Source organism: Nostoc sp. FACHB-280 (assembly GCF_014697615.1).
In the GTDB taxonomy this organism is placed as follows: domain Bacteria; phylum Cyanobacteriota; class Cyanobacteriia; order Cyanobacteriales; family Nostocaceae; genus Nostoc_B.
This window is the reverse complement of sequence record NZ_JACJSD010000057.1, coordinates 1-41127: the sequence shown is the minus strand read 5'-3', so window position 1 is coordinate 41127 and position 41127 is coordinate 1. Positions and strand designations below refer to the sequence as shown.

Genomic DNA, 41127 nt, shown 5'->3' with positions numbered 1-41127 from the left:
CTGCCTACACTGTGGACTAGCAGTTACTTTGTCAGCACCGCAGGTAATGTTAGCAGTGCAGTTATTAAGCGATATATTGAAGACCCGCACCACGCCAAAAACTAAAAAGACAACGGCGAATAAATTCCCTCCCGTCGCTTGCCTCTCAGGGCTAAAGCCTCTGAGCTTCCCGCTTCCTGCGTTATTTTTGTGAAAAAGAAATTAGCCCCAAAGAAGCAACAGAAGAACTACAGGAATACTTAAGCACACTGGCTGCACAGTTTCAAACGATAAGTCAAATTGAATTTTGGGAGAACAATTCATGAAAATAGTAGTTCAAGTAGTAGAAAAAGTTTATCAGGAAGCTCACTTAGATATACCCGATGGACTGACAGAAGCAGCCATCAGACAAATCATTACAGACCGATATAATTCCGGCGAAATAACTCCAGATTTAAATATCTTTCAGGTTAAATTTGAATCCATCAGTGCAACGATTGTCCAACAACCGCAGGAGGTAACATGACAGTCACACCATTATTAACACCCCAAAAGGCTGTTATTGAACCTGTCACCCGTCACCCTCTCAACTTCTACGAGTCTCCTTCGTGGTTCACCACCGAACTCCTGCGTCATGTCCCGTTGTCTGGTGTGATTGGTGAACCTTGTGTTGGACATCGTGCGATCGCATCATTACTCCAGGCATGGCCTTACACCAAACAAATGTGGACGAACGATATTGATCCACATAAAGCAGCTGATTACCATTTGGATGCAACGTTATCCGAGTCTTGGGCTAAGTTTCCAGAGTGTGACTGGATCTGCACAAATCCACCTTATGCGGAGTTTGCTGCACCTATTATCAAAAATGCCTACCATAAAGCCCGTGTGGGCGTTGCGGCGTTCTTGTTGACCAGCTTTCTCGAACCCTGCGATGACCGGGCGGATTTTATGATGCAATATCCGCCTTCACTGGTGTTAACTCTGCCCCGCTTCTGCTTTCGCAAGGATAAACGGGGTACTCGTTGGGCTACAGATAACATCACCATCTCGTGTTTTGTGTGGGACAAACGTGTAACCACGCAGCGCATTATCGTGCGTCCCAAATCTCAAATTGTTGGGTTTTACAAGAATCCCGAACAGGCTATTTCACAAGAACGGGCAGAAGAAATTGTACGGGCGATGTCCAAGGACAAGCCGCTTTGCGTCTACGCCATAGGGGAATTATGAAACAGATGACGCTATTTGATGAACCCACAACAGTTTTACCAGTCAATTACTATCCAGAGTTTCTCACTCTCGCGGAAGCTGACGAACTATATCAATATTGCCAACAACTGCAATGGCAACAGAATCAGATAAAAATGCTGGGCAAAACGATGCCTGTTCCGCGACTGGAATGTATTTACGGTGACGAGGGCTGTGATTATCTCTACTCCAAGAGCGTTTTACTCAAACCCCAGCCTTGGACAGAACCACTGGCACAACTGCGAGATAAAATCACCGCCGCTACTGGTTACAGCTTCCGTATCGTCATTGGCAATCAGTACAGAAGCAGCCAAGACAGTATCGGCTGGCATAACGATAGCGAGACTTCGATGGGGCTAAATCCGGCGATCGCTTCCATAAGTTTAGGTTCGGTTCGCAAATTCCAAATTAAGGCCATCGGAGGTAAGCCTACTGATTTCTGGCTGGAGCATGGGAGTTTGCTGGTGATGCTTCCTGGTTGTCAGACTACTCATCTGCATCAGGTTCCGAAGACCAACAAGCTTGTAACTACACGGATTAATCTGACTTTCCGACCGCACGTTGGGGGGAAATCCTAACTAATTGCTAATTAAAAGAGGAAAATTACCAGCAAATTAAGACTTTAATTTTCTCTTGGAGTGTCATCTGCTGTTTGGTAAATAGAACGCAATTCATCAATTGAAGTCGCTGTTTTTATACCTTCTTTAATTTTTCGTAATTGTTCAATGTCATAAATTTGGGAAACTTCATCCATTACAAAGAGTGAAGAAGCACCGAATTTAAGTTCTAAACCTAACTCAATCCCTTCTAACAGTCCCAAGCGAATACCACTGCGTTCAAATGATGTTACATACTGCATACGCTGTTGTGCCTCCAATTGTTCTACTTCCTGTTGAAACTCTAGTTCTAAATCTAATGGTAGCGTCAGCATCCAATCAATAAAAGCCAACAGGTTTACAACAGCCTCACGTTCAAATCCCTGCTCATACAGCCGACGAACTAAAGCCAGTTTTGATTGTTTCCTTTGCGATCTATTACTGCGGGTCTGTACTGCCACCAAGTGAGCCATTACCACTGTAGCAAAGGGGTTACGACTAGCTTCTAGCTCCGACAACCTTTGTTGATAGTCTAACAACTTTATGATAGGAAACTGAAAATTAACCGTACAGCCAAACAAATCGTACCCAAACTGCGATGGCCGCCAGTTGATGTTGTCATCCCCAAGCACTGCCAAGGAAGCAACAGAGCGATCATAACGGTCAAAAATTCGATAGTTGTAGACAAACATCCGTTTAGGAAAAACAGTTTCCTCTTGACTTTGAACTTCGACATGGATTAATAACCATTCTTCTTCACCCCCAATGCGATAGATTTTCACCAATTTATCAATCAGTCGCTTTCCTAATTCCGCATCACGAACTACTTGCTGGAGTTCCTGATCTAGAAAAATAAAACCACGACTCCAATCAATCTCATTATGTGCTTGAGGAAAAAAGAACAACATAAAATCTTGAAAATACAGTTGTAGCATCTGTTTCCAAGGCGAATCATATTCCGTTTGAGGTGTTTTATTAGTCATAAAAAAACTATTCGATTTGAAATTAATCAGGTGCAATTATGTCAATAAATATAGAATGGACGGACTTAACAGATAATATCATTTGCACGTTCTTTTTGAGTGACTTAGATGTATCCAAAATTATGAAAATTCAAGGAGGAATTTATGGGATTTCGTAATGGTAAACCCTCCAAACAGTTTACAGCCATTCCTAACAATTTAATTCGGGATGACAATCTCACTGATTCAACATTTAGATTAATTTGTTGGGTAGCTTCTCACGACGAAAACTTTGATATTAGCTTTACGGTAATCGAAAAACATTTGGGCTACAAACGAGACAAAATCCGTAACGCTATCAAAAATGCTGAACAAAATGACTATTTAGTAAGAGTCCAAGAGCATAACCCGAACAATGGCAAGTTTGACTGGCAATATTACATTTTTACCAGCAAAGACGACACAAAGTTATTTCGAGACAATCACTCATCCATAGGTAGGTTGCCCATAGGTGGATCACCCGTCGATGGCTCATCCGTCGGTGGTTCATCCATAGGTGGGTTGTCCAACGATGGCTCACCCACAGGTGGCTTACCCAACGGTGGGCTATCCAACGTTGGAGCATCCACCCCTCATATAGAAAAACAATTAGAAGAAAATCAATTAGAAGAAAAACACCCTAAAAAAGCGCCCCCTTCCCTCGGCGCACCCCCCACCCAAGAATGTGTGTGTGAAGAAACTGACTCTTACTTACAACCAAACCAGGAAAAAGAACCAATTCCTGAATCTCTCGCTTCGTTGTCAAATCAATCCGAGACTTCGCATCACACAGACAATCCCTCATTTCGACCAACTACTGCGGCGGGGTCATTCGAGAAAGGCGAACAACCGAACAATAAACCCAGCAAACCAAAATTTCAGTCCATCGAGGATTTGCTCAATCACATTCTGCTTGACCCCAGCATCATGGCATCTGAGCCATTACCCGCAGTTTACAAAAACGAAATCAAACTGCGCTGTTGGCGTTTCCCCTGGCGCACAAATACCAGAGACAAAATTTACCAAACCTGCGATCGCCGTTTAGTGGAGTTAATCGCCAAGGAGAGAGCCGGGTGGGACAAGGTTGATTGGCAGCAAAAAATCCCCACTGTGATCAAATCCATCAGCAATTTGGAGATGAGTAAAGCTGGTTTAGAAGAACTGCTGGGCTATTGGTCAAAAGTTATGGAGTCAGACCCGAAAACGTCTGAAGAATCAACAGCCAACAGCCAACCCATCGGCTACTACTCGAATCGTTCTCTTGATTGGCATAAGGCCACCTTCAGCGAATTTCTAGACCGTATGGATGAAGTTGGACTTGAGAGTGCGACCACACAGTTCAGCACTCGCTATGACCAGCAAGACAAGGGTGCGACTGACAAATGGCTGGAGTGGTTAAAACTAACACATCCTTCCATGTATGTATATCTACATCCAAGTGCAGCATGAGTTGAGGTCGGAGGTCGGAAGTCGGAAGTATTTTCTCCAAATTCGGCTTTCTTCTTGACTTTCCCTGCTTCTGTTCTTCACTCTTAACTTCCGACCTCCGACTTCCGAATTCTGACTTCTTTTTGAGGATTTATGACACACGAACTAAACTTCACATCACAGCAAGACCGCTTACCCCCACAAAGCATTGAGGCTGAAGAAGCAATTCTCGGTGGCATTATGCTTGACCCTGCTGCTATGAGCCGAATCAGCGATCGCTTGGTTGCAGATGCTTTCTACGTCAATGCTCATAAAGACATCTATCAAGCCGCACAACGACTTTATAGCCAAGGGCTACCAACGGATTTGCTTTGCATCACCAACTGGTTGTCTGACAATGGTTTATTGTTCCGCATCGGTGGACGCAATAAACTGGCCACACTGGTAGATCGCACTGTCACAGCCGTTAACATCGATGCTTTGGCTGATTTGGTCATGGAGAAATACCAAAGACGGCAGTTGATCAAAGCCGGCACTGAAATTGTTCAACTGGGCTATGCTACCGAAGCCGAATTCACCAATGTCCTGGACGAGGCTGAACAAAAAGTCTATGGCATTGCTTCAGAGCATTCTGCCTCTGACTTAGTTCACATTTCTCATGCCTTAGCCAACACTTTTACCGAAATTGAGGCGCGTCATGCGGGTACAGTTGCTCCGGCACTGTCCACCGGATTTTATGATCTGGATAATTTGCTCGGAGGTGGTTTGAAGAAAGGGCGGTTGTATGTCCTAGCGGCTCGTCCCTCTGTTGGTAAATCTGCATTGGCTGGCAATCTCGCTCTCAATGTTGCCAAAACTGGAAAGTTGCCTATTTGCGTTTTCAGCTTGGAAATGTCAATTGAAGAGTACACACAGCGATTTTTGAGCAGCGAATCTGGCATTGAAAACAATTTTCTCGAAAGAGGCGCTATTTCTGAGGGTCAATGGCAACCTTTGAGTGGGGCGATCTCTCAACTGAGTGAACAACAGATTTTCATCAACGACGAATCTTGCCCTTCTCTCAATGAAATCCGTAGTCAAGTCCGCCGAATTTCATCCCATTACGGTGGCGTTGGGCTTGTGATTGTGGACTACTTACAACTAATGGCTGAAGCTGCTGATTCCAAGGCAAATATGACTGAGCGTGTTGCCGAAATCAGCCGGGGATTGAAGAAACTTGCTAAAGATTTGGATGTTCCAGTTCTGGCTCTATCCCAGTTAAGCCGTGAAGTTGAACACCGCAATGACAAACGCCCCATACTCAGCGATTTGCGTTCCAGTGGTGCAGTGGAGCAAGACAGTGATTTTGTGATCATGCTCTACCGCGAAGAATTGTACAACGAAGATACCCCAGATCGGGGCATTGCTGAGTTAATCATTCGCAAACAACGTAATGGCCCTACTGGCACAGTCAAGCTTTTGTTTGACCATCAGTTTATCTCTTTCAAGAATTTGTCTCGTGGTCGGGGGTTTTAATAAATATGAGTACCATCTACCAAGAACTCCTCAACCAGTGGGCTTCCCTTGCACCTGACGAATGCCAAATTACAGACCGTGACTACAAGTTCAAGGTCAAAATCCTGCCCATAGTCGAAAAGCGCAATTCAACCAATGCTTCGCGTGTCGTCAGTTCTGAAAATATTGAGTGGCGTTTGTCCACCCATGAAGGACAAGCTTTAGAACAACTTAACTTCATTCTGTTAACCATCATCAATCACTGCGCTGCTCGACAATCCAGCATTGGGTTTACTTTTACTGAACTTGGGATTACTGCGGTCATTTGCAATGGTCTGAAGTCTCAACCGCAGCTTCATCCGGCTATTGCGGCGTTAGACGCATACATTCAGTTATTGGAGTTTTAGGAGGTTAGGTATGGCTCAAGCAGTTCTTACTGGCTCTCATCCATCCTTTAACTCCAGTACATTAAAGGAATCATCGTTAGAAGCGATACCCGAAAAATTCTTAGAGAAAGGGCTGCAAGCTACATCAAACGCATCAGTCGGATACCTTTATCCGTACCTTGAAACCAAAAAGCTACAAGACGGCTCAACAGCATCATACCCCCGTGTGATCGGTGAGCGAGATCCAGAGAACCCTAAGCATTGGCGTTGGGGTTTTAACTGGAAAGACAAAGTTAATGGTATATGGAAATGTCGAAGTATCGGTTCTATCCCCTACAATGCTGTCCCTCTCATCCGAGAGATGCAACGCTCCAGGTCAACCAGAGAAAATATTATTGCTTTTATCAAACGAGCCAAAGCCAAAAAACCACTTTCTACCAAACCTGTACTACCAATCAATGCACCGATCGCTGTTGTATTATTCGCAGGTGGCGGCGGTGTAGAAGCCGGGATGGTACAAGCTGGCATTCGTCCGGTCATTGCGGTAGAACATGACCCGACTAAACCGCAACTAAGTCAGGCGATCGCCCACACCCATCACCGCAACTTCCACGAGTATGGTTGCAAAGTCATCCAGCAAACAGTACAGGAGTTAGCACGGGCTGGTTTCATCGGATTTCCAGGCAACCCCGACTACCTCCATGCTTCCCCGGTGTGTGCCAACTTTTCTCAAGCTCACACAGCCAAAGCTGGTACTGCGATAGAAACGGATGATGACCTGACCGCAGCGCAAGCCGTAGCTGAAGCTATTCGGCAGTTGCGGCCACGGGTGTTCACGCTCGAAAATGTTCCACGTTATCAAAGCAGTCAAAGTTTCGCCATTATCCTGGATGCTTTGGAATCCCTTAGTTATCACGTCAATTACCGCGTGGTAAACATGGCAGACTTCGGCTTGCCCCAGGCGCGACGGCGGTTAGTTCTGATTGCTTGCCGGGATTTGACTCTCTCTCTACCACCAACATCTGGCCCTATCGGTTGGTATGGGGCGATTGCTCATCTCATCCGCATGATGCTCGATTCTCAATTACTTACTCGACAACAGCAAGCGGTAGAACGATTTTTGGCTAACAACGAACCAGCACCACTACTGATTGAACGGGTTGGTGGGCGGAATGGACTCAAGTATAAGCCTGGGCATTTACCTGCCAATACTATCGTGAGATCGCATTTCACTGATCACAAGGGGTGCAATAGGAATAAATTCGCTGATATCTGGTTGCCGGATGGTAGGGTCAAATCTTTGTCTATTGAAGGGACGGCAGTTTTGCAAGGGTTTCCCAAATGGTACGAATTCCCCAAGGAGACAGCAACGGCTGGGTCAATTATCGGGTATTCGGTTCCGCCAAAGTTCGCCGCGCAGTTATTTGCTCACGTTCAAAAGCAGTTATTAGGAGTAATTCTATGACTAACTTGATCAACTCGCTCGAAACTTGCTGGTACATTACACCTGGAAGTAGCTGATAAGCCTGTATTTGCTTTGGGCGATAAAGTGCTTTAATCACTTAATAAAGTAATTTGGAGCAAGTTGCTGCTAATCAGGAAGCAGACCAGTTGGCACGGCAAGAATTAACACAGAGGCTACTTCCTAAGACAGTTGAGCATCCTTAATGTGGCTGCTGCTCCATAATTACGCCGTGTCCCAGAATTCGGAAAGAAGGCGTTTCCAGTTTCATTGACGGGAGTTGCCACACCGCAGTAAGCAGACATTTCTACGATTTGTTTGTGCGCCCAATGATTGGATATATCACTAAACGCTATTGCTGGCTTGTTGTTTGCTATGCTAGAACCTGCTCCTGCTTCATCGGCATACTGCACAGCTTTACGCAATACCGCCATCAACTCAGCGCGAGTTACTGTTTGGCTAGGACGAAAAGTGCCATCAGAATAGCCGAGTACAATCGAGTTAAATTTTGCCCACTCAATCATTGCCGCACTCCAACGAGTTACCTCTACATCCCGATAAGGCTTGCTCGTCACTTTCGATAAGTTTCCGGCTGCTGGTGGTGGGTCATGTGGCACAGTTAAAGGGCTTACAGGTAACTTACTGAGCGCATTTATTACCATTGACACCATTTGTTCCCTTGTTAGTTCTAACGTGGGACGAAAAGTATTGTTAGAACTGAAGCCAGCAATCAGTCCTGTTTCAACAGCCTGTTGAATCTCTTTAGCATAAACATCAGTCTCAACATCAGTAAAGCTTGGAGCTTGGGCCAGCACTGCTTTGGTTGTCAAAGCGCATAATAGTATAATCGCACTTACCTGTTTTAAAGCTTTGGCTGTTAGTGAACCCAAAAATAAGTTAAAAGTTGGTTTGAGCAAAGGTTTTATCATAAATTAAATGCTTCCCTTTTTTGACGTTGCTCTCTTTGCTCATGTTTCTTAAAGTTATTAGTTATACTTGAAATTCTGCTATTGATGCGTGGGTAGGGTCAAGAGTTACGACTATCTACTCCTGACTGGAAGAATGTGAAGGTCATTCTAGATTTGGTGATTGCTAAATCTATTGACGTTTTAAGAAAACTCTGTTCCCTGTTCTACGCTGTCTTTAGTTTTTTCTAACTGCTCGTCATTAGAAAACAATCTCTGCCAAATCTCCCTGAGTTTTCCCACTGCCTCATCCCCTCAAAAGTCCTGCTACTGGAACACTGTGGATTTTTTTACCGAATGTGCGCTTTTACGGACTGTAGCATGAAATCTATTTTGTGGGGGTTTATATTACTCAACTTGCAATCTGTATGTTCTGCGGCGATGAGTCTGGTGTGGTGATGGAGATCGCGCATTATAGACTGAGCTTCAACTTGGTGACGTTGAAATAATCCCACCAACTGGTTGCTCAAAACAGCTAGAATCCTTAATTGACAATGCTTCCCAATCCCACGCACCCTTCACCTCTGATCCCTCATCCACTCCAGCCCAGTCCTTCGTGCCGCTTCAGCTGTGTAATGGATTTTGGTTTGACCAAATATGCCACCTGTACTGCTGATGACCCGAAACTGCCAGCACTGGCCGGGCGTGTAATAGACGATTAGGATACTGTTGTTGATACAAACAACTGTGTCAACTTTGATTTGGGGCATTATTTGTGAGTGTTAAGCTGAGTTATCTGCAATTGTCCTTGATGAAAGCAAGTAAGTCACACAAATTTTCAGTCCCGGTAGTTAATTCTTGCGCTCCTCACCCTAACTACGAAACCCTTACCAGTCAGGGGCGAGGGTGGGAAATTTGCTGATATCGCTATGGATTACTTATCAAAATATTACTGTGCAGAATATAGTTTTAGGAAAAATTTTGCTCCGTGGGGTCTACAAACGCAGCTCTCATGAACGCCAATGCACAGAATAACGTTGCTCTACAGGCTATCTGGTACAGTTGACAAAAAATTTTTGTTGAGGCAGGAGCCAATAGTACGGCGGGGTAGGTGTACAAAATTGCCCTTTTCATCATTAATGCTCTGGTTCAGTAATTCGTTGAAAGAGATAGCCCGAACCTCTGGCTGTCAAAATTAACTCTGGATTTTCTGGGTCATCTTCTAGCTTTCCCCTCAATCGGGAGATATGCACATCTACTACACGAGTATCCACATGTTGTTCTGAAGTATATCCCCAAACTTGCTGTAAAATCTCTCCACGAGAAAACGGTTTGCCTGAGTGACTTACCAGTAATTCCAGCAGACTGTACTCTACACCTGTAAGCTTAATTCGCTCATCCCCTTTGTGAACTTGTCGCTTGTTGGTATCAATTTTGATATTGCCGACGTACATGATTCCCGAATTGGGAATGTTAGCAGCACTTGTTCTATTGGCCCGCCGCCGCAGTACGCAACGAATTCTCGACTCTAACTCTTTTGGTGAAAATGGTTTTGCTACGTAGTCATCAGCACCTAATTCCAGTCCTGTGATTCGGTCTGCAACATCTGTTAGAGCTGTCAGCATAATAATTGGCACATCAGTTTCTTTGCGTAATTCTTGGCAGACACCGTAACCGTCTAGCTTCGGCATCATCACATCCAAAACAATTAAATCCGGCAAGGATGAACGGAACACTACTAATGCTTCTTCGCCATCACCTGCCGTGACCACATCATAACCAATCATGGACAGTCGTGTTTCCAAAATCCGTCGAATACTTGCTTCGTCGTCTACCACCAAGATTTTTTCTTTACGAGTGTCCACGTTTTTAATACTTGTGTGCAGTTAGAAAATTATCATATTCGAGCAAGTTACTGTTGAAGTGTTGCTGCAACATAATTTTATTCGGACTTCAAATGCCTAAAAATCTATCTTCAAGAGCGTTCAAGCAATCACACCAATACCAGTTTAAAGAAGCATCCGTTGTCTTGTGCGGGTTATAATCAAGAGTGAAAATTACCAAAACACAACAAAATTTTCAGCTAAATACGCGAATGGGTAGGTGTACAAAATCGGTCTTGCAGAAAAATCGCTGTGTCCCTCTCACCACATGCCTTTCGGGCGAAAACCAGTTAAAATCCTCCGCGCCCCTTATCTATTCTGCGTTTGGGCGATTTAGTGTCAATCAATTGAAATTTATACAGGTTACAATTGAACTATTGGCGGTATTGAACCTTGAAAACCGAATACAGTTTAGCTTTCAGGCTCCAGCCATTGCAATTTCAATTAATCCCTATCAGGGATTGAAACAGTTAGTCCCTTGAACGCCAATTTGAAAGGTACATTGCAATTTCAATTAATCCCTATCAGGGATTGAAACGGGGTGATTGCAGTTGGCAGTGGCGACGGACTGAAATTGCAATTTCAATTAATCCCTATCAGGGATTGAAACATTCTTGCCGGGAATCGAGCGATGATTGCATCGGGTATCTCCATTGCAATTTCAATTAATCCCTATCAGGGATTGAAACGTTGCCGCGCTTGTATTTCAGCTTGTATTTGCATTATTGCAATTTCAATTAATCCCTATCAGGGATTGAAACAAATTTCCAGCATGAAGACTGGATCAGCTTCGCTAATTGCAATTTCAATTAATCCCTATCAGGGATTGAAACGGATTATGAAGAGTAGAGGAATTACTTAGGCTATCTATGAATTGCAATTTCAATTAATCCCTATCAGGGATTGAAACACGCAAACATCCATCATGAAGACCGCAGACATGAATTGCAATTTCAATTAATCCCTATCAGGGATTGAAACATAAAGAAGCAGCTAAAACACCATTAACAACAGACTATTGCAATTTCAATTAATCCCTATCAGGGATTGAAACTTTCACTTTTCAGATTTTAAATATTGACTGGCACTCATGAATATTAATTCTCTAGTTTATTTATGGACTATTTAACGCAAATCAGGCGAATAGTAATCACTAATTTCACCACATAACACCATAGCAATTTGTTTAGCTTGCAAGCACAAAAGTTGTTCATAAGAGCATTTGATTTTTGCCCCTGGATAGGTAACTCGCTCGTTCATTTTTTGCATATATGAGTAGAGGAGTAGATGAACTACAGAAAGTGGTAATCCTGGTTTATCTCCATGTTTATCAAAATCTTCCTTCACAATCGCTTGTTTATTTAATACTTTGACTACCACGCGATCGCTGTAGAGCTTAAACTCATTCGCTAAATCTGCAATCAAGGCTTGTTGTTGATACTGATTCGTGTGCCAAAATCCGATTGTGGGGTTTAGTCCGACATTTTCAACTGCTATTTTTACCGATTCTTCTAGCAATTTATAGCTAAAATCTAACATCCTGCTGACAACGGAATTTGGTTCATGGCATTTTAAACCCCACTCATGTTTGAGCAAATGCCCAAAAGCACTGTAGTACAGTTGTTGTCCTTGTTGAAAGGTTTCTATAAGTGCAGTAATAGTTTCTTGTTGATAAACTCGATTGATAAGTTGTTCCATCTGCTCACAGGCAATATCAACAGCACTATTAGATTCACCACGCGAACGCATCAGATAACGACGGCATCGCCGCAGGTTTCCCCACACAGAGGGCTGCATTATCTTTAACTTCATTTCCTGGTTCATGTTGGCTTGGGCAATGTCAATTTTCTCCTTGATTGAGCTTGCCCCAGCAATCTTTCCCATAAAGGAGCCAGTTTGTGAAAATATCACAATGGGAATTTGATAATTTATGATTTTAGATAATGCTTGTGGCTCAATTGCTACTGGCTCGATTGTCACAATTGCTTTGAGTGAATTTAAGGCAGCACAGCTATTATTCTCAGGCTGTTGAATATATAAATAGTTTGGGTCGGTCGAAAGTTCAATCTTTGTGCCTGCTCCCAGATAAAGTGTCACCAGACTTCGCTCTATGGTGAATTTTTGAGTGGGTTTAGGAATGTTCATGCCAGAACTGTATTCCAATTTCTCTTCCATATTTCTAGGTTTTCGCTGCCACTAACTTACCCCATCAACCCCAAATACCGATGAAATGCTTCAACTGCATTCGCTACGCCATCCTCACCCCTGATGATTACGCTGTTGACCGTATAGAAGAATTGGTCAGGCGGTTTCTCAAGCAAAGCGGTAATGGTCATGAACAACAGTAGTCATTTTGCTATGACTTGCGATCGCATTGCACTCCTCACTCCTCATCCCGCATCCACTCCAGCCCAGTCCTTCGTGCCGCTTCAACCGTGTAATAGATTTTCATCTCACCGAATATGCCACCTGTACTGCTAATGATGCGGAATTGCCAGCACTGACCGGGCGTGTAATAGACGATTAGGATACTGTTGTTGATACACAAAACTGTGTCAACTTTAATTTGAGGCATCGGGTAGTGTAATGTTGCGAGAGTGAGCAATTATCTTTAATGAAAGCAAGTAAATCACACTAATTTTAAGTTCCTCTTGAATTTAAATCACCACAGTCATTTATGTTCGAGATACATATTTTTAGGGAATTATTTTTACTATGGCAACAAATTATACTGGCTTTAACAAGTTTAAAGCTGTATCAAGCATTCTAAATGTACTTAGATTTCTACCTTATGAAAACCTGTTCATCATCTAGCAAATTCTGGGCATTGCCATTGCAGCTTGTCCTCATTGTCCCTTTCGTAGTGCAAGTTTTTGGTGCAGTGGGTTTGGTGGGATACTTGTCGTTTAAAAATGGTGAGAAGGCAGTGGAGGATCTATCAAAGCAGTTAATGAAGCGAACAAGCAGTGAGGTAAATCATCATTTAGATGCTTACTTGTCAATTCCACATAAAGTCATCCAGCTCAATGCTAATGCAATTCGTATGGGATTACTAGATGTCCGAGATCGCAAAACTATTGGCAAATTCTTCTGGTACCAAATGCAAGCCTATGATCTGACCTACATCAGCATAAATCTACCAACTGGGGAAGGAGGTGGAGCCGGTCGCTATGATGGCAAAACAGTTACGATCGACGAGAACACTATCAAAACACCTAGCTTGCCAAAAAATACTAAAACTTACTTGACAGACAACGATGGCAATCGTACTCAACTGTTGTCTACCGCTACATGGGATACGCTGAACGAACCTAATTACACGGAACCTGCCAAAGCTGGAAAACAAATTTGGACAAGGATATACACCTACTATGATCCTGCCTATCCTCCCTATATAGCAGCATCAGCAGGTAGCCCGGTTTACAATCCCAGTAAAAAGCTGATTGCCGTTGTGGGGGTTGACATTCACTTATTGAAATTGAGCGAATTTCTGCGAACATTAGATATCAGTCGCTCTGGACAAGTATTTATTGTCGAACGTGACGGGATGTTGGTTGCTAATTCTTGTCCAGAGCAACCTTTTACTGTCAACAAGAACGAAATTAAACGCCTGAAAGCAACACAGAGTCCTAATCCAGTTGTGCAGGGGATTGCTAAACAGCTTCAACAAAGAATTCCTAATCTTCGGACAATTACTAGTACCCAAGAACTGCAAGTCAATTTTCAAGGAGAAGATTATTCTGTGCATATTGCGCCTTGGCGCGACTCTTATGGCTTGGACTGGCTGGTTATGACTAGCATCCCACACAGTGCCTTTATGTCCCAAATCAATGCTAATACCCAGATTACTGTTTTACTTTGTTTTGTGGCACTTGTATTAGCAACCATAAGTGGTATTTTTACCGGACACTGGATTTCACATCCTGTCATGCGTCTGAAGCAGGCAAGCCAGGCGATGGCATCTGGCAATTTAGTCCAAACAGTTAGAGATGGCAATATTCTAGAACTTAACGTCCTTGCCCATTCGTTTAACCACATGGCAGGGCAACTGCGTCAATCTTTTCTTACTTTAGAAAATAGTAATGCCGAACTGGAAGCGCGAGTTGAAGCACGGACTTTTGAACTCAAAACGACCTTAAGTGAGTTGCAGCTTACCCAAGCACAAGTAGTTCAAAGTGAAAAAATGTCTAGCCTGGGTCAACTCGTAGCAGGTATTGCCCATGAAATCAATAACCCAGTCAACTTTATTCACGGCAATATTACTCACTTGGATGAATATACACAAAACTTGTTGCAGATGATTTATTTTTGCCAAGAACGCTATTCTAGCCATGATCCAGAAATTCAAGCATTAGCCCAGGAAATTGATCTAGAATTCCTCAAAGATGATTTACAGAAGATGCTGTCTTCAATGAAGATGGGGACTGAGAGAATTCGTAATATTGTGCTGTCTTTGCGGAATTTTTCGCGTATGGATGAAGCAGAATTTAAAACAGTTGATATTCATGAAGGCATCGAAAGCACGCTATTAATTCTGCAATACCGCCTCAAAGACAAACCAGACCGCGCAGCAATTGAAGTAATTCGAGATTATGACAATTTACCGCCAATAGAATGCTATCCTGGTCAACTAAATCAAGTTTTTATGAATATTCTGGTTAATGCAATAGATGCCCTTGATGAATTAGATAGCAAGCGCACTTATCAACAAATACAGGAAAATCTCAGCCAAATTATTATCAGCACTTCCGTAATTGATTCTCAATTGGTAGAAATTTCGATTACTGATAATGCACAAGGAATGCCAGAAATAGTTCAAAAACGACTATTCGATCCATTCTTTACTACAAAGCCTGTAGGTAAAGGTACAGGTATGGGTATGGCAATCAGCTACCAAATTATTACAGAAAAACACAAAGGGAAATTGCAATGTTTTTCTACCATTGGTGAGGGTACTAAATTTATAATTCAGTTGCCTATCCAACAGTAACTTCTTCAATTTCATCGAATACTTCCGTGTCAATGAAACTTCAAGGCTTAATCCCAACATTCTGGCATCTATCACCGAAAACGATAATGTTCGACCCGTTTTCGCTCAAATGATTGGTGAAAGTATTCCCGATTTAGTCCGAATCAAAACGCCATGTCACTCGACAAGCTGCCAAAGCATCTACGCATCCATTCTTTTCATAAGGTTGGTTACAATTCATTCACCACTGCCCTCAAACAGTGGCAGTTGTATAATGGGCGCTTGTTTCGCGTTTTCTAGATTGGACAATGCAATTCCTAACAACCTAATACTACGGTTCTCTTTCTCAACTGCCTCAAACAGTTCTGTCGCTGTGGTGATTATGGTATCTAACTCACGAGTGTAATTAGCTAGAGTCTTGCTGCGCGTGATTTGTTGATAATCAGAAAACTTGATTTTTAGCGTTAACGTCCGTCCCCTTATGGAATTTTGTTCTAGCCGTTGTTGCACAATTTGAGCAATTTGTTCGAGTTCGTGTAGCAAAACCGCGCGATCACTCAGATTAACCGCAAATGATGTTTCTGCACCAACCGATTTACGAACTCTGTTTGGCTCAACTGTGCGGTCATCTTCTGCCCTGGCTATCTTGTAATAGTGATGCCCTACCTTTCCAAAATGTTGAGTCAGTTCAGACAGCGATCGCGCTTTTAAATCTGCACCTGTATGAATCCCCAGAGAGTGCATTTTTGCTGCTGTCACTTCTCCTATGCCATGAAACTTCTCAATCGCTAACCCTTCCACAAAAGCGATTGCATCCTCCGGTAAAATCACCGTTAATCCGTTGGGCTTGTTCTGTCCTGATGCCATCTTTGCTAAGAACTTATTAATCGACACTCCGGCTGTTGCTGTTAAAAGAGTTTCTTCCCTGATTGCAGCTTTGATGTGTCTGGCAATGGTGTAAGCGTAGGGAATATTTTTTTTATTCTCGGTCACATCCAAATACGCTTCATCCAAGGCTACCCCTTCGACAACATCGGTGTAGCGTCTGAATATTTCGTGGATTTTAGCCGATACTTCTCGGTAGACATCAAATCTCGGTCGCACGAATATTAGCTCAGGACAACGAGAGATCGCTGTGACTGATGGCATAGCTGAATGGATACCAAATTTCCTTGCTTCATAGCTGGCGGCTGCGACCACACCCCTTTGATTGGGGCTACCACCGACCACTAATGCTTTGCCTCGGTATTGTGGGTTGTCCCGTTGCTCTACCGATGCGTAAAAAGCGTCCATGTCTACGTGTATTATTTTCCTCCAGGGCTTAGGAGTTGCGGCATCACACATTTATACTGGCGGCATTCTTTAAAAACTAGGGTAGTATCTTCACCAATTCCGCCCTATTATAGTACATTAGCACTATATAGTTCTCAACCGGGAACTGTTAGGGGAGTTGATCTCTAGTTAAAGATTAACTGTACTTCATTGAACATTGGTGGATATTACGTGATAGTATAAATGTATTACTATCAAGATAGTAATGACCCACTATGTCCCAGCCAGAAAGGCACAATTAGCGTTGGGAGTCACACTCAAAACACTGCTGCGGTGGGAAGAATCAGGAAAAATTAAGACAATCAGAACCCCAAACGGACAGAGGAGATATGACATTGATTCCGTCCTATTAGGCGCACTAAAACTATTTTTCATTTTCTCAATCGCCGCCACTGAACGAGCGCAACCAATCACTGTATGACCCTGTGCAATAAAACCCTCCGTCATAGCGTAGCCTAGACCTTTACTTACGCCCGTTATTAAGATCCGTTTGCCCATAATTATTTTCCCTACTCTGAGTTTTTTTGTATCTAGAGTTTACTTTTCTCCCTGGTAGGGATCATAGTATTTTAAAAAGGTCTGTTCATCGGATTATGGGCTTGACTCCAGCAACTTATTCCACATCACTTCTTCTGCTTGCTATCCAGCCCATACTCCCTCTCCACCGCCCCCAACAGCTTCGCTTGCAACCCTGACAAATACGGCTTCGCCTGTTTTCCCAACCCCTGCAACAGCCAATCCACAGCCGGGTCATGGTCTGCCACTTGTTGCAATCGCCGCAATCGTGTACGTAACTGCTGCATTGATTTACAATCATCATCTAGCAGTTCTAAGGATTTTAGGTGTTCTATTTTCACTGTGTATTCTCCATCCCAGGTTTGCACTGTGCAACTATAATCACCAACGTGGCTGACTACGCCCCAGCAACCACCTTTACCTCTCAAGTCTGGATTTTCTTTGGGTACAAGAACGCAGATTTCCCCCTCTCGGAAGGGATTGGGTACTTTGGTTCTTTCTCGAATTTTGTCTACAACACTTTGAACTATGCGCCCAGACGGGATTTTTTCTTCAGCTTCTTGTACTGCTTGTTGCCAAACATACGCTTGTTGAGCAGGTTCTAACTCTGCTTTGGCAACGGAACGTAGTTGACGCTCACTACTTGGTAGAGGAATTTGCTGACCAATGGTCGGCAAATTTTTCTGAATATTCTCATATACAGTAGTAGCAGATATTTTCAGGTAAGCAGCATCACGGCTATACCCAAAGCGATCGCGGCAATACTCCTCAAATGTTTTGTGCGTCGAACGGTAAAGCCGACGATCGCGCAACTCCCTCAAAGCTTTCCCTGCTTCATAAAATGCGTGTTCGACCTTACGTTCCAAGTTCAAGCGATCGCCTTGTTCATCTGCTGTTAACTCTTCTGAAGTAACGGCAGATGTTACCTCCACCGCCGTTACTTCAACAGCCCTCACCTCAATGGTTTCTAACTGCTGGTCATCCTGCTGTTGAATTTTAGGAGTTCGCTTTGGAGAAGCGGAAGCTTGGGCTGTGGTCTTTTTGCGAGAAGAAGAGTTGGTCATTGTTCCACTTCCAGGCTAAAGATGGTGGAACAAGTTTTTGGTTGTGTCATGATGAGAATAGTCTTTTATACAATTCCCCAACCTGTTCAAAAGGGCTGGGGTTTTTCATTGGCTGCTTCTATCTTTGCATTTGTTATTGGCCAGGTCATTCATCGACCGAACTTCCTACCCTGTTATCACTACTTGTTTAGTACTACCAAATTACTCACTATAGATGGGATATTTACCTAATCCAAGCCTTTTACACCTGAACAAACATGAACCCCATTATCAAAAAACCGGAATTCCGCTTTGTTTTAGGTTTCTACTGGTGTTTAAAAAATTTGTGTTAAGCATATTCTCCCCTAGTAATACTCACGGCAGTTCTTTTTAAAAAAGGTGTAGTCAGACACTTTTAATATTTATGTATATTCATGTAATATCTCATGCTAAGTCTGTTGATGTTAGGATGTAAGCAATTTCAATTATTAATATTTTTATAACACTATCATTTCTACTTAATATATAGAATATTTAAATGCAGCTTTTAAATCAGGATTTTATGTTGTGGATTTTGGCTTTATTTGAAAGTGTAATAATTAGCTAATTAACACTTCTAGTAAATTTATTTTTTAGCATTTAGATAATTCTCAAAATTTAGTATTTTCAACTGGTAATAGTAATTATTTTTAAAGGCAATTTTACCTTTTATTAACAAGCACCTAAAGATAGATAAATTAATATTATTTTCTATCTATAGATGTATTGACTATTTTCTTATTTATAAATAAACAAGAATTTAATATGATTTAATTTTAAATTTATCAATGTTTTTATTTTCTAAAATATGTTAAAGTATTTATTAAATATTTATGAATTTACCTTCTCATTCAATTTGTAAAAAAACATCTAATGTTTTACGTTAGATAACAGCTAATTGTAAATCTCAATTTTAAGTATGAGCAATTACTTTTCTCCCTATAAACCACCATATACTTTATCTGAAAGATTTGAGAGATTGAGTGCTATTCTAACTGCTACTTCTACCGTTGCTTCACATTTACTTCTGCAAACTAGAACTAAGTTTGCTGCTTCTGTAGAAGTTACAGATCGCTGTAATGCTGGATGTCATTATTGCTACGTTTATCATTCTGATTGGGATCAAAATAAACGTATACAAGGGTATTTACAATTATCTTCAAAAGAGCATCACCAAAAAGAAAAACAAGTTTTTGAAACTTTAGAAAAACTTCACAAGCAAGGCATTGTCCACGTCACAGTCGTAGGAGGGGAAACAGCACTAGCTCCAAAAGCAATACAGCGAGCCGCCGAGCTATTTCCTGTGGTCTGGGTCGTTACTAATGGTGTAGCTAAACTTCCTAATCTTCCTAATTCATCTGTTGTTTTTGTCAGTATTGACGGTACTCCTGAATACCATAATAAATCCAGAGATCCTTTAGGTTTTTTTGCTAAAAGCCGTTACGGAACTTTAACAGGAATGGCTGCGTCCATTGTCAAAAATATTAATGAATCAGAGCGTGGAGCTTATGTACACATAACTCTCACACGGCAATCAATAGAATACTTTGTTGATGCTGTTGATTGGCTAGTAAAAGATGTCAACAAGTTGCGAGGTATTGTTGTTTCTGGCGCAGCCACTAAAGATAAAGATGACCCTGTTACACTTCAAATTCAAGATAGGCAAAAGCTCAAAGGTTTGATTGAATTTTGCGCTCAAAAGTATGGATGGGAGCTATTTCCATTTAACCAGCCAAAAGTTAATGAATTCTTATTTGATGAAAAATATATTATTCACGATTCGTCCGCTTGCTCGGTAGCTAGGCGAGTTGAAAGCCTGAATTTTGAAGGTAAGAATGTAGGCAAATGTGTTTTGAGAGATGAAATTGATTGTGAAACTTGTGTATGCAATATTACGGGGTTAGCACAAGGAATTGACAGTCTAGATATCCCAACTATTTTGGGAATTCTGCAAGCAACTTTTGGCTGATCTATGAAAAAAGTATTAGTTTTTTATATTTTAAGCTGTTTAACCAGTAGCCCAGTATTAGCTCAAATTATTCCAGATTCTACATTAGGAATTGAGAATTCTATTGTTAGACAAAACGATAAAATTAATACAATTTCTGGAGGAGCTACACGAGGTACTAATCTGTTTCATAGTTTTCAAGAGTTTTCTGTTAAAAATAAAAGCACAGTTTTTTTTAATAACAGCTTAAATATTGAAAATATAATCACTCGTGTTACAGGGGGAAAAGTTTCTAATATCAACGGTTTAATCGCAGCTAATGGAAATGCTAATTTATTTCTGATTAACACAAATGGAATTATATTTGGTCAGAATGCACGACTAAATATTGGTGGTTCGTTTTTAGCTACCACTGCTAATGCGCTTAAATTTAATGATGGTACTTTTTTCACTACTACTGCATTGCAAAATACTCCTTTGTTAACGATCAGCGCACCTATTGGCTTGAGCTTTGAGAATAATTCTGGTGCAATAAAAGTACAAGGAAATGGACATACTCTTATCAATCCAATATTTACCCCAATCTTAGGGCTTAATAATTTATCAGGATTACAATTGCGACCAGGAAAAAACTTAGCACTTGTGGGAAATAAGGTGGTTTTAGATGGGGGAATTTTAAAGGCTGGACGTATTGAAATTGGAAGTGTTGGGAGTGGATTGGTTACTCTTGCTTCAGATTGGGATTTAAATTACCAAGGTATACAAAATTTTCAGGATATTGAGTTATCACGTCAAGCTTTAGTGGATGCTAGTGGCAGTCTTACTGGTTCTATTCAGGTACAAGGACAGACAATAGACATAAGTGATGGCTCGGCAATTTTCATTCAAAATCAAGGAGGGCAATCATCAGGTGGAATCAATGTAAACGCTTCTGACCTGCTGAAAGTATCTGGTACAGCCCCAGATGGTAGAATTGCCAGCACCTTGCTAACAGAAACCTTAAACAACGGTAGTGGTGGAGATATTAACGTTGCCGCTAAAAGAATTATCGTTCAAGACGGAGGGCAAATACTTCCTAGAGCTTTCGGCAGTGGAAGAGGCGGCAATTCAATAATTAATGCTTCTGAGTCAATGCAGGTCATTGGATTCTCAATTCTTTATCCTAACCTCTTCAGCAACATTAGTGCTGCAACTTTTGGTACTGGAGATGCAGGTAATTTGACTGTTACCACAAATCAATTAGTTGGAATTAATGGAATTCAAATAGGCTCTGCTACTTTCGGTAACGGTTCTGGAGGAAATGTTACCATCAACAGTTCTGACGTTACTCTGATTGGGGTTGTGCCGGGATTTTTAACTCCTAGCACGATTAACGCCGCAACTTTTAGCAATGGTAATGCAGGACAAGTAGTAATAAATTCCTCAAGATTACGTCTGGAAAATGGAGGAGCAGTTGCTTCTTCCACTACCGCCTCTGGTAATGCTGGAAGCGTAACTATCAACGCTTCTGACTTTGTAGTAATTGACGGTGTAGGACTAGGTTCAATAACTCCTTCTCTAGTTGATTCGTCAGCTATTGTTCTAGCTCAACCATTGCAACAACAACTCAGAGTTCCTTCTTTTCCAACTGGGAACTCTGGTGATGTAACCATTAACACTCCAAATTTAAATATAAGTAATGGTAGTCTAGTTAATGTTCAAAACGACGGTTCTGGCAATGCTGGGAACATCAATATTGCTGCAAACAGAATCAACATTACTAACAATGGAGGCATTACAGCCACTACCGCGATCGCCGAAGGAGGAAATATCGGCATTGAGTCAAACATTCTTCAACTAAACAACGGCACTATATCTGCTACCGCAGGTCAACAAGGTACGAATGGCAACGGCGGCAACATCATCATCAATGCTGATGTTATTACTGGCTTCAACAACAGCAGCATTACTGCCAATGCTTTTGAGGGTAGAGGCGGCAATATCAGAATTAATATCCAAGGACTATTCTTTTCTCATAACAGCATAATCACAGCAAGTTCTAAGCGAGGAATTAGCGGGGCTGTGGAGATAAATGCTTCCCGAAACCAACTAGAAACCACCAACAGAACACCAGAGCCTCCAAAACAAAACCCAAAAATCGCGTCAGTATGTCAAGGGCGAGGAGATACAGAGAATAGATTTGTAATTACTGGTACAGGTGGATTACCACAAGGATTTAACGATATTCCAACCGATCTCAGTTGGCAGGATAACTCCACCACTACTCAAACAACAACTAGTTACGATTTATTGAAGTCTTCCCCCCAAGAAATTGCTATGATTCCCGCACAAGGCTGGCAATTTAACTCTGACGGGACAGTCACATTAACCAAAACATCAAGTATTATCAATGCCCAAGCTTATTTATCTAGGCATTCTTGTTCTTCTAAACCCAGTGTAGAGAACTAGGTAAATGATTAGATATCGTCACTTCACCAAATATTTTCTACTAATACTTATTGGCTTTTTTCTTTTTGTAAACCAACCATTTGTAATTGCAAATGTTGCTATTAGCAGAGATGTACAGCGTACACAAGCACAATTATTAACTAAAAAAGGTAATGAGCAATTAAGATTGGCTAATCCAATAGAAGCTCTTGATTATTTTAAAGAGGCTACAAAGATTTATCAACAACTAAATTATGATGAAGGAGTCACAGGAAGCCTCATAAATCAAAATTTAGCATTGCAAGCTTTAGGTTTAAATTCTCAAGCTTGTACAACACTTTTACTAGCTTTTAAAATCAAATCAGATGATTGGCTGTGTAATCCTTCATCAGAACAATCAGATGAATTGATAGAAAATTCATTAGCAAAAATACTCGATCAGCAATCTAAGCCACCTATTTACTTATTAGGAATACATAATTTAGGAAATGTTTTACGCCAGTTAGGTAAACTTGATGAATCTGAAATTATATTACAAAAAATAATTCTACTAGCTAAACAAACATCTTCTAATGAAATCACTAAAATTTTGCTATCATTAGCTAATACAAAAAGGTACAAATATAAGCGATTAAAAGATAGATACACTGATATAGAAGAACCTATCTATCAGCAAAAAATAGTTAATACAATCAATCAAAAAGCTTTAGAAACAATTGGCATTTATCAACAAATTATCAAAGATTCAAATAGTTCATTTGAATCAATAATGCACTCTCAAGTTTATCAGTTAAGCCTACTTATAGATTTTAAACAATGGCTAAAAATAGTATCCACTTCATTAGTAAATTTTGCTGAACAACAATCTAAAACTGAGAAACAAATCCAGCAGTCAATAAATTCAACATTAAAAATTTCTTCTTTATTTTCTGAACTATCTCCTAGCCAATTCGTCTATACTAAACTCAATTTTGCTAATAGTTTGAGTCAAATCCCAGATAATGATCTGCATACTGTGGCAATTCAGTATGCTAAATCAGCCTTGAAAGTAGCTCAAGATATGAATAATCAAAGATTAGAATCGGAGAGTTTAGGTATACTAGGTAAATTGCAGAATGATTCGGATAAGGCTCGATCCTACTTCGAGAAAGCTTTAAATCAGGCTCAACAAATTCGAGCATGGGATTTAGCTTACCAATGGCAAGGACAATTAGGAGCTTTGTACAAGAAGCAGAGTAAACAGGATAAAGCTCTCGAAATGTACAAAGCCGCAGTTACAAATCTTCAAAGAGTTCGGAATGACCTTTTATCAACGAACATAGACTTACAGTACTCATTTTATGAAACAGTAGATCCTATTTATCGAGATTACTTGAAGTTATTGATAGCTAATTCTGATTTGAAGAATGCTATCCAAACTAACGAACAATTTCAAATAGCAGAACTAGAGAATTTTCTTAAATGTGGTAAATTGGAACTAATTGCTTTAAACAAAATTCAAAAATTAAATAATTATACTGTCATTCATGTGATTGATTTAGAAAGTAGTATAGAAGTAATTACCCAATCACCTGACCAGTCACTACATCACTACTCTGTCAATCCAAATTTAATAAGAGATTCTGTCGAAAGTTTATTAGAAGCTCTACAAGATAATAACTTTTATAATACTCAAGAATCCGTACTTATTTCTCATTCTCAGATAATTTATAATCAGCTAATTAAACCTATTAAAAAATATCTACCACCATCTGGAACCCTAGTTTTTACTCTTGATAAATCATTTCAAAGTATACCGATGAGTTTACTGCATGATGGCAAAGATTACTTAATCAAGCAGTACAGTATTACTACGACTTTAGGTTCTCAAATTAGACCTCCCAAAATTTTAAGTGAACAACAAAGAAAAGCCCTCATTGCTGGATTGTCTAAGATTAGCCCTAGCTTCAATGCCACAAACGTTCCTGAAAACATAAAACCTTTACCGGAAGTTGAGCAGGAAATAGCAAGCATCAATAAGCAAATAAATTCATCTGTTATGCTCAACGAAAAATTTACAAGTCAGCGTTTTAAACGAGAATTAAATAGAGGTGTTTTTCCTGTAGTTCATATCACTACTCACGGACAATTTAGCTCCGATCCTGAGCGTACAATTCTACTGGCTTGGGACAAACCCATCAGCATCCGAGAGCTTGACGGCTGGTTAAAAGCTCAACAAAACCAAGATCCAATTGAGTTACTAATATTAAGTGCTTGTCAAACTGCTAAAGGAAACAAGCGATCAACTTTAGGAATTACAGGAATAGCCGTACAAGCTGGCGCACGAAGTGTAATTGCCAGCTTATGGTTAGTAGATTCTACATCTACAGCTATGCTTGCCGAAAAGTTCTATCGGAGCGTAAACCACAACCTGATAAAAGCAGAATCTCTACGACAAGCTCAACTTAGCCTGCTTTCCGATCCTCAATATCATCATCCCTATTATTGGGCTGCATTCATTCTTGTGGGAAGTTGGCTTTGAGGATTCAGCAATCTTAAACGGGCTTGAGCGATGACCTGCTCATCTTTTTTACCTTGAACTGTCGCTAATTCCAGTGCCTTTTTGTACGCATTCACAGCTTCTTGAGGCAACCACGCATCTACATAACGATCGCCCAAAATTCTATACAAAGCTGGGTCTTGACTACCTTTTTCTATCTGTCCTTGTAAAGTCTCAATCGCTTTATTTAATAATCCTTGAGACATATAAATTGTATCCAAATCTAGCAATACTTCATCTGGAGGTAAACCCAAAGAAGCCACTTGCTGTACTGTTTGGTTGATTTGTGTAACTTCACGCTCAGGTAATAGGTGAACAACTAAAGTATCTGCACTAATAGGAGAATCACCTTTATTTGCTATGACAACAATTTTAAATGCACTGCCATAATGCAATTTTTCTTGCTCTGGCGGGTAGCTCAGGCTAGTGCCATTGACTTGTTTTACCCAATTTACGTAATGACTCTTAACTTGCACAATGTAACTAGTAGCTCCGGGAACGGCAATCCAAGATATTAAAGGTCGATTGTTTATCACAATTTTCCCGTAAGGCTGAACTATCTTTGGAGCATTTTCGTTGTCTTCATTTGGCCCTTTCCTGTTAGGACAGGTTTCTGGAGTTATAAGAGTACATCGCTGCACTGTATCAGTTTGAAGTGAATTACATACCGAATTTGTTTTGTAAACTCCCGCATGAAGTGTTACAATTTTTTTACTAAGGTAGCATATAAGCATAGCATTATTCGCTATGTTAATCTGTTCATCTTTACAAATTTGGCTACTCCTACCAAGGTAAATAATTCTTCCAATAGGTCTAATACAACTACCCATTGTTACTAATGGTTGGGTTCGACTCCATGCACCATTCCAATTTAAAAAAGGAATTATTGTCACCCCCGACACTATGGTGATAAATCTTTTAAATTTAAGCATAAAAGCTTCACAAAGACCTACAACTTTAAGAATAATACAAATCAATCTAAGTTTTTTGTTTGTAGCTCTTCAGTATTTTTATTCTTTCTAAAATTGTGACTCTCCATTGGATAACTTCTGGCAACTTTGAATCTAGTAATATACAAGGTTCCCACCAATCCCAAGCTTTATCAAAATTTTCTAACGCTTCTTGCGTTTTCGCCAATAAACAATAAGTATCCGTCCTTTGACCATCCAATTCTAGTGCTTTTTGTAAATACCTTTTAGCTTCATCATATTTATGCTGTTCTAACTTTGCCCAACCTATGCTTTTATATAAAGCTGCCTTTAGTTTATCTTCTTTTGCTTTTTTTAATCCTTGCAAAGCTGTATTAATAGCTTCATTATATTCGCCTTGCAAAATTTTTATTCTTGCCAAATTACTAACAGCATCCAAAGCTAAATTGCTGCTTTCTATAGCTAATTTATATTGTTTTTTTGCTAAATCATACTGACCCAAATCATCATAAAAGTTTCCCAAACCATAGTGCGATTCCCATTTATGAGGTTTCAATTTAAAGACAGCCGCATAACTATTATTAACACACTGGAAATCATGTAATTGTTGACATAACAACCCTAAATTATTATAAGCAGTATCATTCTTAGGATTAAATTTAATAGCTAATTCATAATATTTTCTGGCATCTTCAGGATTAAGATTACGCTGATTTCCCTGCTCAACATAAAACTTCGATATTGAATTTGCCGTGGAAGGCTCTATGCTAATTGCTTGACGAAATTTGTTCTGAGCATCTTCAAACCTATTTTCTTGTTGTGCTTTCCTTCCTTCATTTACCAAATAATCTGCAATCGCTGGACGTGATACATTATATAAACCCAAAACAGTTGGGACAAATATAGCAATCACACTCATTCTAAATAATTTTGATTTAATTATTCGATTGATCTTTGTTTGTAGTGGCAGACGTTCTAATCTTTGTAATATTACTTGCGTAGATGGCGGACGCTGCCCAGGAAAGGGAGCCATCAGTTCATCAATAAAATCAGCAAACGGTTTGTCGATTTGAGGTGCTTTATCTCTCCAAATAAGTCTTCCCGTTTGCTTATCTGTAGGTAAATCAGTTAGTTGAGTTGCCGTAATAATATGGACAAATGTTCGTCCTAAAGCATAAAAATCTGACTGAGGTAATGCTTGTCCATCAGCCTGTTCTGGTGGAGAGTAACGAGGCGTACCAAGAGATGTGATTTCATACTTCCCACCTCTAGAAGTGTTAGCTCCTCCGCTTCCACCTATTTTTGCTAAATAAGTATCAGTCACTCTTCGTACAGTACCAAAATCAATTAATGCTAGTTGACCATTTGGCTGAAGGACTATATTAGAAGGTTTAATATCTCGATGAAAAAAATTAGTTTTGTGTACCGTATCAAGGATTTCAACTAACTGCTTAAGCCATTCTAGTGCAGTAGATTGTGAAATAGACCCGTTTGATTTTATCCATTTATCTAAATCTTGTCCCTCTATTCTGTCCATTACCAAGCAATGCAAGGTTAATGAGCTTCGATTAGGGACAAAAGTAAAAAAATCATCTAAGGTACTTTTAGGAATATTTGGATGATGAATCAACCGTAAACCAAGAGATTCTCTCTCGATTAATTCAACTAATTTAGGTGAGTCGGATTTTAAAATTTTCATAATTCTTCGCTTGCGGACAGGATTCCACTGATTACCAGCATCATCCACCTCAAACACTTCTGTATAGCTGAATGGATTCTCATTCAGTTCTCTTAATGGCTTAATCAGGCGAATACGCTCATTAATCAGGAGTGAAGTACCACAAGAGAGACAGTGTTCTACTTCGTCAGGATTTTGACGCTGCTTGCCGCACAGGGGATTAATGCAATAAGTCACATTTGCAGAAAATAGCCGAAAATAAAATGCTCACCATAAATCTAGCACTTCTTATCGTTGCTGAGAATTACGAGCATAATACTTTAACTATGCTCCAGTATTTTTCCTATGATTAAAGTATATTATATAACTTAGCTTGAGTCTATAACTAAAGTTTATTGAGAATATTATCAATAAGCCCTCAAACCTGTTAGACTAACTTACTCTTTCTTTTGGCATACTTTGTGACTTGAAGTATTCTTTTTGAAAGAAACAGCTGTTAATAACTAGATAAATCAAGTAAGATCAGACTTGATCATCGGATAATACCTCAGAGGCTACTTGAAACAAAAGAAGAGAACAAGTGTCGCTATGGATTCCAACACCCTACAAGCCCTAAATGTGCAAGCTTCTATCATTTCGCAATCTGGAAGACACGCTATGCCAACTTTTGATGAAGCTTTAGCTGTGGTCGATGATTTAGTGGGTCACACAAGAGGTAAAAGCTTGTCTGAGCCAGAGATACTTATTATGAGAGGATCGTGGAACAACCGTGAATTTGTAGAGATAGCAGAGGATTCACCATATAGCATCAATTACCTACAACGGGGCGTAGCTACTAGATTGTGGGAGATTCTTACAAAAACAATTGGATATGGCCAACGAGTTAATAAAAAAAATGTGCGGAATTTTTTAGAGCAAGCCGTACAAAGGCATCATGGTCAGTCTGCCAAATATACAGCAATAGAAGGGCTAAAACCCTCTACAGAGAATTTGATAAAGCTACTAGGAGGTCAACCCCCTGATATATCTAATTTTTATGGCCGCACAGAAGAGTTATCTACTTTAAAAAAATTGATAGCGAAGCATCGTTGCGTATCACTAATAGGGGCAGCAGGCATTGGTAAAACAGCACTAGCTGCAAAGTTAATACAAGAAATTAATGCAGAACACCGACATAGTTTTGATTACATAATCTGGAAATCAGTTGCACATACACCATCGTTTCAAGATTTTGTAAACGAATTATTAACACTCATATACTCATCAGAAAGTGAACCAGCTTTAGCTCAATTTACTAAGGCAACAGTTTCGATGCTGATCAGCTACATGCAAGCCCACCGTTGCTTGCTGATATTAGATGAATCTGATTCATTGTTTAATATAAACAATTTGGAGCAAAAGCTAGAATATAAACTATTTTTCCGTCGCGTTATCGAGGAAGTTAACCATAGCTGTTTACTATTAACTCATCGAGTATTCCCTGATGACCTTGAAGATTTAGTAGTAGCAGGCCGTCCTGTTAGCTATTTAAAAATAAAGGGTTTAGATGCCAACTCAGCATTACAGTTTTTATATTCTCAAGGATTAGAAAATGAAGAAAAATGCAGCGAGTTAGTTCAAATATACTATGGCAATCCTTTAGAATTAAAAACAGTTGCTAATCGAATTAATCATTTCTTTGGCGGAAGCACAGAAAAATTCCTTGAAAATAAAACCACACTTTTTAGTAGTCAACTTCAAGCAATGCTTGATCAAAGTTTTGGTTACTTGTTAAACGAGCTTCAACGACAAATCATGATTTATCTGGCAGAAGAAATAGCTGTTGGTTCACAATGGACTAACTTTAATAATTTATTAAACGAACTCAAGCGGAAACTTCAAACATATATATCAACCTCTGAATTAATTTTGGCTTTAGAAACGCTTGAAAAACTTTCATTAATTGAAACTTTTAATGACCCAAACTCCAAGATAATAAATTTTACGCTTCAACCAGCAGTTAAAAAGTATATCTTGAAAGACCCCCAAGGACTGGTACATTCATCGCAACAAATGGCGATCGCATCTTGAGGAGGCAGAGACGACAGTGAAGCTAAAGATAACAATAAAAATCAGTGAACTGCTGCAACAAACACATCATAATTGGCACAGATAGCTAAAGCTGACCGATGCTGCAAGTAACTATCCCCAATGTATTGCAGTAACCCCTCTTCAATAATGTGGTCAGTCAACAGATTTTCAAGTAGCCAAAAGCATAATAACGCTGGGAACTACTTGAGGAGCAAAAACAGTTAAACAAACAGGGAGGAAACACAAGTTAACAAACGAAACCTTATCAGTGCGAAAAAAGCCAGATTTTTGTAAGATCAGGCTTGTTAATGAGTAAACTAACAACGGAGGAATACAACCAACACATAAAAATGTAGGCAAAACGTACTAGGGAGTATCGCTTTGCCTGGGAGCTAGAAAGTCGAATATTTCCAGAGCGGGGTTGTTCTGAGAGTGACTAAGAAAGTGGCCGAAAGTTTGGCGACTAGAAACCACTAACTTGTCAAGGAACCCACGCTGCTTTACTTTGCCATTATAGCGACAAAGGCACAAGTACAGCTACTTCTTGCTGCCTACTTTTTGGCATTTTGGCAAAAAATTTATAATTTCATTATGTAAATTTTTATAAAGCAGTGTGAAAACCTCTCTCTGAAGCTGAAAATCATAGCTATCAGAGGAATCTACTGTGTTTAAATTAGATACAAAACAAATAGAGCAACATTTAACAGCATTAGGCTATAAAACAGGAGATGCAGTCTACCTCCGTAGTTTCTATCCCAGCGACGACCCACGCAAAACCGAAGATAAAGGTAGAAGTGCAGAAGTACGCAATATCAAACAATTAATCAGAACAGTTACAGCTTGGCAGTCCGATGGCAGAGGCGTGTACATCGTCATCAACGGTGGCGGACACAGCGACAAAGATGTAACTAACTGCCGTGCCATCTTTTACGAGCATGACAATCTCGACAAAGAATTACAAAAACAACTGTGGCGTAAGCTCTCGCTACCAGAACCCAGCTTACAGATAGACACAGGTGGTAAATCCATCCACAGTTATTGGATTCTGGACTCCTTCATTGACCCAGCGCAATGGAAACAGCTGCAAACTGATTTATTAGAGTATGCTGACGGAGATCGCGCCCTGAAAAATCCGTCGCGGGTGATGCGGCTGGCTGGCTGTTGGCACTTTGGGTCAAATAACGTACCAAATGGGCAAAGTCAGATCGTTCTCAACACTAATAAACGTTACAGTTACGACGAACTGAGGGCGATAATTCCTCAGCCCAAAGTTGCTACGTCAATTCCACTATATATAAGTAGTGGTGATTTTCCATTGGAGTGCTGCTTAACCAAAGCGGACAGAGCATTAATTGACGATGGTGCTGGCAAGGGCGATAGGAATAACCAAGGTGCAAAGCTGGCCCGTAACCTCATTGGTACAGCAAATAGACTCACTTACCTGGGACACAGATATTCTGGTAATCCCAGAAGTTTGTTTGATGAATACTGCTGTCGCTGTTCGCCGGCGCTGGATGCGAGGGAGGCTGATTTAATTTGGAAGTCTGCCAGCAAAGACAATCCCACCGCCACACTTACGGACGAAGCTTTAGAGAATTGTATAAAATCGTGGCAGCGACAACAGGCAGCTAATTATCAACAATCACGGGTTAATGACAGTAAAAACCAAAGTGTCACTGGTGACAGTGCTAAATTTGGTGACGGTTCTAACCGAGGATTTGACGAGATTACATCAATTGTCACCAGTGTCACCAGGATTCTCAAGGCTGGTTTAACAGACTATGAGGAAACCCAACGCTTAGAAGAACTTCTAAGTAGTACGATTGTAACGAAATCTGCATTTTGGCAGATTGTTTCTTCAGTCCGAACTCAATTAGATGAAGTCCAGCCTTGTGACGAAATCAGACTGGAGAGTTTAATTAACTGGCACTCTTCCCAACTGGATTTTTATCAAGCCCTTCCCAGCATGGCAGCAGACTTAATGCACGATGCCGAAATACTCAACGTTGAGCCGATTGTTATTTGGCAACCGCTACTTTCCACCGTACTGTCCCTGGTGGGGAAACGCATAAAACTGGATGTCGAATCGCACAGCGTCCCGGCGATCGCCTGGACAGCAACCGTCTTAGAATCAGGTGGTGGTAAAACCCGTGCTGACAGCTTGGTATTGTCGCCACTTAAGCGCAAGCAAATTGAAGAGAGAAAACGGTATCAACAAGAAGTAGAAGCATATCAGAACTGGCAAGGGGAAGCTGATGATCGCCCTCCCTACCCAATCGAGCGTAAATATATGTTCGAGATGGCCACAATTCAAGCCGTTATCAAAAGACTGAGCGAACAGGACGATAATGGTGTGTTGTGGGCAAGGGATGAATTAGCAGGTTTATTTAAATCCTTTGGTCAGTTTGGTAAGGGGGAAAATGAAGGGCTAGAATGTTTGCTGAAACTGTGGGACGGCTCACCAGCCCAAGTTGACCGAGTTAGCCAAGTTGACTCTTATGTATGCCAAGAAACGGCATTGTCACTCACCGGAGGCATTCAGCCAGGGGTATTCCGCAAAATTTTCTCTGACCCTGATGATTCACAAGGGATGCTGGCACGGTTTCTAGTAGCTAAAGCCAACCCACTTATACCACGTCGTGTAAAAGGCTACTGTGTATTATCTGATAAACTGCCGAATCTCTACGAATGGCTGGAAAATTGCCCAATGGGTGTAATTAAACTCAGTAAAGAGGCTGATGCTTATTACACAAAACTCTGTTCAGTAATTGGACAACAGGCGTGGGAAACAACACAACCAGCAATCAGAGCGTGGATGTTCAAGCTACCCACACAACTATTAAGAATAGCCCTGGGTTTGCACTTGATTGAATGTTATGGCGAAAGCCAACGTAACTTTTGGCAACTGCAAACCGACACATTAAAACGAGCCGTGTTATTTGCCCAATACTACAGAAGTTCTTTCTGTTACATCCAGGAATCAACTACAGAAAGTGATGATATCAGTTCTGTGTTGTTAAAAATCTGGGATGCGGCTGTGACCAAGTACGCAGATGGTATTAGCACCAGAGACGCTTACAGAAATATTAAGTCCATTCAGTACAGGGCAAAGCAAGCTTTTCGCTCTGCTGGGGCTTACACGGCTGAATTATTTGGACACTTAGAGCGGATGGGGAAAGGTACAGTTGTAAAAATTGGCAGACAAATTAAGTTTGTCGCCAAGCTCAATACTCCGCCGACACCACCAATTCCACAACCACAGAAAATAGAACTCGTACAAAATTCTCAACAGCTTGGCGACACTGTGACAATTTACCAAACCCCTGCTGTACAAGCAATAAATGTGTCACCGCCAATAGATGTGTCACCAATGACAATTGCAGACAGTAATATTAGTGACATACCGATGGTCATAGAATATCATTGCAATCATACTGAACAGCACTCACCCCCACCCCTTGTTGTTCACGAAACCACTGCTGTTTCAGTTTCTTCTAATGACGAATTGATTAAAGTTGGTTCGATTGTTGCCCATAGCGACATTTATTGTTCCTTGTATAACGCCAAAGGTGAGGTAATTGAAGACTTGGGCGATGAAGTGTGGATAGCTTGGGAACACTGGCAAGAAAAACCCAAAAAAACTGATCGCTACTTTAAAAATGAATTACGACTGTTAAATCAGGGAACCGAAGCTGTAGAAACCATCAACAACCTGAGTGAATGCACACAAGCCCTACGCGAAAGTCTAGCTTTAGGAGCGGATGCTATCAAAGGCATTCTCAAACGTTGGGCTAGTAATTTGCGCTGGGAAGTTGTGTTGCAACTGGAAGTGATTGCACAGGATGAGCTACGTAATTTAGAACAATCTATGCCTCATTTTTATCAATGGCTTGATGAATCTGTGCTACCAGTCTCTGAGTAATCGCTTTTTTCCAAAAAACTCTCTAGCCTATGGAATAGCTACTTTCTGTCTAGATCAAGAAATCTATATTTCCTGATCTATCACTCGGTGGTCAGTTTCGGATTCTCCCACTCAGTACAGTTAAATTTGCTACTGCCTTCTTTTGGGGGTGTCAGCATCGATAATGCAGCGATCGCACCCCGTACTTGGGATATTTCAACCTCCAGGTAGTTTTGCAATTGCTCCAAATTTCGGTGTCCGCTAATTTCTTGAATCACGCGCAACGGGATTCCAGCATTACTCATTAAAGTAAGTGCCGTGCGGCGGCAACTGTGAGTGCTGGCTCCTTCAATGTTTACTCGCCAGCAAGCTTCCCTGAAAATCAGACTTGCATATTCCGAGTGCAAGTGGCCACGCCCCCATCGACCGGGAAATAAAAAACCGTCTTGGGAGTTGGTTGGTTTGTACTGTTCCAAAAATTGTCTTAAATCTTCCAGGACTGGTATCGTCCGGGTTGCTAATTTTCCTTTTGTGTTACCTTTGCGGAAAATCAACTCCGATCTGACTCGTTTTTTACTGTCATAAACATCTTTAATTTTGAGGGTAACTGCTTCATTAACACGACAAGCGGTGTACAGCATTACGGCGACGAGGGTTTTGTCTCGCGCTGTCACCAACCCTTTTGTAAATAAACCCTCAATTTCTTCTGGGGTGAGGATTTTGGCCTTGCCGTGTCGGTCGATTTTCACGCCGTTGATGATTACCTCCGATAGTTAATCATCCTATCAGCTGACGGCTTGTGTTGTTTGTGGGGCGGCAAAGCCATAGCGTGCAGTGAGAGCAGGGGTTGAAAGTCCAGCTAAACTCTGTACAGTTACAATATCAACACCAGCATTTAACAAATCCCAAATGAACGTATGCCGCAGATCGTGAGGCGAGAATGGTTTGATACCAGCTTGTTCACCCCGTTTGTGTAAAATAAATAACACTGCCTGGGGCGTAAGCCGTTTGTGAACTACACGCCCAGATTTATTGACTTGACATAGCAAGGGGCCGGGTGTGCGAGTTCGGATTTCAATCCAATCATTAACGATAGCGATCGCGCTTGGAGATAAATAAACAATCCGATCAACTCTTGGGTGACTGGAGTGGAGTTTGATGTCTCCAGAATGATAAAAATCTTTTAGCTCCAGACCAACCACTTCACTCCGTCGCAGACCAGCACCGCGAAGGAAAGCGATGAGTGCAGCGTCTCTAAAACCTGCTGGGGTGAGATCGCTAAAGCAAGTCTGCATTAAAGCATCAAGCTCATCTTGACTAAGCACCCTTCCGCTTAATTCTTTTGATACTTTGACATTCTTGATGTCAACAGCACGGGCATAATCAATCGGGTTAATCAGCTCGGAGTGTAGAGCTTGTTTCAAAACGCCCCTTAAGGCGCATAGTATTCGGTTAACTGTTGCTGGCTCGTACTTTTGGATGAGTGCGGTGCGAAGAGCATGGGTGTGTTTGTAGCGCAATCCTGACCAATTCAAAGTCAAATGGTCAGCTTGATGATCTGTGAGCAATTGAGCAATCAGGTTGAGCGAGTGCTTCATTGTCGGTTTCGATCCCGGACTTAGTGTCGAGAGATAAATAATTGCCGGGTGTTGGATCAAAGGTGGCGTACTCGTCAAAACCAATGAAGTAAAAGAGTTGGTAGACATTGCGGATCTAAATCTTCTAGAAAATTATATTCCGCACAGTTATATTTTGATAAGTAATCTACAGCCAAACAAGCAGGTACAGTCATACTTTGGTACTTTGGGTACGGGGTGTGAGTATCAAGCTGGCAACCGTGAACCAATTCAAAAATCACGATAGAAACTCTAGAACTAGCTGATTAAATTTTTGTGGATGCTCAATCGGACTCCAATGACCGCACTCTTCAATAATCTCCAACTGAGCATGAGAAATAATCTTAACGGCATTCTGAGCATGGGTTACAGGAACCATCGGATCTTGTCTGCCCCAAATAATGAGGGTCGGAACCTCGATAGTATGCAATTTGTCAGCAATTGAGTGATAGAATTGCCCCCAGATATTAAAGTTTGAACGACCTAGATTTAATGTTGCTTGTGCTGCGCCAGGAAGCGTTGCCATTTGATAAAACTCTTCGACAATTTCATCAGTGATGAGTTTTGAGTCGTACACTGCCTGTTTACACAACATCGCTACACCTGATTTACTTGGTGAACTAAACAACTTAGCTAAACCAGGAATTGTGGTAACTCGAAGCAGAAAATTAAGTTCTTTCCCTAGACCCGCACTGCCAACCAGAATTAGTCGCTCAACTAATTGTGGGAAGTTCAACGTTAAAGTGAGTGCGACTCCACCGCCGGCAGAAGTTCCAATCAAATTTGCCTTGGGTATCTCTAAAACCTTCATGAAATCTCGCGTGAACAGAGCCATGAAGTCAAAGGTGTAATGAGCAGCATCGGGTTTATCGGATCGACCTGCACCCACCATATCAAACGCATAAACCCGATGATGTTTGGCTAATTCAAGGATATTGTACTTCCACAACTCAATGTAACCGCCACCACCATGAAGCAAAATGACCGTGCTACCTGAATCTCCAGCTTGCCAATATCGGGTATTTACAGAGCCGACTTTGACATACTGATCTTGCAATTGTTCAGCTTGATTCATCTCAACCTTACCAAACTGTAACTTGGACTTTAATTTTCAACTCTTAGCGATCTGTTCAAAATTATCTTAGTCTCAAACACCAACAAGTAATCTCTCAACCATACCCAACCCCTAATTGAGCGACAGCGGCAACGAGGAAAGGGGAACAACACGACTGCTCATCGTGATTAAATGCCAAACCAATTGGACTAACATTTTTGAGAAATTCTTGGGGCAAGTTGTTTAGGGTAATAGCTGAACGGCAATAGTAACAGACACAAGAGTGCGATCGCTGTTTGATAAAAGACACGCACCTGGTGATGTAAATTAACGTGCAGAACGATTTTTATCTTTGTGAGGCAGGATTACACGAAATAGCCCTTTCGTGTAGTGCGGTTGATTATCTATATTGGTATTGATGTGACGAATGACACTCATTGAAGCGTTCGCTTAAGATATATTTTTAGAAATACCCATAAAGTAATAATGATAAAATTAAATATCTATTTAGTTAGGCATTTTTAAAAGTGAGAACTAGCTAGTAAAAGTTGATAATTTACGTGATATATTGAATAAGTATACAAGCTGTTAACACGAGCTTGTAACCGGAAATACTTATATTAATAAAAGTGATAAAATCTAACTTTTGATTATGTGCATAGATGAAACGATAGCCACTGATATTAGGGCAGCCTTAGCTAGGGTATCTTACTATTTAGATGACTTTGGTAGCCATCTAAGTCATTTAGATTTTTCTATTGAAAACCTAGAAGATTTAAAAGAAGAATTTGCAGAGGGAACGGATCAAGAGTCAATTGATACTTACTTGTATGCTGCATTGTCACGAATAAAGTCTACAAGAAATCAACTCAAAAAGGATATTGAAACTATTAAAATTTGTTTATCTTATTTTGTGGAATCATCTAGTAAAATACCTGAATTTACTTACAAAGACAAAATTTAACTTTTGATTAATATGGATTTAACAGGAAAGAAAGTAAGATTTACAAAAGAATACAAGCCTATTTCAAGACCTGTTGATGAATCTTTAGGTTTAAAAGTTCGTTTAAAAATGAAAGATAGAACTTTTAGAGAAGTTGCTCCAGAAATTGGTATACGCCCAACTACTTTATGCAGTGCTTATCATGGTAAAAAGCCAGGAATGGAACAAGAACTAAATAATCTCCTAACTTGGCTAGAAAACAACATTTGAGACAAAATAAGAGTTTGTTTAGCACATAAACTATGGAAATTCATGAATTAACAGCCCAGCAAACAAACTCACTTAATGAAGAATATCTTGATAAGCTTATCCAGTTAGACGTAGAACGGCTTTAACCCAATCATACCCACTTCAAGATGCAGTAATTGCCTAAGAATAGGTTTTAAATAGAACAGTTGCAGGCAAAGTCATTATAAATTTGAAATAGTTAGATGTGAAGCTTTGAGAGTAGTAAAGTCCTGAGTGCGAGATGAAAGGAGAAATTAGTGAGCTTTTTTAAAGATGCGGGAATGGCTTTACTTGGCGGTTGGATTATTGGGGTGGCATTTGGTTTTTTGAAATTACCTGCACCAGTACCACCATTGATGGGGTTGATTGGTGCTGCTGGAGTTTTAATTGGAGGATATTGCTACGAATTGTTGAGCAAATTCATACTTAAGTAAAAGACAATTGTATGTAGTTCAAGAAAATTTCTATGGCAAATCCAACTGGTGCAGCATTCTACAAAAGAGCCATCACCGTGCCAGAAAAGGAAGCAACGGTTATTTATTTTGGCTGCTAACCACTTGTAGTAAATGTTTGGGGCTGCTAATGCTGGGCAACAGCGATGCACGACACTGGCTCTCAAAACTCTTTCAGAACCTGCCTTTCAACTTGTAAGTAAGAAATAGGCAATATCAAATTGCTTAAAACAGTATCTCCCCAACTTATCCAAATGTGGGTTTGCAGACAAGCGAGAATTTTTCCAACGCCAGAACAAGGGTTTGAGGTACTTGAACACTGGAGTATGGCGATCGCGCCTCTTCTAAACTCTTCTAAACACTGAAGCTGGTATATAAATTTATACAAAATTAATAGAAGAATAATTCTGCGTAAATTTAATCGTAGTTTTCATCGGATAAAAGATAATTGTTTCTTATTTTATATTCTCCCAACTTTTGGTGTAGACTGGACTATCAAAATTTATCCCTTCGCTGTGCGATCGCCTCTGTTGTGAACAACCCCGAACTGAATAATCTACCACCAATAAAGCTAATTCCATTGAATGGTGAAAAGTTACAAGCATTGCAGCGCCCATTACCGGGGCGACCAACAACTGATATTCGCCATGTAAAAGTGCTGGAATTTTTACGGAGCAACAATCTGTCGGTAAATAGCCGGAAGTTGTACGAAAGAGAACTGAAGCGATTTTTGGGATGGACGCAACTGCACTACAATGAGCTAAGGCCACGTCACTTGGCTTTATATAAGGAATATCTCCGCGACGAAGTACAGACTGATACAGGTAAAAAGCTTTCAAAAAGTAGCATCAATGCAGGGATTTCTGCGCTTAAAAGTTTTTTTAAATGGATGTGTTACACGTACCCAGATATAATTGCTACGAATCCGACATTGGGAATAAAATTGGAAAAAATTCCGTTACCACCAGCCCAAAGCTTAACGCCAGAACAGATGGAGAAAGTGTGGGCGGCATTGGAGTTGTTAGGAGAAACAAAGCTTAGAGATAAGGCACTGGTACACATACTCTCTCATGGATTGAGGGCAGGAGAAATTGTCGAATTAAATGTTGGGTCTTATGATGGCAAGCTGTTGTTTTTGCCAGATACAAAAACGAATGAACCCCGCTTAGTGCCATTGAAGAAAGAAAGCCGCGACTCGTTAGAGGCGTATTTGCGATCGCGTAGTGAGCAGGGAGAAGAATTAAATAGCCTGACCCCGTTGATGGTTTCATACCATGCTTCATATAAAGGAGAACGCTTAAGTTACCACGGCATTTATTTCGCGGTGGAGAAAATAGGTGAGATGGCAGGCATTGAAGAACTACACCCGCATTCGTTTAGGCACACTTATGCTACGGACTTATTACTGTTGGGTGTAGATCCAGGTCATGCAAGGAAACTGACCGGACACCAAAGCGAAAAAGCATTTAGGCGGTACACACTGCGCTCGGAACAAGAAGCGGCGATCTCAGCTTACTACCGCGCCATTGGGGAAGAGCCAGAGGTGGAGTAGGAAATGCCAAAACCATTAGACCCGAAGTGCCAATTATGCGCCAAAATGCCTTCATCGAAAGCGAAAGTGCTACATGGCCCGGAGGGAGACAAATGCTGGAATCCGAAAGTGTGCCATAACCGGCGTTCGTTTTATCGTCGTCGCAGTGATGATAAATCAGGACAAATAGATAAGATTAAGGTCGAACCGCCAGCAACATATTATGCAGTGCTGTATCTTTACAAGGAAGCGGGAGATAAACCGTTGCACGCCTTGAGTGCAGAACTATGGCTAGGACAAAAACCTGTTTGTCGGCTAGAGCCAATCCACTGTTTTGGATTGACTGCCGGGAAAATCCATACCTATACAGAGCAGGTGCTGCAAGCATTTGCCAAACAATATGGTATTTCGCTGCATCAATATAAGGATATGTTTGAAATTTCCCCCATTCATTGCCCAGTGCGTCCTTGTCCGTTAAATCCAGAATCATAAAATGACAACGTATCGCCAGTTAACAATTTGGGATGTACTAGATGAGGTATCTTCAGCTCCACCCACCTCGTCACTAGCGCCAGTGTGGGAGTTCTTAGACACAGAACTGGAAAATTTACCAACCGAAGCGCAGTTATCAACCGCAGCAGCAGCATTTTATCAAATTGCAGATATTCTCCTATCTCGTGCTGGGCTATTGCTAGAAGATGTAAAGGCTCAGAACGATACAGAGGGGCCAGTTATCAGTACTGATATCTTTGCTGGGTTGGTGAGAACAACGATGCAGCTAGATTTGGATGACCTAATTGAAGAACCACCACAGCAGACCTTTAGACCACATGGGCCACACCATTTCACTTATCCTACGACTAGCATTGATTCGGTAGCGGCTCCCGTCGAGAAACAAAATGTCTTGACAATGCTGGAAATTCAGACTTTAGAGGATGTTCATCGGCTGGCTGGGGATGAAGATGTACAAAAATGGACTGGTGCGATCGCCTTGTATTTGGAACAAACTAAAAGTGAAATAACGCTGACTTTACTACAACAGAAATTGAAAATGCCGATGGTAGAGGTATGGTTGGGATTGTTGCTGGGTGATTTTAGATTAGAGCAACGAGGGGACTTTTATGAAAGTGAAAATGTTTGGGTAGTAACGCACACTGCTTGCAGTTAGCGGTAAGAGTTGTCACTTTTAGCAGACTGCAAGGAGTGTAGTACTTCTCGATAGCAGACAAACCAAAAATAAAGCGCGACATTCAGCCCACTCAAAAATTTAGGAATACCTTCTAATAAGCTATGAGTTCCATCACCCTCAAAATGGAGTGAATCTACTGTAATAGCAATAAATAGGCGTAGATATAGCGAAGCTGTCACTAGGGGCAAGATAGGCTGAAAGTATTGTGGAATCTGGGTTTGAGAAAAAAAAGTTCATGATTGGGTTTTAGCAGTTTTGACGGGCGTTTTATAAGCACAGCC

General features: G+C 40.8%; 34 protein-coding genes, 2 pseudogenes and 1 CRISPR repeat array. Of the genes and pseudogenes, 23 read left to right on the top strand and 13 right to left on the bottom strand.

The annotated features are described in order from the left end of the window. The 4 genes from H6G75_RS28450 to H6G75_RS28435 form a co-directional block, all read left to right on the top strand. The coding region (locus tag H6G75_RS28450; protein ID WP_190983250.1) for a transposase at positions 1-105 on the top strand (105 nt) is incomplete at its 5' end. 196 nt (positions 106-301) lie between these two features. Beyond that, a complete protein-coding gene (locus H6G75_RS28445) occupies positions 302-505 on the top strand; it encodes a hypothetical protein (protein WP_190983249.1) in 204 nt (67 codons plus the stop codon). Beyond that, the gene (locus H6G75_RS28440) at positions 502-1209 is read left to right on the top strand and encodes a hypothetical protein (protein ID WP_190983248.1); all 708 of its coding nucleotides are present in this window, start codon (positions 502-504) and stop codon (positions 1207-1209) included. The genes H6G75_RS28445 and H6G75_RS28440 overlap by 4 nt, the downstream gene beginning before the upstream one ends. Positions 1210-1214: 5 nt before the next feature. Then, on the top strand, positions 1215-1805 hold the full coding sequence (locus tag H6G75_RS28435; RefSeq protein ID WP_242051672.1) for an alpha-ketoglutarate-dependent dioxygenase AlkB: 591 nt from the start codon (positions 1215-1217) through the stop codon (positions 1803-1805). Between the two features lie 44 nt (positions 1806-1849). On the opposite strand, the gene H6G75_RS28430 is transcribed toward H6G75_RS28435, so the two are convergent. Further along, entirely contained in the window at positions 1850-2806 is a 957-nt protein-coding gene (locus H6G75_RS28430; protein ID WP_190983246.1) for a cytosolic protein, read from the bottom strand. Between the two features lie 144 nt (positions 2807-2950). Here H6G75_RS28430 and H6G75_RS28425 point away from each other — a divergent pair, with 144 nt between their 5' ends. The 4 genes from H6G75_RS28425 to H6G75_RS28410 all read left to right on the top strand — a co-directional run bounded on the left by H6G75_RS28425 (position 2951) and on the right by H6G75_RS28410 (position 7597). Continuing rightward, a complete protein-coding gene (locus H6G75_RS28425) occupies positions 2951-4273 on the top strand; it encodes a helix-turn-helix domain-containing protein (protein WP_190983245.1) in 1323 nt (440 codons plus the stop codon). A 132-nt stretch (positions 4274-4405) separates the two neighbouring features. Then, the gene (gene dnaB / locus H6G75_RS28420; protein ID WP_190983244.1) at positions 4406-5767 is read left to right on the top strand and encodes a replicative DNA helicase; all 1362 of its coding nucleotides are present in this window, start codon (positions 4406-4408) and stop codon (positions 5765-5767) included. Positions 5768-5772: 5 nt separating this feature from the next. Then, complete coding sequence (locus tag H6G75_RS28415; RefSeq protein WP_190983243.1) at positions 5773-6153, top strand: hypothetical protein; 381 nt, start codon at positions 5773-5775, stop codon at positions 6151-6153. Between the two features lie 10 nt (positions 6154-6163). Next, positions 6164-7597: a DNA cytosine methyltransferase gene (locus H6G75_RS28410; RefSeq protein ID WP_190983242.1), complete on the top strand. Its 1434-nt coding sequence runs from the start codon at positions 6164-6166 to the stop codon at positions 7595-7597. 173 nt (positions 7598-7770) lie between these two features. Here H6G75_RS28410 and H6G75_RS28405 read toward each other — a convergent pair whose 3' ends face one another. From H6G75_RS28405 to cas1, 3 genes are all read right to left on the bottom strand, one after another. Continuing rightward, positions 7771-8523, bottom strand: a complete 753-nt coding sequence (locus tag H6G75_RS28405) for an S-layer homology domain-containing protein (RefSeq protein ID WP_190983241.1) — start codon at positions 8521-8523, stop codon at positions 7771-7773. Between the two features lie 1112 nt (positions 8524-9635). Then, positions 9636-10364 (bottom strand): response regulator transcription factor RpaB, encoded by a 729-nt coding sequence (gene rpaB / locus H6G75_RS28400; protein ID WP_190983240.1) that lies wholly within the window; start codon positions 10362-10364, stop codon positions 9636-9638. Positions 10365-10813: 449 nt separating this feature from the next. Continuing rightward, positions 10814-11436: a CRISPR direct-repeat array (repeat unit 37 nt; unit sequence ATTGCAATTTCAATTAATCCCTATCAGGGATTGAAAC). A 71-nt stretch (positions 11437-11507) separates the two neighbouring features. Next, entirely contained in the window at positions 11508-12557 is a 1050-nt protein-coding gene (cas1, locus tag H6G75_RS28395; protein ID WP_190983239.1) for a CRISPR-associated endonuclease Cas1, read from the bottom strand. Between the two features lie 50 nt (positions 12558-12607). Between cas1 and H6G75_RS33665 the strand changes: the two genes are divergently transcribed. The 3 genes and pseudogenes from H6G75_RS33665 to H6G75_RS33830 all read left to right on the top strand — a co-directional run. Then, entirely contained in the window at positions 12608-12730 is a 123-nt protein-coding gene (locus tag H6G75_RS33665) for a hypothetical protein (RefSeq protein WP_277884116.1), read from the top strand. Positions 12731-13173: 443 nt separating this feature from the next. After that, on the top strand, positions 13174-15372 hold the full coding sequence (locus tag H6G75_RS28390; RefSeq protein ID WP_190983238.1) for an ATP-binding protein: 2199 nt from the start codon (positions 13174-13176) through the stop codon (positions 15370-15372). A 13-nt stretch (positions 15373-15385) separates the two neighbouring features. After that, positions 15386-15514: pseudogene (locus tag H6G75_RS33830) on the top strand (tRNA-dihydrouridine synthase family protein); the annotation flags it as partial. Positions 15515-15588: 74 nt separating this feature from the next. Here H6G75_RS33830 and dinB read toward each other — a convergent pair. Next, positions 15589-16644, bottom strand: a complete 1056-nt coding sequence (gene dinB, locus H6G75_RS28385) for a DNA polymerase IV (protein ID WP_242051669.1) — start codon at positions 16642-16644, stop codon at positions 15589-15591. A gap of 244 nt (positions 16645-16888) precedes the next feature. Between dinB and H6G75_RS33975 the strand changes: the two genes are divergently transcribed. Beyond that, complete coding sequence (locus tag H6G75_RS33975; protein ID WP_397332899.1) at positions 16889-17104, top strand: MerR family DNA-binding transcriptional regulator; 216 nt, start codon at positions 16889-16891, stop codon at positions 17102-17104. Here the strand turns inward: H6G75_RS33975 and H6G75_RS33660 are convergent. Continuing rightward, positions 17050-17181: pseudogene (locus tag H6G75_RS33660) on the bottom strand (SDR family NAD(P)-dependent oxidoreductase); the annotation flags it as partial. The gene H6G75_RS33975 and the pseudogene H6G75_RS33660 overlap by 55 nt on opposite strands. Before the next feature lie 125 nt (positions 17182-17306). Next, the gene (locus H6G75_RS28370; RefSeq protein WP_199338062.1) at positions 17307-18263 is read right to left on the bottom strand and encodes a hypothetical protein; all 957 of its coding nucleotides are present in this window, start codon (positions 18261-18263) and stop codon (positions 17307-17309) included. 937 nt (positions 18264-19200) lie between these two features. Here H6G75_RS28370 and H6G75_RS28365 point away from each other — a divergent pair. Genes H6G75_RS28365 through H6G75_RS28355 form a run of 3 tightly spaced genes read left to right on the top strand, consistent with a single transcriptional unit; the run spans position 19201 to position 25177 of the window. Beyond that, complete coding sequence (locus H6G75_RS28365; protein ID WP_190983236.1) at positions 19201-20250, top strand: radical SAM protein; 1050 nt, start codon at positions 19201-19203, stop codon at positions 20248-20250. A gap of 3 nt (positions 20251-20253) precedes the next feature. After that, the gene (locus H6G75_RS28360) at positions 20254-22677 is read left to right on the top strand and encodes a filamentous hemagglutinin N-terminal domain-containing protein (protein ID WP_190983235.1); all 2424 of its coding nucleotides are present in this window, start codon (positions 20254-20256) and stop codon (positions 22675-22677) included. Between the two features lie 4 nt (positions 22678-22681). Beyond that, positions 22682-25177, top strand: coding sequence for a CHAT domain-containing protein (locus H6G75_RS28355; protein WP_199338061.1), 2496 nt, complete (start codon positions 22682-22684; stop codon positions 25175-25177). Here H6G75_RS28355 and H6G75_RS28350 read toward each other — a convergent pair. Continuing rightward, complete coding sequence (locus tag H6G75_RS28350) at positions 25138-25731, bottom strand: hypothetical protein (RefSeq protein ID WP_190983234.1); 594 nt, start codon at positions 25729-25731, stop codon at positions 25138-25140. The two genes, H6G75_RS28355 and H6G75_RS28350, sit on opposite strands and share 40 nt — an antisense overlap. Before the next feature lie 442 nt (positions 25732-26173). After that, positions 26174-28039: a serine/threonine-protein kinase gene (locus tag H6G75_RS28345; RefSeq protein ID WP_313934918.1), complete on the bottom strand. Its 1866-nt coding sequence runs from the start codon at positions 28037-28039 to the stop codon at positions 26174-26176. A 420-nt stretch (positions 28040-28459) separates the two neighbouring features. Between H6G75_RS28345 and H6G75_RS28340 the strand changes: the two genes are divergently transcribed. Both H6G75_RS28340 and H6G75_RS33825 read left to right on the top strand, forming a co-directional pair. Continuing rightward, positions 28460-29872: an NACHT domain-containing protein gene (locus tag H6G75_RS28340; RefSeq protein WP_190983233.1), complete on the top strand. Its 1413-nt coding sequence runs from the start codon at positions 28460-28462 to the stop codon at positions 29870-29872. A 664-nt stretch (positions 29873-30536) separates the two neighbouring features. Next, positions 30537-33794, top strand: a complete 3258-nt coding sequence (locus H6G75_RS33825) for a DUF3987 domain-containing protein (RefSeq protein WP_190983232.1) — start codon at positions 30537-30539, stop codon at positions 33792-33794. 80 nt (positions 33795-33874) lie between these two features. Here the strand turns inward: H6G75_RS33825 and H6G75_RS28330 are convergent, their stop codons facing one another. The 3 genes from H6G75_RS28330 to H6G75_RS28320 all read right to left on the bottom strand — a co-directional run bounded on the left by H6G75_RS28330 (position 33875) and on the right by H6G75_RS28320 (position 36464). Further along, a complete protein-coding gene (locus H6G75_RS28330; protein WP_190983231.1) occupies positions 33875-34522 on the bottom strand; it encodes a tyrosine-type recombinase/integrase in 648 nt (215 codons plus the stop codon). 36 nt (positions 34523-34558) lie between these two features. Further along, the gene (locus H6G75_RS33655) at positions 34559-35371 is read right to left on the bottom strand and encodes a tyrosine-type recombinase/integrase (RefSeq protein WP_199338060.1); all 813 of its coding nucleotides are present in this window, start codon (positions 35369-35371) and stop codon (positions 34559-34561) included. A gap of 256 nt (positions 35372-35627) precedes the next feature. Beyond that, a complete protein-coding gene (locus tag H6G75_RS28320) occupies positions 35628-36464 on the bottom strand; it encodes an alpha/beta fold hydrolase (protein ID WP_190983229.1) in 837 nt (278 codons plus the stop codon). Positions 36465-37095: 631 nt separating this feature from the next. Between H6G75_RS28320 and H6G75_RS28315 the strand changes: the two genes are divergently transcribed. From H6G75_RS28315 to H6G75_RS28290, 6 genes are all read left to right on the top strand, one after another. Beyond that, positions 37096-37407 carry a hypothetical protein gene (locus H6G75_RS28315; RefSeq protein WP_190983228.1) on the top strand — a complete coding sequence of 104 codons (312 nt, stop codon included), beginning with the start codon at positions 37096-37098 and terminating at the stop codon, positions 37405-37407. A 12-nt stretch (positions 37408-37419) separates the two neighbouring features. Next, a complete protein-coding gene (locus H6G75_RS28310) occupies positions 37420-37656 on the top strand; it encodes a hypothetical protein (protein ID WP_190983227.1) in 237 nt (78 codons plus the stop codon). A 275-nt stretch (positions 37657-37931) separates the two neighbouring features. Continuing rightward, on the top strand, positions 37932-38108 hold the full coding sequence (locus H6G75_RS28305; RefSeq protein ID WP_313934917.1) for a XapX domain protein: 177 nt from the start codon (positions 37932-37934) through the stop codon (positions 38106-38108). A gap of 592 nt (positions 38109-38700) precedes the next feature. Further along, the gene (locus tag H6G75_RS28300; protein WP_397332897.1) at positions 38701-39678 is read left to right on the top strand and encodes a tyrosine-type recombinase/integrase; all 978 of its coding nucleotides are present in this window, start codon (positions 38701-38703) and stop codon (positions 39676-39678) included. 3 nt (positions 39679-39681) lie between these two features. Beyond that, positions 39682-40149, top strand: coding sequence for a hypothetical protein (locus H6G75_RS28295; protein WP_190983226.1), 468 nt, complete (start codon positions 39682-39684; stop codon positions 40147-40149). A 1-nt stretch (position 40150) separates the two neighbouring features. After that, complete coding sequence (locus tag H6G75_RS28290; RefSeq protein ID WP_190983225.1) at positions 40151-40825, top strand: hypothetical protein; 675 nt, start codon at positions 40151-40153, stop codon at positions 40823-40825. Here the strand turns inward: H6G75_RS28290 and H6G75_RS28285 are convergent. Continuing rightward, complete coding sequence (locus H6G75_RS28285) at positions 40822-41025, bottom strand: hypothetical protein (RefSeq protein ID WP_190983224.1); 204 nt, start codon at positions 41023-41025, stop codon at positions 40822-40824. The genes H6G75_RS28290 and H6G75_RS28285 overlap by 4 nt on opposite strands. Positions 41026-41127: the final 102 nt, after the last annotated feature.

Coding starts and splice junctions, on each gene's coding strand:
- H6G75_RS28430 (WP_190983246.1), bottom strand. CDS start 2,806: ATGACTAATAAAACACCTCAAACGGAATATGATTCGCCTTGGAAACAG.
- H6G75_RS28405 (WP_190983241.1), bottom strand. CDS start 8,523: ATGATAAAACCTTTGCTCAAACCAACTTTTAACTTATTTTTGGGTTCA.
- H6G75_RS28415 (WP_190983243.1), top strand. CDS start 5,773: ATGAGTACCATCTACCAAGAACTCCTCAACCAGTGGGCTTCCCTTGCA.
- H6G75_RS33975 (WP_397332899.1), top strand. CDS start 16,889: ATGACCCACTATGTCCCAGCCAGAAAGGCACAATTAGCGTTGGGAGTC.
- H6G75_RS28290 (WP_190983225.1), top strand. CDS start 40,151: ATGACAACGTATCGCCAGTTAACAATTTGGGATGTACTAGATGAGGTA.
- H6G75_RS28355 (WP_199338061.1), top strand. CDS start 22,682: ATGATTAGATATCGTCACTTCACCAAATATTTTCTACTAATACTTATT.
- H6G75_RS28315 (WP_190983228.1), top strand. CDS start 37,096: ATGTGCATAGATGAAACGATAGCCACTGATATTAGGGCAGCCTTAGCT.
- H6G75_RS28310 (WP_190983227.1), top strand. CDS start 37,420: ATGGATTTAACAGGAAAGAAAGTAAGATTTACAAAAGAATACAAGCCT.
- dinB (WP_242051669.1), bottom strand. CDS start 16,644: ATGGACGCTTTTTACGCATCGGTAGAGCAACGGGACAACCCACAATAC.
- H6G75_RS28365 (WP_190983236.1), top strand. CDS start 19,201: ATGAGCAATTACTTTTCTCCCTATAAACCACCATATACTTTATCTGAA.
- dnaB (WP_190983244.1), top strand. CDS start 4,406: ATGACACACGAACTAAACTTCACATCACAGCAAGACCGCTTACCCCCA.
- H6G75_RS28425 (WP_190983245.1), top strand. CDS start 2,951: ATGGGATTTCGTAATGGTAAACCCTCCAAACAGTTTACAGCCATTCCT.
- H6G75_RS28370 (WP_199338062.1), bottom strand. CDS start 18,263: ATGACCAACTCTTCTTCTCGCAAAAAGACCACAGCCCAAGCTTCCGCT.
- H6G75_RS33665 (WP_277884116.1), top strand. CDS start 12,608: ATGAAATGCTTCAACTGCATTCGCTACGCCATCCTCACCCCTGATGAT.
- H6G75_RS28360 (WP_190983235.1), top strand. CDS start 20,254: ATGAAAAAAGTATTAGTTTTTTATATTTTAAGCTGTTTAACCAGTAGC.
- H6G75_RS28410 (WP_190983242.1), top strand. CDS start 6,164: ATGGCTCAAGCAGTTCTTACTGGCTCTCATCCATCCTTTAACTCCAGT.
- H6G75_RS28445 (WP_190983249.1), top strand. CDS start 302: ATGAAAATAGTAGTTCAAGTAGTAGAAAAAGTTTATCAGGAAGCTCAC.
- H6G75_RS28440 (WP_190983248.1), top strand. CDS start 502: ATGACAGTCACACCATTATTAACACCCCAAAAGGCTGTTATTGAACCT.
- cas1 (WP_190983239.1), bottom strand. CDS start 12,557: ATGGAAGAGAAATTGGAATACAGTTCTGGCATGAACATTCCTAAACCC.
- H6G75_RS33655 (WP_199338060.1), bottom strand. CDS start 35,371: ATGAAGCACTCGCTCAACCTGATTGCTCAATTGCTCACAGATCATCAA.
- H6G75_RS28390 (WP_190983238.1), top strand. CDS start 13,174: ATGAAAACCTGTTCATCATCTAGCAAATTCTGGGCATTGCCATTGCAG.
- H6G75_RS28435 (WP_242051672.1), top strand. CDS start 1,215: ATGACGCTATTTGATGAACCCACAACAGTTTTACCAGTCAATTACTAT.
- H6G75_RS28295 (WP_190983226.1), top strand. CDS start 39,682: ATGCCAAAACCATTAGACCCGAAGTGCCAATTATGCGCCAAAATGCCT.
- H6G75_RS28320 (WP_190983229.1), bottom strand. CDS start 36,464: ATGAATCAAGCTGAACAATTGCAAGATCAGTATGTCAAAGTCGGCTCT.
- H6G75_RS28340 (WP_190983233.1), top strand. CDS start 28,460: ATGCCAACTTTTGATGAAGCTTTAGCTGTGGTCGATGATTTAGTGGGT.